The sequence below is a fragment of the Bradyrhizobium genosp. SA-3 genome (assembly GCF_004212635.1).
GTDB lineage: Bacteria > Pseudomonadota > Alphaproteobacteria > Rhizobiales > Xanthobacteraceae > Bradyrhizobium.
In genome coordinates this window covers 1-44359 of sequence record NZ_PSRT01000073.1, presented here as the reverse complement: position 1 = coordinate 44359, position 44359 = coordinate 1, and the positions used below count along the sequence as shown (strand labels likewise).

General features: G+C 57.5%; 36 protein-coding genes and 3 pseudogenes. 20 read left to right on the top strand and 19 right to left on the bottom strand.

Annotated elements, in window-relative coordinates; translation table 11 throughout:
- On the bottom strand, nt 1–2745 hold a 2745-nt coding region (locus CWO91_RS24580; protein WP_165405680.1), incomplete at its 3' end, for an AMP-binding protein.
- 785 nt (nt 2746–3530) lie between these two features.
- Here CWO91_RS24580 and CWO91_RS24575 point away from each other — a divergent pair.
- Nucleotides 3531–4412, top strand: coding sequence for a hypothetical protein (locus tag CWO91_RS24575; protein ID WP_130217049.1), 882 nt, complete (start codon nt 3531–3533; stop codon nt 4410–4412).
- Between the two features lie 270 nt (nt 4413–4682).
- Here CWO91_RS24575 and CWO91_RS24570 read toward each other — a convergent pair whose 3' ends face one another.
- Nucleotides 4683–5204, bottom strand: a complete 522-nt coding sequence (locus CWO91_RS24570; protein ID WP_165405679.1) for a hypothetical protein — start codon at nt 5202–5204, stop codon at nt 4683–4685.
- A gap of 550 nt (nt 5205–5754) precedes the next feature.
- Here CWO91_RS24570 and CWO91_RS24565 point away from each other — a divergent pair.
- From CWO91_RS24565 to CWO91_RS24540, 6 genes are all read left to right on the top strand, one after another.
- Nucleotides 5755–6147: an avidin/streptavidin family protein gene (locus CWO91_RS24565; RefSeq protein WP_130217045.1), complete on the top strand. Its 393-nt coding sequence runs from the start codon at nt 5755–5757 to the stop codon at nt 6145–6147.
- A gap of 202 nt (nt 6148–6349) precedes the next feature.
- Nucleotides 6350–6544 carry a hypothetical protein gene (locus CWO91_RS45475; protein ID WP_130217043.1) on the top strand — a complete coding sequence of 65 codons (195 nt, stop codon included), beginning with the start codon at nt 6350–6352 and terminating at the stop codon, nt 6542–6544.
- 21 nt (nt 6545–6565) lie between these two features.
- Nucleotides 6566–7528 (top strand): pyridoxamine 5'-phosphate oxidase family protein, encoded by a 963-nt coding sequence (locus CWO91_RS24555; RefSeq protein ID WP_130217041.1) that lies wholly within the window; start codon nt 6566–6568, stop codon nt 7526–7528.
- A 407-nt stretch (nt 7529–7935) separates the two neighbouring features.
- A complete protein-coding gene (locus CWO91_RS24550) occupies nt 7936–9405 on the top strand; it encodes a PLP-dependent aminotransferase family protein (protein WP_130217039.1) in 1470 nt (489 codons plus the stop codon).
- A 103-nt stretch (nt 9406–9508) separates the two neighbouring features.
- Entirely contained in the window at nt 9509–10138 is a 630-nt protein-coding gene (locus tag CWO91_RS24545) for an FMN-binding negative transcriptional regulator (protein WP_130217037.1), read from the top strand.
- A gap of 38 nt (nt 10139–10176) precedes the next feature.
- Nucleotides 10177–10803, top strand: coding sequence for a LysE family translocator (locus tag CWO91_RS24540; protein WP_130217053.1), 627 nt, complete (start codon nt 10177–10179; stop codon nt 10801–10803).
- A gap of 131 nt (nt 10804–10934) precedes the next feature.
- On the opposite strand, the pseudogene CWO91_RS24535 reads toward CWO91_RS24540, so the two are convergent.
- The 6 genes and pseudogenes from CWO91_RS24535 to CWO91_RS24510 all read right to left on the bottom strand — a co-directional run bounded on the left by CWO91_RS24535 (nt 10935) and on the right by CWO91_RS24510 (nt 18583).
- A pseudogene (locus CWO91_RS24535) lies at nt 10935–11410 on the bottom strand (YybH family protein).
- A gap of 463 nt (nt 11411–11873) precedes the next feature.
- A complete protein-coding gene (locus tag CWO91_RS24530; protein WP_130217035.1) occupies nt 11874–13268 on the bottom strand; it encodes a M20 family metallopeptidase in 1395 nt (464 codons plus the stop codon).
- 29 nt (nt 13269–13297) lie between these two features.
- Nucleotides 13298–14425, bottom strand: coding sequence for an ABC transporter ATP-binding protein (locus CWO91_RS24525; RefSeq protein ID WP_130217033.1), 1128 nt, complete (start codon nt 14423–14425; stop codon nt 13298–13300).
- The gene (locus CWO91_RS24520) at nt 14422–15603 is read right to left on the bottom strand and encodes a M24 family metallopeptidase (RefSeq protein ID WP_245471351.1); all 1182 of its coding nucleotides are present in this window, start codon (nt 15601–15603) and stop codon (nt 14422–14424) included. Before CWO91_RS24520 ends, CWO91_RS24525 begins: the two co-directional genes overlap by 4 nt.
- A 66-nt stretch (nt 15604–15669) precedes the next feature.
- Complete coding sequence (locus CWO91_RS24515) at nt 15670–17460, bottom strand: ABC transporter permease subunit (RefSeq protein ID WP_165405678.1); 1791 nt, start codon at nt 17458–17460, stop codon at nt 15670–15672.
- A gap of 7 nt (nt 17461–17467) precedes the next feature.
- Nucleotides 17468–18583 carry an ABC transporter substrate-binding protein gene (locus tag CWO91_RS24510; protein WP_165405677.1) on the bottom strand — a complete coding sequence of 372 codons (1116 nt, stop codon included), beginning with the start codon at nt 18581–18583 and terminating at the stop codon, nt 17468–17470.
- 133 nt (nt 18584–18716) lie between these two features.
- On the opposite strand from CWO91_RS24510, the gene CWO91_RS24505 reads away from it, so the two are divergent.
- Nucleotides 18717–19199 carry an Lrp/AsnC family transcriptional regulator gene (locus CWO91_RS24505; RefSeq protein ID WP_091893989.1) on the top strand — a complete coding sequence of 161 codons (483 nt, stop codon included), beginning with the start codon at nt 18717–18719 and terminating at the stop codon, nt 19197–19199.
- A 29-nt stretch (nt 19200–19228) separates the two neighbouring features.
- On the opposite strand, the gene CWO91_RS24500 is transcribed toward CWO91_RS24505, so the two are convergent.
- Nucleotides 19229–20380 (bottom strand): diaminopropionate ammonia-lyase, encoded by a 1152-nt coding sequence (locus tag CWO91_RS24500; RefSeq protein WP_130217025.1) that lies wholly within the window; start codon nt 20378–20380, stop codon nt 19229–19231.
- 262 nt (nt 20381–20642) lie between these two features.
- Between CWO91_RS24500 and CWO91_RS24495 the strand changes: the two genes are divergently transcribed.
- From CWO91_RS24495 to CWO91_RS24485, 4 genes are all read left to right on the top strand, one after another.
- Entirely contained in the window at nt 20643–21872 is a 1230-nt protein-coding gene (locus CWO91_RS24495) for an aminotransferase class V-fold PLP-dependent enzyme (RefSeq protein WP_130217023.1), read from the top strand.
- Nucleotides 21873–24024: 2152 nt separating this feature from the next.
- Entirely contained in the window at nt 24025–24195 is a 171-nt protein-coding gene (locus tag CWO91_RS43200; RefSeq protein WP_165405676.1) for a hypothetical protein, read from the top strand.
- Nucleotides 24196–24206: 11 nt separating this feature from the next.
- A complete protein-coding gene (locus tag CWO91_RS24490; protein WP_245471350.1) occupies nt 24207–24488 on the top strand; it encodes a PilZ domain-containing protein in 282 nt (93 codons plus the stop codon).
- A gap of 203 nt (nt 24489–24691) precedes the next feature.
- Complete coding sequence (locus tag CWO91_RS24485; RefSeq protein ID WP_130217021.1) at nt 24692–25033, top strand: hypothetical protein; 342 nt, start codon at nt 24692–24694, stop codon at nt 25031–25033.
- 955 nt (nt 25034–25988) lie between these two features.
- Here CWO91_RS24485 and CWO91_RS24475 read toward each other — a convergent pair.
- The 5 genes from CWO91_RS24475 to CWO91_RS43195 form a co-directional block, all read right to left on the bottom strand.
- Nucleotides 25989–26531: a helix-turn-helix domain-containing protein gene (locus CWO91_RS24475; RefSeq protein WP_130217019.1), complete on the bottom strand. Its 543-nt coding sequence runs from the start codon at nt 26529–26531 to the stop codon at nt 25989–25991.
- A 7-nt stretch (nt 26532–26538) separates the two neighbouring features.
- Nucleotides 26539–26784 carry a hypothetical protein gene (locus CWO91_RS24470; protein ID WP_130217017.1) on the bottom strand — a complete coding sequence of 82 codons (246 nt, stop codon included), beginning with the start codon at nt 26782–26784 and terminating at the stop codon, nt 26539–26541.
- A gap of 546 nt (nt 26785–27330) precedes the next feature.
- The gene (locus CWO91_RS24465; RefSeq protein ID WP_130217015.1) at nt 27331–27519 is read right to left on the bottom strand and encodes a hypothetical protein; all 189 of its coding nucleotides are present in this window, start codon (nt 27517–27519) and stop codon (nt 27331–27333) included.
- Nucleotides 27520–27604: 85 nt separating this feature from the next.
- Nucleotides 27605–27823, bottom strand: coding sequence for a hypothetical protein (locus tag CWO91_RS24460; RefSeq protein WP_130217013.1), 219 nt, complete (start codon nt 27821–27823; stop codon nt 27605–27607).
- 48 nt (nt 27824–27871) lie between these two features.
- The gene (locus tag CWO91_RS43195) at nt 27872–28048 is read right to left on the bottom strand and encodes a hypothetical protein (protein WP_165405675.1); all 177 of its coding nucleotides are present in this window, start codon (nt 28046–28048) and stop codon (nt 27872–27874) included.
- A 432-nt stretch (nt 28049–28480) separates the two neighbouring features.
- On the opposite strand from CWO91_RS43195, the gene CWO91_RS24450 reads away from it, so the two are divergent.
- Complete coding sequence (locus CWO91_RS24450) at nt 28481–28690, top strand: hypothetical protein (RefSeq protein WP_130217009.1); 210 nt, start codon at nt 28481–28483, stop codon at nt 28688–28690.
- Here CWO91_RS24450 and CWO91_RS24445 read toward each other — a convergent pair.
- The 3 genes and pseudogenes from CWO91_RS24445 to CWO91_RS44440 form a co-directional block, all read right to left on the bottom strand.
- Nucleotides 28687–29970: a type II toxin-antitoxin system HipA family toxin gene (locus CWO91_RS24445; RefSeq protein ID WP_130217007.1), complete on the bottom strand. Its 1284-nt coding sequence runs from the start codon at nt 29968–29970 to the stop codon at nt 28687–28689. The two genes, CWO91_RS24450 and CWO91_RS24445, sit on opposite strands and share 4 nt — an antisense overlap.
- Nucleotides 29967–30251 (bottom strand): helix-turn-helix domain-containing protein, encoded by a 285-nt coding sequence (locus CWO91_RS24440; protein ID WP_130217005.1) that lies wholly within the window; start codon nt 30249–30251, stop codon nt 29967–29969. Before CWO91_RS24440 ends, CWO91_RS24445 begins: the two co-directional genes overlap by 4 nt.
- Nucleotides 30252–30416: 165 nt before the next feature.
- A pseudogene (locus CWO91_RS44440) lies at nt 30417–30625 on the bottom strand (site-specific integrase); the annotation flags it as partial.
- Between the two features lie 613 nt (nt 30626–31238).
- On the opposite strand from CWO91_RS44440, the gene CWO91_RS24430 reads away from it, so the two are divergent.
- On the top strand, nt 31239–31463 hold the full coding sequence (locus CWO91_RS24430; RefSeq protein WP_130217003.1) for a hypothetical protein: 225 nt from the start codon (nt 31239–31241) through the stop codon (nt 31461–31463).
- Nucleotides 31464–31970: 507 nt separating this feature from the next.
- Nucleotides 31971–32251: pseudogene (locus CWO91_RS44435) on the top strand (ISL3 family transposase); the annotation flags it as partial.
- Nucleotides 32252–32880: 629 nt separating this feature from the next.
- Here CWO91_RS44435 and CWO91_RS24420 read toward each other — a convergent pair.
- Complete coding sequence (locus tag CWO91_RS24420) at nt 32881–33645, bottom strand: ferredoxin--NADP reductase (RefSeq protein ID WP_130217001.1); 765 nt, start codon at nt 33643–33645, stop codon at nt 32881–32883.
- A gap of 901 nt (nt 33646–34546) precedes the next feature.
- Here CWO91_RS24420 and CWO91_RS24415 point away from each other — a divergent pair.
- Nucleotides 34547–36508, top strand: a complete 1962-nt coding sequence (locus CWO91_RS24415) for a putative bifunctional diguanylate cyclase/phosphodiesterase (protein ID WP_130216999.1) — start codon at nt 34547–34549, stop codon at nt 36506–36508.
- A 1479-nt stretch (nt 36509–37987) separates the two neighbouring features.
- Nucleotides 37988–38965: a DMT family transporter gene (locus tag CWO91_RS24405; RefSeq protein ID WP_245471349.1), complete on the top strand. Its 978-nt coding sequence runs from the start codon at nt 37988–37990 to the stop codon at nt 38963–38965.
- Between the two features lie 14 nt (nt 38966–38979).
- Here the strand turns inward: CWO91_RS24405 and CWO91_RS24400 are convergent, their stop codons facing one another.
- The gene (locus tag CWO91_RS24400; protein WP_130216993.1) at nt 38980–41616 is read right to left on the bottom strand and encodes a bifunctional diguanylate cyclase/phosphodiesterase; all 2637 of its coding nucleotides are present in this window, start codon (nt 41614–41616) and stop codon (nt 38980–38982) included.
- A 186-nt stretch (nt 41617–41802) separates the two neighbouring features.
- On the opposite strand from CWO91_RS24400, the gene CWO91_RS24395 reads away from it, so the two are divergent.
- The 3 genes from CWO91_RS24395 to CWO91_RS43775 form a co-directional block, all read left to right on the top strand.
- Nucleotides 41803–42663, top strand: a complete 861-nt coding sequence (locus CWO91_RS24395) for a hypothetical protein (RefSeq protein ID WP_130216991.1) — start codon at nt 41803–41805, stop codon at nt 42661–42663.
- A gap of 837 nt (nt 42664–43500) precedes the next feature.
- Nucleotides 43501–43755, top strand: coding sequence for a hypothetical protein (locus tag CWO91_RS43190; protein WP_165405674.1), 255 nt, complete (start codon nt 43501–43503; stop codon nt 43753–43755).
- 413 nt (nt 43756–44168) lie between these two features.
- The coding region (locus CWO91_RS43775) for a hypothetical protein (protein WP_208753067.1) at nt 44169–44359 on the top strand (191 nt) is incomplete at its 3' end.

The following is a 44359-nucleotide window of genomic DNA, read 5'->3' as shown; positions in this document are numbered from 1 at the left end:
GACCACCGAATTCCGGATTGGTCGTCCCAGTGGCACCCGTTGCTGGCCATCGAAGCCAGCAGGCACCGGGTAGCAGAGACTGAAGGTGGTGTTCTCGGTCGGGCCGTAGCCATTTGAGATTCGCAGCGTCGGATGTCGCTTCTGACATGCTCTGATGGAACTGGCTGAGACCTCTTCGCCCCCGACCAGCAGTTGCTGCAGCCCACTGGTGCTCCGCCCCTCCCCGACATAGACGTCGAACAACCGCGCAGTCATCCAAGCAATAGTGATGCCTTGGTCTTGGATGATCCGGGCCAGCGTTGCCGTCGAGAGATAGCGTTCAGGATAGAGCACAACACTGGCGCCGTTCGCCAAGGCTCCCCAGACTTCGAACGTGGTCGCATCGAATGTCGGCGAGGAAGCGTTGAGAAAAACGTCCTGCGGCGAGATCTCGACGAAATCGTTCTCCGCCACCAGACGCACCACTCCGCGATGCTCGACCATGACCCCCTTGGGCGTGCCTGTTGATCCGGAGGTATAGATCACATAGGCGAGATGGCGTGAGGTGAGGCCAAGCGCACGCGGGTCCGGATCCGACGCCGGCAGATTTGCCCACGCCGGCATGGCCGTCTCCAGATCCACCACGCTCACATCGGCCAGCGCATCGGCGCCCAGCGCGGATCGGCCGGCCGCATCGGCCAGCAGGAGCCGCGGCGCCGCATCGTCGAGAACCTGCCGCAGCCGCGCCGGTGGATAGGCCGGGTCCAGCGGCAGGTACGCCGCGCCCGCCTTGAGGATCGCTAAAAGCCCGACCACCATCGCCACGTCGCGCGCAACGCAGATCGCCACCGGTTGGTCCGGCCTGACCCCGAGCCCGATCAGATGATGCGCCAGGCGGTTGGCCCGCGCATTCAGCTCGCCATAACTTAGCCGCTCCTCCTCATGGACCACCGCCACTGCGTCCGGCGCACGGCGAACCTGTGCCTCGAACAGCTCGTGGATGCACACGTCCGACGGATAGGCCGATGCCGTCCGGTTCAGCTCCTCCAGCAGGTACGCGCGCTCAGCGAATGACAAGAGTTCAATCTGCCCCACCGGCTGCCGCGGATCTGCCTTCACAGCACATAGCAAATTTTGCAAATGCTGGGTCATACGGTCGATATGCTTGGGCTCCAAGCGACTTGCATCAAAGTGCCATCGAAAGCTCCCATCTAGAGCGCAAACCTCAAATGTTAACGCCTCACCGGGCAGGGCTGCCTCAGAAGTCGGGCTCGAAGCTAGGTCACCAGTGGCAGACTCGCCACTTACAGTAAGCATAACGCCAACGGGCCAGGGCCGGCGCGATCGTAACGCCTCCATACCGAGCAACGTTGGGCAGCGCGCGATAAGATCTCGCGCGAAGCTATCCTGCTCCTTCAGCTGAGCGAATTCGGCCGCCACCACCGTGCGCGCCTCTGCAAAATCATTGTCGAGATCGATGGTAATTGCCATCGGCACAACAGAAGCGACAAGCACCTCGAGCGCTTTCAAGCCCGCTCGCGATCCACTCGATGCGGGAGTCCATCCCAATTGAAGCTCTAATTCTCCCGTGGTGCGGGCTAGGTAGATCAGCCAAGCCGTTAGCAAGAATTCCGTGCGATTACTGGGAGACAGCTCAGCCAAAGCGTCTGGAATTCGCCATGAACTCAACTGCCATTGAGGTGCAGCCAAAGCTACTGAAGACAATAAAAAGGAAAGCTGGGATGTCTTGAACTGTTCAAGCCGCCGTCGCCAAAAACTCTCACGAGGCGCTAACATTTCATGCGCAACCGTTATGCTCCGCGCCTCGTCATCGCTCAGAATCGGGAGGCGGTCGCCTACATGGGAATCAGAACGCCTCGCGAGTGCCCGCGCATCCAGAGCCTTACCATCCAAGCTGCTAAGCCAAACATCAACATCCTCTGTCCCTGTCGCCACACGCCAGTGGCTGGGGTGGATCTCAACTAAAGACCCCGCAGCAAAGCCCGAGCGCCGAGCCGTCACCTCCAAGCGCCTGACGACGACAACGTCATCGCCTACGAGAGCCTTGGACAACCCCAATGAATTGGTATGATACGGGCCAAAGTCTAAGGCGCGCGTCATCGCTTCCAGATCTTGTGCGGATCGATCCCATCGCAGACAGCCCGCAGCATCTGGGCGTCGACCTTTCGGGAAAACGCTTCGGTCCGCTAGCGCTTGCGGACGAGCACTAAGCTCTCCATTTGTCAAGCCAGTTAGAAGCTCGCGGAAGCCATCGATAGCAGCCTCATAACATTTGAGATTCAGCGTCAGCGCAGTATCGCTCGTCGCAATCAACACTTGGCGTTGGACGACCAGCTCACCAGTATCAACACCGTGATCGATACGATGCCACGTGATGCCATGTTCGGTCTCTCGGGCAAGAAGCGCCCAAGACGTCGCATGAGTTCCGGCATATCGCGGCAAGGGAGCGTCGTGGTAACTGAAAGCGCCTCTACGCGCTTTCCCAAACACATCTGCTGGCAATATGAACGGATTGGCAACGGAAAATATCCACTCGACTGGCTCGGCGTTGAGCAGCGCAGATAGCTCTTCAATGCTCGTCACACACAAGATATCGGCGAGAGCGGCCCAATCGCGGAATATGGCGTCGGCACACAGCGCCGCCCGGATCACGTGGCCCATCTCCATCACTAGCTGAGCACATCTAATAGCTAGCGTACCACCACCAACAAAGATGCAAGAGCCAACCGGTGTAGCAAGTTTCATCTGAACTCTTAGACAGGGGTTACGATGAAGGCCGTAACGGATCACCCCGCATTTCAAGCAATCGGCATACCAATGACGTACTGCGAGCGTTTCCTGAAGAAACAACGCGCGCCTCGCTCGGAATGCCGCCGTCGGACTTGGGACATCGACGTCCTGAACCAGACACAGCTCAGCACAACAATACGGACGTCATTTGCGACGATCACCGCATGGGCGTCCGCAAAGTCGTCGGAAGCTCTGCAACAGCCGCCGTCATCACCGCGCGTACAGCAGAACCTCCTTGGCGCTCACCTTAAGTAACAGACGCGCCAATGACCTTCTGCGAGCTCATTCTGAAGAAAACAACGCTTCTCGCCGGGCTGCCAGAATTTTGCCGTCATGCCGTCGGGCTTGGGACATTAACGCCTCGAACGAACAGAGCTCAACACAACGGCACGCGCCGTCAACAGCGACGACCACTCAAGATCGGGCGCCCGCGCCTTGCCCGAATTGCCTTTGCGAGCCGAAATGCTCGCCGCTGCTTTCTCCAGGTGGTCTGCTCGTCGAGTGAGAGAGGGTCCTGCGGCAGGGATTCCGCTCATGTTGCAAAGTTCGCCACGCATCGCGTTTTCGCAGATTGGCCGGGGCTCGGCGTTTTCGCCTAATGCCCGCTGACGTCTGTGGCACGGCCCTTGCTCGTGAGGCGACGAAAGCGACGAAGAACGGGTCCACGGCGAATGTCGCAACCACAACTGACTCCTGATCTCTCACATCGGCGCATGCTGTTGACCCTTGGGTGCAGCGGCTTGGATGTGACTGCCGTGATCGAGGCACTCAGACGAGACTGTGTCATTTTGATTCGTAAAGTCTCACCGAGCGGGGCGGACGGCCTCGTACATCAAATTGCCGGTGAACTGGGATTGCAAAAAAAGCTAGAGCTGGAGGCCGGCTTTTCCGATTTTCTTGGTCACCGACGGCGGATCAACAACTACTTCATGAGCGTTAATTCCCGAGATGATTATCAGTTTGTCACCCCGCATTCCGAAGGAGATAGAATATCTAATATGCAGTTGTCGTGCTTTTATTGTTTCGAGAATAGTAAAGACGGAGGAGAAACAATCCTATTGAACATCGACGACACAAGTGAGGCATGGGGACTTTTACGAGAAAAAACGACAAAAATATTACCTGGATCAAAACCATTGTCTCGCGGCATGATCACTCGTGTAAAAGCACTTTATCGTCTGAGCTCGCCGGATGACTATTTGGAACCAGATGACCAAATAGTAGCCCAGGTGAAATCCGAGATCCCGGGCCTTTTGCTGGCGATTGTTATGGCAAGGCCGAAAAGAAGCTTTTCCCTTCTCCTAGGGCGGGACGTGAATGTCCTTTGGGATAACATTGGTAGTGTTGACCAAAGCTGTCTTCACTTTTTCGTTCGGATGTTGCAGGAGCGCGAACTTCTCAAGTTCCCGCCGGACGGATTTGAGTTGCACCAACTGGACCCCGTTAATGCAGGACGGAGCTGGTGTTCAGGCGCCGATTACGAGAAACTTTTTTGTGACGAGATTATTCTCAAGCTAAAACCAGGGGACCTTGTTATTCTGAACAACCTAACTTGGGCGCATGCGGTGAACAATTGGACATCGGCACCGGGCACTCGAAGGATAGCCGTGGCATTGGCCTAGCGTAGTCCCCACTTTTCCTGAAAGTTGAGTCTTGCTTCAAGGGTGCATGAGCAGCATCCCCGAGCGACAGCGATTAGCCTGACGAAGGAGTGACCTGCCACTGAACTTTCATCCAGCGGCAGTTAGAGTCTCGGGGGGGATGGAGCGAGACCGAATGCGCAGGCACTCATTTTAGACGCACAGAGCCATCAACCGAGCCATGGCCAAGGGCTCGCAATGTCAGGAGCGCTATGACCACGAAATCAGTCCACGCCAGAGCCGTATTCTGGATCAACGCTGGTCGGAGCCGGGCTCAGGAATCAGTGGCGCGCCCCCGACCGAGATTGGCCCTTCTGGTTTAGATGGTTGAACCACTCTCTTCGCTAGCCTCAAAGCGGGATGGGCGGCCGGCGGAGAAGGAGCCGACAGCACAGAGGCAGGCGCGGGTATATTCTGCAAAGATTCGATCTTCGCGGTGAGCGCCTCGATCTGGTCCGCCATCCGTTTCAAATCGGCTTGTTGCGCACCGATGTTGCGATTGAGCTCTGCAAGTTCATCTCTCGTCCTTTGTTGCCCTGATCGAATCTCCGAGAGAGCTTCCCTATCTTCAGGTGGCAAGCCTGGTGTTGAGGCAGCTTCACGCACCGACGATGTCGCGAAAACTGCCTCGATGTTAGTCCAATAGTAGGCTGCCCCGGCGCACAGACCAAAGGAGATGACCACGATCGCGAGAATCCAGGAAAAACGTCGTGGGGATTTGTGTAAGACGGGTGGCAACTCCGAGGCGCTCGCTTGATCAATCACATCCATCATCCTAAGCTTGCCACTCCCATTCATCGGTCTTTCTCGTTGACGTGATAACGGGCAACCGTCAAGAGCTGCCGTGAAGCACGGGTGCTGACCGCAATCTCGCTATCACCGCGTCAGCAATGGCGTTGCGAAGTAGCGAGATCAGAACCTCGTCGCGCAGCTGCAGGTGAAGCGCCCTTTTACATTCGGCACCATCAATCGACGATCTGGGTGAGAGCATCGTAGCCCGCACGTCGCCGATGCATCCATTGTCTTCGGCGGGTCCGCAAAACGGGTGCAGATCAAGAAGTAGGACCCGCCCCGTCGTAGGAAGCGCGCCTCACCAAAATAACCGAGCATCGGCTCGAGCTCGGCCGCCCAGGCGAACCGACGCAGGGAAGCAAGGCCGCTGGGATCGAGGGACGCTGACTTCGCCGCGATCCAGCCCGATTTCGTGAATATGCGCCGCATTCCGTTGTCGAATGCGAGAAAAGAGCAGCGAACGTCACCTCAAGTTATACCAAATTAGTTATCTAAGTTGCTACTTTTAAGCGAACTCTCTTGGGGCTTCAATATGAAGAGACTTCTGGGATTTTTGTTGATCGCTCAGTTTTGCTTGCTTTGCGCCGAAGCCAGGGCGCAAGGGCTTCCTGCTCCCTCATACTGGAAGAATGAACGGGGTTCAGAACTGTTTGTTTGGTCCGTTAATAGCGGGTCAATACAAGGGACTTTCACAAACCATGCTCAAGGGTTTGCTTGCCAGGGTATCCCTTATCCTGCATCGGGAGCCGTTCGTCCAACCGGACTATATTTTGTTGTTACTTTTGCCCAGTGCAATTCTTTCACCCAGTGGGTTGGAAAAGTTAACGGGCCTCAGATGCCAACGTCATGGACGCTGTTCTACGTTGATAAGAACGGCAAGCCTAGCAAGTTGAAGGGCGCGGATATATTCACGCGCGTATGGTAGTGTTCAATCTTGCAACGTCGCGACCTTAGATCGAACTCGCTCTCGCGAGTTTCGGTCTGGGTTTCCTTGAGACGCGTAAGCTCTCCGTCGCTGCCGGCCCGCGCTCGCGTTTGGCCTAGCTACCGCTCGTCTTGGCACCGTGTTTGGACGATCGGTAGATCGTGAGCGGTCCATCGAGCTGGCGGATCGGCTTTTCAAGGTGATGGACGAGCATCTCGCAGAACGGAAGTTCGTGGAGACCGGCCTGCCCACTGTGGCTGACATCGCATGCTACAGTTATACGCGCGCCGCACCGGAAGGCGGCGTCTCGTTGAAGTCCCATCAGAACATCGTTCGATGGCTTGAGCGTATCGAGGCTTTGCCGAAGTTCGAGTCAATGCCGCCAGCGCCCCGATAGCAGGCTCCTAGAGAGTGCATCATGGTGCCGGAACGCGCTTCGTCTCCGTTTCACTCGGGTGAACTAGAAGTCCAGCGGCGGGCTGGTGTGGATGACAACATCCGCAAGCATGCAAAGGTGGCAATTCGAAAGGAGATGCCGGTACAGCATCGGGATTTCTTCACCAACCTGACTTATGTCTTTGTCGGGTCAGCCGACAAGGACGGGCGGCCAAGTGCATCGGTCCTGACTGGGCCGCGAGGGTTCATATCGTCGCCAGATCCGACGCGCCTGCTGGTAAGGGCTGGCCGATCTGCGGACAACCCCTTGAACGAGAATCTGGTGGCTGGTGCGAATTTGGGGCTGCTAGGTCTAGACCTGACCAATCGACGGCGAAACAGGCTCAACGGACGAACTGTGAGTGTCGATGCCGACGGCTTTGAGCTTATCGTGCATCAAAGCTTCCGCAATTGTGCCAAATACATCGAGATCCGCAAAGGCATAACCGTGGATGGCCTCGGGTCAGGCCAGAAGCCGAGATTTGAATTCAAACAGCTCAACGATCGGGTGAAGCATGTTATTCAGAACGCGGAAACTTTCTTTGTGGCGTCCTGCACTCCGGCACAGGACGGAGTGCCCGTCACCTATGACTGCGATATATCCCATCGTGGCGGACGCCCCGGATTCGTCGTTGCCAGCGATCACGAGATAACTGTGCCTGACATCTCCGGTAACCTGTATTTCAACACGTTGGACAACTTTGCAGTCCATCCATATGCAGCGTTGCTCTTCATCGATTTTTCGACCGGTGATCTGGTACACATTCGCGGCCGCGTTGAAACTCTTTGGAACGATCCGCGGATAGCTGGCTATTCAGGCGCCCAAAGGGCCTGGCGATTACATATCGGAGATGGATATTTGGCGGAAACCGCGTCCATTCGGTCCGATCCGGGCGTGGAATTCTCGCCCTTCGCGTCCATGACAGGACTTTGGGGAGATAGTTAGGTTTAAGTTTTCAACGCCGCGGCCGCTGAACTCAGTTGCTCCCGATCCGCGTTTCTCACACCAATCAAACCAACGTATTATCCGTCGTTCGCGTGGGTCACTCGCGAGTTCTCAAGCGAGTTCAACTTCGTGCGAACCTCGGATTGGGCAAGAACATCGGTACTCGCGGAAGTACCGAAAGGAAACGCAAGTTCGGGGCCATAATGGTCCGCAAGTCGCCATCGCAGCAATGCCGCGGCTGCAAGCGACAACGTTCGATTCTCAAGCATGCGGCTCTCGACAAGAAGCCTCCTATTGAGGTTTCTTTGCTCCATTCTCCGACTTGGGCAAAGTTAGTTGGCATTCAGCAAGAAAGCCTACAGACTAGCCCAACTGCGAAGCAACACTAACTCACTTTGAATGGCCAGATGAAGACGTCCACGCCAAAGGGCACTGGGAGCGTAGGAGCACGTCAAATCTACGACGCCCTCAAGGGCCAGATCCTGGGGCACGTTTATGGCGCCGATGGCCTGCTGCCGTCGTCTCGCGGGCTTGCCGGCGAGCTCGGCGTATCTCGCAGCACCGTGACAGTCGCCTACGAACAACTCGCGGCCGAGGGTTTCATCAATATCCGTCATGGCGCCCGCCCGCGCGTTGCAAGAGCTGTTGCTGAAATGGAGCACACCGGGACGAAGTCCCGGCCGTCCTCGCAGAGGGTGCGGCTGTCGATGTATGGCGAGCGTGTGAGGCAGACAGCGCCGCGGCCGGAGGAGCGAGTTCGCGACCTCGTGGCAAACTTTCGGTATGGCGACCTCTCTCCGTCGGATTTCCCCGTGCTCGCGTGGAAAAAGGCCGTGGTTGCCGCGATTACGCAGCGGCCCGAAAGATTGGCCTACAACGATCCGTGCGGATGTCGGCGGTTACGCGCCGCGCTCCAGGGCTATCTCTGGCGCTCGAGGGCTGTCCGATGCGACAGCGATCAGATCATTGTCGTGAATGGTTCGCAACAGGGGCTCGATCTGTGCGCGCGTCTACTGCTAGACCCCGGCGATCGGTTCGTCATGGAAGATCCCGGCTACTTGATGGCAAAGCACGCCTTCTCGGCCACGGGGGCTACCGCTGTGCCAATTCCGGTCGATAAGGACGGATTGCTCACAGAGCGGCTCACAAAGACGGAAGCACGCGTTGCCTACGTGACGCCGTCGCATCAATTTCCGTTGGGGAGCGTCATGCCAATAGGGCGCCGGCAGCAGTTACTCAACTGGGCAAAGAAATTCAACGCTTACGTGATCGAAGATGACTACGACAGCGAGTACCGCTATGACACCAAGCCCATTCCCCCGCTGCACACCCTCGAAGATAGCGAGAACGTCATCTATCTTGGTACCGTTTCGAAGACGCTCTCGCCCACGCTGAGGATCGGCTACCTGGTTGTGCCGCCCGAACTACAGTCCATCTTCTCTGCCGCCAAGCAGGGCATCGACCGGCACACGCCGTTGTTTGAGCAGGAGGCGCTTGCCACGATGCTCGAGACCGGGACCTACGACAGCCATGTCAATCGCATCCGAAGGCGCAATGGCGAGCGTCGGAAAATGCTGCTCGATGCCTTACGCCGCAGATTTGGCGATCGCATCCAGATCGACGGCGCCGCAGCCGGCTTGCATGTCGTAGTCTGGTTTTGCGATCTGCCCCAGGCGTCCGAAGCAATATTGATCGAGGCTGCGCGTACGAGGGGCGTAGGTATCTACCCCGTCTCTCCGCTCTTCGATCGACGTCATGCCGGTGGTGGGCGCCGGCCGGATCTTGCTGGGCTGGTCATGGGTTATGCCGCCCTGCAGCCCCGCCAGATCGAGCGTGGCTGTCAACTGCTGGCTCAAGCGGTGGAGCAGCTTCGTTAACGCCGATAGCGGCGCGGCTAACTGGACTACCACAATTTTCAGTAACTGGCAGTTTCATCCATACCAGGCGGGCGTTATCTCAGGCGCAGAATGGAGAAACACTATGTATGTGCCCCCCGCCTTCAGGGACGATGACCTGGACAATATCCGAGCGACGATCCGCTCTGCTCGGCTGGCCAATTTGGTCACCGCCACGGCAGACGGTCCAATTGCGACGCCCCTGCCGCTGTTCCTCGATGAGACCGAAGGCGAGCGCGGCGTGTTGTATGGGCACGTGGCAAAGGCCAATCCACAATGGAAGGCCTCCCCGATCGGCGAAGCCCTCGCAATCTTCATGGGTCCAGAAGCCTATGTGACGCCCTCCTGGTACGCCACCAAGCAAGAAACCGGGAAGGTGGTGCCGACATGGAACTACATCGCTGTCCACGCCCATGGCCCGGTTGATTTCTTCCATGATCCCGAACGCTTGCTGGAGGTTGTCACACGCCTTACGAACATTCACGAGAGGCCGCGCGCGACGCCTTGGACCGTTGACGAAGCTCCCGCCGATTACATCGCAGCACAGTTGCGCGGGATCGTTGGGGTGCGCATTCCCGTCACCAGGTTCGAAGGCAAGCGCAAGATGAGCCAGAACCGTCCCGAAGCTGACCGCACCCGCGTCGCCGCCGGGCTTGCGGCAAGCGAGGAGCCGAGGGATCGAGAAGCGGGACTGCTCATTCCGGTTCAGGGCTGAGGCGAGAGTTCCCAAATTAACACGATCACGGGTAAATGATGCCTGGCTTTCAGACCCTCCTTTTGTTCTTGGCAGCGGCCGTCGTTGTCGCAATCACGCCGGGGCCAGGCATCTTCTACATCGTGGCGCGAACGCTTGCCGGCGGGCGCACCGAAGGATTGGCATCGAGCCTTGGCCTCGGACTCGGCGGGCTTGTGCACATTTTCGGCGGCGCCGTCGGAATATCTACGCTCGTCATGGCAAGCGCGGAGGCGTTCACTTTTCTGAAGATCGCGGGAGCCCTGTATCTCATCTGGCTCGGGATCAAGACATGGCGCGAAGCCCGAGTCCTCGAACCAACAGGGGTTCAAACGACGGGGGCGCATCGCGCCTTTCGCGAAGGCATCGTGGTCGAGGCGTTCAACCCGAAGACGACCGCATTCTTTCTCGCCTTCATCCCACAATTCGTCGACCCAACCGCGTACGTCGCCGCGCAGTTCATCGTGTTTGGGCTCATCTCGGTTGTACTGAACACAAGCGTCGACTTAATCGTGACCTATTGGGCTGCGAAGGCGAGAGCCGGGTTTGCAAAGCGACCGTCATTCCTTGCCAAGACGCGACGGGCGTCGGGCGCCGTGATGGTTAGCCTGGGAGTTACGCTTCTACTTGCGCGTCGCGCAAATTGAACTCGGAGACTGGCTTATCCGCGCGAGCGACCCAACGCTCTCGCTGCGCGGTGTGCGGAGATGCGGGTTCGGAAGTCAGCGATTCACAGATTGGGCAGACCAGCCTGCATGGGATGGGCTGGCTTGAGGCCTCACACCGGCTTCTGTAGAGGAGAGCCGAAGATCGCTCGCTGATATTCGGCGAGCAGAGCGGGATCCTCAATCGATCCGTGATGATGGAGCTGCCTCCAGACGCCGTTCATCCTCGTGACCAGCGCGTAGTTCGGAAGCGCAGGTCGATGGTAGTCGACGGTGTCTTGCAGGCGCCCTTCTCACGCCCCACGAAGAGGTGCCAGTCGCTTCCACCTTGCGAGGAAAAGTCATAAAACGTCACGTTCACGACTGCGGCTCCTCCAAACAGCTTGGCACAGCCATCACGGATGGAGGGCCAACCGCGACGAATTCCGCCAATAGGATTGTCCATGCTCGGCACATCGCCTTCCGCCCAATTTACCGCGAGACCATCGAGGTCCCGCGCGTTGAAGCAGCGATAAAAGTCGATCAGCGCATCGAGCGCGCCGCCGTCGTTTCTCTTGCTTTCGACCTCCGATATCTCAGTTGAGGACATCTGAGATGGCTCCTTTCTTCAGTCAAGGGGGCAATGGGTCACCCTCGTGAGTCCTATCGTGAGATTTTGTTCTCCGTGCAGCAATGACAGTCCCGAGGCTGAACTCGATCACGAATGCTAGTGCGAGGGCTTTCGCAACAATTCGCGCCGCAACATCGGCTGCGGAAACAGACCCTGCAGCAGCGCCTGCTCGACTCGGTTCGAGACGGCAGCTTTAAGGCTCGGCTGAGCAGGACCAAGCTCGCAGCAGTTGCAACTCTTGCCGGCGAAGCTATGACGATCCGATGCATCAGCCATGTGCTTTGCCCCCTTCAGCGTGCGAATTCAAAGATGGCGCTCGGCGCCGCCTTGACGGAGCTTGGCGTATCAGCCGGGAAGCGGTACTTCGAAAATGCGCAACGGCAACCTTCGCGGAAAAGCGATCGCCCGGCCCACGGGCGCCAGCAAAGCGCAGCCGATCAGCTCATCCTCGTCGAACTGAAGGCAGGGTATCTGGCTCACCAAGATCCCAATATAGCCCCGCCATAATCTCCAGAGCTTCACGCGCGAGTCCGATCGGCAGGTGCTCGTTGGCTGCATGTTGCCGGCATCCAGGATAGGCATGGGGTACCCACAACGTGGGCAAATCCAGCACGTTGGCAAAGATGTCGTTCGGAAGCGATCCTGCAAAATTGGGCAAGAGTGCCGGCGATTTCTGCGTCGTCCGAGCGATCGATGCTTGGGCCCACCTAGCCCAGGGATCCGAAGGATCGAGGCGCGTGGCAAGAAAAATGCCATCGTCTGGGCTAAGTGTCACCTGCACCATGTCGAGACCGGACTTCGCGAGGTGTCGTCGAAGCGACGGTAAAATATCCTCGTGATCAACGCCAACCACGAAGCGGAGCTGACACCGTGCCCAAGCACTCGGGGGAATGGCGTTGACCGGCGCCTGCGGATTTCCGGAAGTGACGGCGAGAACATCAAACGAGCACCAGCCATACACTTGCTCTGCCGGAGTCAGTCCCGGCTCGCCCCAAGCCGGATCGATATCAGGCCCGCCAAGTCCCCCGTCAACGACACAATCGGCAAGCACCCTCCGGACGGAGTCAGGCAGCCCACCTGGAAGCCATTCTGGAATCAGGATGCGGCCGGTCGGAGAGACGATCGTGGCCAGGGCATGCGCAAGCTGGATTGCAGGATCGGAAAGCAGACCGCCCCAATTGCCCGAGTGATATGCGCTCTCGCGCGCGTCAATTGAGATGTCGAATGTGACACATCCGCGCGAGCCCAGGAATATAGTAGGTCGATGCTCGGATAGACGGGGTCCGTCAGACGCCAAGAAAAGATCGGCGCAGAGGAGGTTCTTGTGCGCCGTGCATAGTTCGCGGAGGCCAGGCGAATCGACCTCTTCGCCCATTTCTATGAGGTATTTCAGGTTGAACCCCAGCCGCCCCCTCGTCTCGAGGACAGCGCGGAGGCTGGCAATATTGATGGTATGCTGTCCTTTGTTGTCGGCGACACCACGGCCATACCAGCGATCACCGAGCTTTGCGAGGCGCCAAGGCGATATTCCTGCGGCCCACGATTCGTCCATTCCTCGAACCACATCGCCGTGCCCATATCCGAGCACCGTCAGTAACGCTCCCGCTTCTCTGCGCTGTGCGTACAGAAAATCCGCGCCTGCAGCAGTCAAATGCTGGCAATCGCAGCCGAGCTCTTCAAGCATGCAGCGGAGTTCGTCGAGATACGCGACTATCTGAAGTGCTCGCTCCGGATTCTGACTCTCGGAACGAACGGCGACGAGCCGCGAAAGCACGGTCTCGAAGTCTCCAGAATCGAGATGGCTTCTCGCGCGCGAGATTGCGGCGTTCCGGCTCATCTAGGGCAACTCCTTACGCCAAAGGGAGCTCAACGGGCGGCCGGAAACACGCGAGTATGCACAGCTTCGATCTCAACGCGGACCCGCTGACCGGATTGGAATAGCGGCCGTCCTGGCTTGACCGGAATCCGCGCGGTCAGCCTCAGCCCGCCCACTTGCACCAAAACGCTCTGGTTTGTGCCGGTGTACGCGGACTCCAGCACCGTCGCTTTGCCCTCATCATCGATCTCCAAACGGATAAATTCGGGGCGCACCGCGAGCAGCCCTCGATCCTGCTGAGAGAGCACCTGCTCCTTGCGTAGGTCAACGCGCAGCCCGAGATCCGGCGTTGCTACTTCAACATTCTCGCCAGACCGGCGTAGCTCGGCGGGCAAGAAATTCGTCTCGCCGATGAAATCAGCGACGAAAGCCGTAGCCGGCTCCTCGTAGAGTTCACGAGGAGATCCGAACTGCTGCAGGCGGCCATGCTCAAGAACGGCCACGCGATCGGCCATTGACAGGGCTTCTTCCTGATCGTGAGTGACGAAGATAATGGTGCTGCCTACCTCCTTATGGATCAGCTTGATCTCCATCTGGAGCTGCTGCCGAAGCTTGCGATCGAGAGCCCCGAGCGGCTCGTCCATCAACAGAAGAGGTGGACGGAACACCAATGCACGGGCCAGCGCGACACGTTGCTGCTGCCCTCCCGAAAGCTGGCTTGGAAGCCGCGCACCGTAACCGTCGAGCGCGACCAGCTTCAATGCCTTCGTAACCTCACGTTCGACATCGCGCCCGCTCATACCGCGTCTACGAAGAGGATACGCAATGTTCTCCGCGATGGTCATATGCGGGAAGAGTGCATAGTTCTGGAACACCATTCCAAAACCACGGCGATGTCCGGGAACATCGTTGATCCGGACGCCATCAAGCTTGATATCGCCCGAAGAAGGAGTCTCGAAGCCCGCGACCATCATCAGGAGCGTGGACTTCCCGGACCCACTGGATCCGAGCAGGGCGACGAACTCGCCGGGCTCTACCGACAACGAGACGCCGTCGACTGCTTTCACCGAACCGAACATCTTGGTGATCGCGTCGACCGATACCGCGCCCCGCTTATCCTTGCTGGACAGAGGAATGCTAGCCGAATGCTCGGCGGTCATCGCTGCAATGATTGTCATCTTGCGTCCGTTTCGAAGATCTGGCGTGGCGTCTTGGTCAGTCGTTCGCCTCCGCTCCTGGTCACGACGACGGAATCGCTCATCGCAAGACCTGCGGCCGAGGTATACATGTGGAAGACCATGCCCTCCTCAATCACCCAGTCCGAGTGGGGAGTGAAGCACCGATATAGATCACTGGTATGCTGAGAGACGAGCGGCGTCACTCCTAGCGTATAGCCGGTAATATTGTCGTAGGAATCACGCAAACCCGCCGCCACAACCCCTTCCCGCACGATGCGATCGACGTCGGCAGCTGCCGCACCAGGCCGAAGCGCAGCAATTTGCTGGTCCTGTAGCGAGATTAGGGTCTCCGCAGCCGTCCTCTGCTCATCGGTTGCTCGCCCCACGATGACAGAGCGCATGATGCGAACAGTATAGAAGCGCAGGCGAGGCAGGAGCTCGATGTGAACGATGTCACCGTCCGCCAGAGGTCGCTCTTCGAGAAATCCGTGTAGAGAGTCCCAGCCCGATCCGACATTCAGCGGACCGACGAAGCCATCGTCAAACCCTAGTTTGTAATAGGCGCTTGCAGCGGCCCCCGCGACATCGCGCTGGCTCTTTCCACGTTCGATCTCCCTCACGGTCGCTTGCAGGGCGCTGTCCAGAAGGGAGCCCGCGCGCTTCATGTGGGCGATCTCCTCGGCCGACTTTCGTCCTCTGAGGCTCCATGCAGAGCGTTCGAGATCGCGAATGTCAGAGCCAGGGAGAAGCTCGCGAAGGCGATTGTGTCGCTGAACGGTGAAAGAGTTCGATTGAAAGTCGGCACCGATGTGCTTGTGGGTGATGCTCCGCTCGCGCAAGGCATCTACCAGGGCGACCAGCGGATCATCCCAGTCGCCGAAGCCGACGATATCTTCCATCCAGCTCCGCTGGCGCGCCGGCGGTATATCGAGCTTGCGAACCAGAAGGAAGGGCTCGCCCGAGGCCGGCACGACGCATGTACGCCAAAGGTTCTCGGAGACGGTGTAGCCCGACAGCCACGCCATCATCTCCGGTTCATCGAGAATAACGCAGTCCAAGCGACGAGCCGCCATCAGCGCCTGAACCAACAACAATCGCCGCCTGTACTCGTCGACAGAGAAGGTGAGATCGCGAACCATGTTACAACTTTCTGCTCTTAAACTATTGCCCAGCGACACCAACGAGATCACCCGTGTGCCAATGCGATGCGACGCGTCTCAAAGTCGTCATCTTCATTGTCAAGCTCAAACCTGCGTCCGGCGTCCTTCAAGGGCTGCTCCGACGAAGAGACGCAATAAGCAAAGCAGAACCAGCACGGCCAGGAACAAGACAGCGATCACCGCGATCTGCGGACTGATCTCCAGGCGGATATTGTCCCACATTCGCATAGGCAGCGGGGTCGCGGATGGCCCACTCAGGAAAAGGCCAAACACCACGTCGTCGAAGCCCACGATGAAGGCGAATATCGCCGCGCTCGCGAGTGTTGGAAACAGAAGAGGCAAAGTCACGGTCCGTAAGGTGGTTATCGGGCCTGCGCCAAGACTCGATGCCGCCCGCTCGAGGTTACGATCGAAGCGCTTCAAGCCGGCAATCATCACGACGACAGCGTATGGCGTTCCGATGATCGTGTAGCTGAGTGCGAATGCCAGGGGAGAGCCGATCAACGGAGATCCCGCAAGCGCAAAGAAGAGCGAGACGGCCATGACGACATGCGGAACGATAAGAGGCGAGATCAGAAGAAGGTAGATCGGAAGTCGCCCCAAAAAGCGATGACGGACCAATGCGAAGGCGGCTGGGACGCCAACGGCAACACTCAAGAGCGCCGACAAGCCCGCCCAGCGCAAGCTGAAGCTCAGCGCATCCAGCCATTGGGTGTTACTGAACAGCCGAGAAAACCACCGAAGCGAATAGGCTGGCGGCGGGAACGTCAGATACGGAGCGTCACTGAACGCCAGCGGAATGACCGCCGCAAAGGGGAGGACGAGCAGGAGAAGGGCGAATCCTGCTGACGCGTACAGTAGCGGCTTACGAATCTTAGACAGAAATTCGTGCAGGCGTAAAATGGGACCGTGCGACAGCGAGGACAAGCGCTCTGCGAATGGTCGTCTGACGGGAGACCGCAAGTCGACGACGCTCGATGTAGGGATAACATCCGATCCCGGGCGGTCGTCGAGCTCTTCCGCAATGCGCCGCCGAAATATAAGAAAGATCACAACGACTGCGAGCAAGAGCAGAGAGGATTGCGCGGCCGCCTCGCTAAAATTTCCGAGGATAAGGACTCTAAGGCTAATGCCTTGCGCAATAAGATAGTCGTCCGGCCCGCCAAGAAGCTCCGGCGTGATATAGAATCCCAGGCAGGAGAGGAAAACGAGCGTACATCCGCTGACAAGGCCGGGCATCGATGCCGGAAGCGTAATGCGAAGGAATGCATCCGATGGTGGACTTCCCAAGCCCTGTGCGGCTCTCGTCAAATTCGGATTGACTCGTGTCAGCGCCGCATACAGAGGAAATACCATAAGCGGGAGCTGGACCTGCACCATGCCAATATAGACTCCGATGGAATTAAAGACCATCTGGAGCGGCTCGGAAATCGCACCAAGCGCGAGAAGCGCCTTGTTTATCGGCCCGTTGGGACTAAGCAGAACGATCCAGGCATATGTTCGGATGAGGACGCTTGTGAGGTACGGGAGAGTGACGATGAAGAGCAAAAGCGTCGCCACTCTCTGTGAACATCGAGAGATCGTATAAGCCAGTGGATATGCGATCACCAGGCAGATGCCGGTCACCGTTAAGGCAAGCGTGAGCGTCCTCAGCACGATCCAAAAGAATGAGGAAGAGCTCGCGATTTCGACATAGCTCTTGAGGGACCAACCACCATCCGACTGCAGGCTCTTGAGCGCAAGCTGGGACAGCGGCGTCAGGTAGCCGAACGCGAACAGCACCACGATCGGAAGAAGCAACAGGACAGGCGTGAGCTTGTCCCATCCAATCGACCAGCTCCGCCTGGGTTCTATGGTTGCGCTCGAATTCGACATCCCGATCCTACCGCGCACCAGCCAGCCATCGCTCCCACTGAGCCACGGCGATTTCGTTGTTCGCGCGCTCCCCAGCGGACCGAGCGTTCCAGAATTCATAGTCCTGCACGAACTGCTGTTTGCGCGCATCCGGCGAGGTGGGCAGAAGTTTGGTGCGGTCGGACGGGATGAAGTCGTAGGCGCGCGAGTTTGGCGGTGCATATAGTATGTGCTGCACGAATTTCGCCTGGTTTTCGGCTCGCGCGGAGAAGGCGAGGAATTTGAACGCGTTTTCCGCGTTTTTGGTACCCTTCAAGACGACCCAGCAGTCGTATTGCAAGATACCCTGATTCCAGGTGTAGCCGATTTTCGCCCCCTGTTCGTTCGCCGCGGAAACCCGGCCATTCCAGGCGCTGCCAGCTGTGATGAGCTTGTCGATGATAAGCTGGGGCGCTTCCGCCCCGTTGTTCCACCACTTCACGATGTTCGGTTTGATGCGACTGAGGCTCTTGAACGCCCGATCCCAATCGATTGGATAGAGCTTCGAGGGTTCAACACCGTCCGCCATCAGCGCCGCCTCGAACGTCCCGCCATCGGAGGCCCAGGTACCGGCCATCAACGAACGTCGGCCTGCAAATTTCTGGACATCCCAGACATCAGCCCACGAGTTCGGTGCATTGGATGTAAACTTCGACGCGTCGTACGCGATGAAGAGTGAATAGACGATCGCAGGCACGGTGAACTTGCCGACCTTGACAGGACTAAACGCCTCCAGGTCGGACTTGTCGAAATAGCCGTAGTCGATCGGGAGCAGCAGATTATCTCGCTCGAATGTCGGCGCCTTACCACCCGGCAGAATCGTGACGTCATACCGAGGCGCCCCCGCGAGAACGCTCGCGCGCACAGCTCCCGTATCGGTGCGAGGTTGCGCGATCACCTTGATGCCGGTCTCGCGCTCGAAAGGCTCGAAGTAGGCTATCCGCTTTGCTTCACCCCAGGACCCGCCGCCGTCATAGACGACGACTTCGCCGGTGCCTTTTGGAATTTGAGCGATCGCGGGAGCCGGAAATAGCGAGCGCGTCGCCGCAAGGCCTCCGATGAGCGCGGTGCCTTGAAGAAGTCTGCGTCTCACGATGTCCACCATAGCTGCTCTCCCTTTACCTGATGACGACACTTGCTCCGACACTGCTCGCGCATATAATGTGACGTGCCGGCGGCGGAATTCGCCGTTTTTCATTCCTCGGTGCCGGAAAGTTGCAATCTTGAGGGAAGTCCGGATGGCCGTCACGCGCGCGGATCTCGATCGCCTCGATCTCAAGTTGCTGATGTTGCTTCAGGAGAACAATCAGCAGACCTCGGAAGAGCTTGGGGAGCGTGTAGGCCTGTCGCCGACATCCTGCCTGCGTCGACTAAGGCGGCTACGCGAGAGCGGCGCAATCATGTCTGATGTTTCGATCGTAGCCCCGTCGGTCACGGGAAAGCGGGTGACGTCAATTGTGCTCGTCGCTCTGGAACAGGAACACCTTCCTCTGCTCGACACCTTCAAGAGCCGAATGAGCGGCTATCCCGAGGTCACGCAATGTTACTACGTGACCGGGGCAGCCGATTTCATATTGGTCGTCAATACGGATTCGATGGAAGAGTATGGAGCTTTCACTGAAAGGGCGTTTTTCCCTGACAAGAATATCAAGTCGTTCACAACCTTCGTTGCGATGCAGACAGTCAAGTTCACGACGCGCATCAATCTCGACGTTTCCTGACTGTACGTGCGCGCTCTCTTTGCCGCAGCCTAACGGCTCCCGCTCCAGGCTGAGAGGTCTGTGGGGCCTTCAGTCGCGAACAGCAGAACTTTCGAAGACTGTCCGAGTGCGAGCCTGTCTCGATCCTCGCCAGCTGCTCTGATGAGACCGGCAAATCCCGCCGCTCCCGACTCGCCAACCCGAAGACGCGGATCGTCGGACACGCCTGCATTTAGTAGACGAACCGCATCGGCCGCTTGCTCGTCAGTGACAGTAATGAAGCCAGTGGACATGGATTCGATGATGGGCCAAACGAGCAACGACGGGCTCTGGCACTCGAGCATGGCCATGTTCGTGGGCGGCCCCGACGGAAGACGTACAGGCCTCTCTGCATGCGCGCTCTCGTAGAGACATGCCGACCGTTCTGGCTCCACGATCCACAGATGGGTATCGCGCCCGAATAGACCTCGCGCCCAGCCGTGGCCGAACACGCTTGCTGCAAGGCCTCCTACGCCAGCCTGAACCAGAACATGCGTAAATGGCTTTGGTTGTCCCGCCGTCGCTGCAATGATTTCGTCGATCAGAATTGAGTAGCCCTGGACCACGAGCGTGCAGGCAGTCTCATCTTCTCCCGGCCCGACTGTATCCGGGACAGCAATCCAACCGTCCTGCGAAGCTGCCTTGGCCGCGGCCTCGACAGAGTCGTGATAGTCTCCGGCCACACGCACGATCGCAGCGCCGAGCCTCGAGATATGAGCGGCTCGCTCGTCGCTCACGCCTTCGTGGAGATACACGACAGCCCGCGCTCCGATGAGCCTCGCTCCTGCCGATACCGAACGACCATGATTCCCATCCGAAGCGCAGGAAAATGTGAGCTCGGAAAGCATGGATCGCACACCAGGCTCCAACAAGTCTGCCGGCAGACTCGCTCGTCCCGTCCGTCCCTCAACGTGTTTCATAGCGAGCTTCAGCACCGCGTATGCGCCGCCGAGCCCTTTGAAGCTGCCTATGCCGAGTCGCTGTGTCTCGTCCTTGATCCAGATCTCGCCTACGCCCAGCTTCTCGGCTGTACGCGGCAGAGAGATCAGTTTGGTAGGAGCGTAGCGCGGACAAGCTCGAAGCAGGCAGAGCGGCTCCTCCCCTGCGTTTCGGTCGCACCACCAAGGAATGTGCTTTAGGTCCGAGGACGGACGCAGCAGCATGGGTCGAAGATGGCTGGATGGATCGGTCGATGCAGCCTTGACAGGCTGTAGGGGCGCTCGCAATTCGTCCTCCCTCGTGTCAGACCATACTTTGGCGAAACCCGATGGCGATTACCGCAAAGTTTGAGCTGCTCGATGACAGAATTGGGCATTGTTCGATGTAAAACGCCTGGTTTGGGCCTGAAGCTCCAGTTACCCTTCGAAGAGTCGTGCACTGAACTTGGCCGAAGCAGGGCCTTAAGTTGATGAAAGGTGATTTCCGGTGCAGCCGTCTTTTTCACAGCCGACAGGTTATTCGGAATTCGCGGATCTTTCCGATTCCGACGTGGATCGTTTGCGAGAAGATACACCAGGCGTCACAAATCGACTCCATTTTAATAATGCGGGCGCGGCATTGATGCCGAAGCAGGTTGTCGGCGGCATGATCGAATACCTGCAGCGCGAAGCGGAAATTGGCGGCTATGAGGCAAGCGCTGAGAACACCGCTCGCCTCGACGGCGTGTACGACAGCATCGCCCGGCTCGTCGGCTCCAGACGGGAGGAGATCGCGCTAGCCGAGAACGCCACTCTGGCATGGCAGCGCGCCTTTTATTCGCTTTCCTTTGGCCCAGAAGACCGAATTCTCACGACCTCAGCCGAATTTGCGGCCAATTACGTTGCGTTGTTGCAGGTGGCGCGTCGTACCGGTGCACGGGTTGAGGTCATACCTGACGACGCAAATCGTGTTCTCGATCCGCAAGCGCTCGAGCGTATGATTGATGCTCACGTACGACTGATCGCTATCACGTGGGTGCCGACCAATGGCGGCCTCGTGAATCCGGCTGAGGCCGTGGGACGGATCGCGCGCCGACATGGTATCCCCTACTTGCTAGATGCGTGTCAGGCGGTTGGGCAGATGCCGATCGATGTCTGTGCACTTGGTTGCGATATGCTTACCGCAACGGGCCGGAAGTTCTTGCGCGGTCCGCGCGGGACAGGGTTCCTGTATATACGTGACGATTTCCTGAAGGGCGTCGAACCTGCCATGATCGACCTGTTCGGAGCACCGTGGGTTGGACTCGAGCGCTACGAACTTAGATCCGACGCGCGACGATTCGAGACGTGGGAAGCAAACTATGCAGCGCGGCTTGGACTTGGGATAGCTGTCAATTACGCGCTTTCGATCGGCATCGAGAGAATCGAACGACGTTGCCGTCTGCTTGCGAAGGGACTGCGCGAACTGCTTGGTGCAATCGCTGAAGTGTCGATTCATGACCTGGGAGAACGTCCCGCTTCAATCGTCTCCTTCACAATTCGCAACGTGGGTGCACGCGAGGTCATGCGTCAGTTGGCAGCAGTGAAAATCAATGTGTCAGTCTCGCCACCAACAAGCACCCCGTTGGACGCAACGCGTAGAGACCTTCCCGATGTCGTTCGCGCGTCGCCGCATTACTACAATACATTCCAGGAGGTTGAAACTCTCGTGTCGGCGGTCCGCCGAATAAGCAGTTAATGGTAGCCTCGCCGAGGCTGCCTAGTCGGAAGCATCGGCGCCCGATCGGGCAGCGGCTCATAATCAAGGTACGACAGCAAGCAAGCCGCTGCACAATTGGACAGCTTCCACTCCGCGAGAGCTGAGAACCCTAAGCTACTGGCCTAACGCTTCGTTAGGCTGTTACTCGTTGTCACCGTGCTGGTAGCATCCAACTAAGCCATCCCCGAACCACCACGAAGCCATCGGCAACGCGGCGACACCCCCTGCCCGCACGTACGACGACACCGCGGCGCCAACGCGATCCGGTCCGGTTTAGGGCCGACACGCGCAGCAGCTGCGATGCGGCATCAAATAAATACAGCTGCCCGCGCCACTCTCCCTCCGACAACAGGCGAGTGCGGAGCTACCGGTGGGCAGACCCCAAGTTCTGTGCGTCAAGTTCAGCAAAATTGATCATGGGGTCCGGCCAAGCCATCCCCTCGGAGCCGCCGTCGCTCGCTCGCCCCAAGCGCAGCGCTGGCGAGCGACGGCGGCGGAGAGGGGTGGCGTCCGGTTACTACCCAAATAGTAGTATCGGTAGCGCGGGTCCGATCTTCGCCAATGGCGGTTGGACAACTAAGGCCATTGGCAACGGTGCTGCGGGCGATGTCATCAGCGTTGCTGTGGATATAGGTAATCTCAAGACGTGGTGGAGACGCAACGGCGGAAATTGGAACAATGACGGAGCAGCTAATCCCGCGACAAATACAAATGGCGCATCAATTCCCTCGGCTGCCAGTTATGCTCCGGCCGTAGCATTTATGGGATCGTCAGCGACAACTTCACTGCGAACTTCGGCGCGACGGCGTTTACTTACACGGTGCCGTCTGGCTTCACGGCGGGCTGGCCCGCCTAGCGAATGTTCATGTGCCGCGTGGGGTACGAGTCATCGATATTCCTTGGTGATGGTCCGCACACGGCTGTCACCCGGTCGGCTTGGCCTTTCGCCTCGCGTCAATCTGACGCGAAACTTGCTCCGTGCCGTCCATCGAAGGCTCAGTGTAAGCTGGCCCACGCATGTCGACAGTAGCCCCCTTTCGAGCCAAGCCAAAACCTGTGCGCTGGCCATCCGCAGTCGTTGCGCTGGCGGCGGTTATGCTTGGCATCGCGTCTTTCTGGACCTCGCCGACGTCGCCCACGGCAATCTTCCCTATCGATGGCGACACGGTAAGGCATTGGGGACAGGTATACCGGCTCGTGGGGTTCGATACGCCGGAGCGGGGGGATCGGGCCCGCTGTGATGACGAGCGCCGCCGCGCCGAACTCGCGACCCGCAGACTGCGGGAGCTTATCGCCAGCGGCGAAACGCGCCTGCAGCGGGTTGCCTGCGCATGCAGGCCGGGCGAAGAGGATACATCGCGCTGCAATTTCGGCCGGCTGTGCGGCTCGCTCACCGTCGGTGGCCGTGACGTCGGACAGACACTAATCGGCGAGGGCTTGGCGCGCCCGTATGTCTGCAGCGGCACGCGCTGTCCACCGCGGCAGGGATGGTGCGGTTAGGCCAAACGTGTGGTGGCGAAGAGAAGGCCCCGCTCCACCGCTAGGGCTGGGGGCTGAATAGCAATGGAGCGGGAGACGGGAGCTCGTTCGCACCAGCGCTGGAAATCGATCGAAACCCCCGACCTGCTGAATTTGCGATCCTGATTCGGGCCTGATGGCGGCTGATACGTGGCGCCATTCGGTCCAGCCGAAGCTGAAATTCGTCGGGCCGGTGGCCCTAGCCGGTAGCGGATGCCAAAAACTCTTTTACGAGGCGGCGTCTGATAGTGCTTGGTTCACGTTCTCCTTGCGAAGCGAGCCAGAGGATGCGCTCGGCAACCTCCACCGCAGAGCGGTGCCGCTGACGAGTGAACGACGGGCTGGAGAGAACTTCATCTAGAACGTCGCGGAGCATGTGTATTGTTGCTGCGTCGTATGCCATGCGCCAAATATCCCGCTTCCTTGAAACAATTTGCGCCGCGCGAACCGCGCAAAGGGAAGACAAGTGAAAAAAGCGTTGCCGGGCTCAAAATACGTCGTCCCGGCAGCGCCTATTCTCTAACTGAGCGCTGAAATCCCAGTTGGTTTCAACTATGCAATGGTCATGCCACAGGTCTATGACAGGGCGGCCACTCCGGGCGGAGACTGATTCGTGATGCTGGAAACGGTTCTGGTATTGCTGGGAATTGGCGCAGCGGCCCTTGTTGCCATTGCATTTGGGGCTTTCGCAAGCAGATCCGACGTGGATAGGGCGCGCCATTACGGCGGTCTGTTCTTCTATCTGCCGTTCACAATTCCCGCTCCATCGCAGGATGACTGCTGAAGGATGGTCAGTTGGTTGAAGAACGAAGGAAGGCCCTCCGCGAGGAAGTTGACGAACTCGCGATCATGTTCGGGGATGGCTCGAGCATCAGGTGCCGCGTCGTAAACCTGTCTGACCAGGGCGCCGCTATCGAACTTCGGGACGCGAGTCTCGCACGTCCTCTCGAACTCATGCTTGAACGTGACCGCTCAGTAAGGAAATGCCGCCTGGTTTGGGCCATGCAAAATCGCATTGGTGTTTCTTTTGATGCTGCTCCGAGCCATGCCGACGTGGATAACGTCGATCACCAGTAGTCTTGCGGGTGTCGTTTACCTTAGCGATGACTGTACGTTTCTTCAGTCTTGCGCGAGTCGTTGAGGGTGTACTGGTGCGGACTCCCAGTAGAGGAGGAATGCGCCCCTATACATTGGTTTAACGTCACAGTGCGCCCCAATTCTCACCAAGTTTGCCGCACATCCCAAAGGAAACAGGGCAAGAAGGCACGCGAGGGCAGATAGTGGTCGTCAAGAACATCGTCATTCCTTTGGAAGTCGAGTATCTGCAAAAGGCAGCAAAGGAGCGTGGAATTTCTCGCTCCAAGCTTGTGCGGTATGTGATGGAGAAGGTCGTGAACGACAAACTCGTTCATACGATTCTCGGCGAAAACGACTTGTCGAACCTTGAGCCGGCGCCGCGACGGTATCGGCGGTTTCGGGACGACCTAAACGGGACTGATCCTTCTTTTTACGCCGCCGCTCCGATCACCTCAAACGATGCTTCAGAGAGTTGCTGCTCTGCTCTGGCCCCTACGCCCGTCAGGCCGGAGTCACACAGGGCGAGATTGCCGAAGAAAAAATGACGAAGGCCGCAGCGATGTTTTCGCTGCGGCCCGCGCATGGTCAAAATAAACCGGGTAAAACGATTTAAGTGGAATATTGAGCCAGCCCCGGTGGAAAAATATTTAATTTAAATTGACACGGGGCGCGAGTCATTTCGCATGTGGAACCGCGAACCTCTGAGGTTTTCTTGTCCTAAGTTAATTGGGACCCTTTGTACCGTTCGCCACGATACCCCCACTAGGGCGGAGCGACCCGCTGGTTCACGCTGGCGGGCTCCTCCTAGGGAGTTACCAGAGAGCGCAGTAGATCCCAAACCATTCGAATGTAGGAAAAGAGAGACTCGTCTATAAAACGGGCAAATGGCGGCGAGTTTATTATAACGATGCCGAACAAGATTATGCCGGCTGAGCCGATGAGCATCTCTTTGAGGTCGCGGTGCATGGGGCAGTGTAGATGATGCAGCGGGAGCAAACATCCGGTTCTCAGGTCGCGGTGTCTGTCTCAAGAGCCCGCATATAGGTGCCGCTCTCGTGAAGCTTCGAGCCAGCCGCGCTCGACCGCGTGCTGGAGATAGGCGCTTGCAGAGGATTTTACGAATCTCCTTAAAGTTCCTGCCCGGAACAGTGCTAAAGCGAACAGAGCAACGCGGTGAGCTGTGAGTAGGCTCGTTTTCGCTTGGCCCTTGGTAGCCCGAGGACCAAGCACCACCTCCAGCGGCCCCGGCCTCTCATAGCTCCCCTGGCCGGGGCCGTCCTTGCGTGGGAATTTGGAGCTGCTTTTTCCGGCTACACGGGCTTGGCCGACGGCGCGCGGATCAGCTGCGAGCTGAGGGCGGGGCGCTCGGGCAAGATGTCCGCGGAAAAACTTCGGATTGGCTGACGGGCGCACCCGCAATCTGCATTAGTTTGCTGGCTCTGCCTTCAAAGAGCCGGACCCGGTCTGTTCAACTGGTCTCAAAAACCTTTTCAAGTTGATTTAGAACGCGCATGTGGTCAGCGGTGCGAAGCGGCGCAGAAGAAAAGTATTCGTTGGCGCTGTAAGGCTGTCCAGATCGCCGCTCAAATACAAACTCAGGAGGCCGAGGCACTGGGGCTGCAGCCGTTGCGAGCGATAACTCTGCGGTGGTTCAGGAGTGGCGCTTTTTTGCGCGCTCCCTAGCGTAGAAGTCGTTGATGTGTTCGAGGGCGGGGCTGTGGATGCAATTTGCATGAGAGGGTCGTTGGTGTTAGCCGGCCCGGCAACTGCCGACAATGAAATTTGCGCGGCTACTCGGTGGTTTCTTTCGGATTCTGACGGATCTATTATCTTCAGTTCGATGTCGTGGTCTAACCCCCAAACCATATCGGCAATTGTTTCGATAGTCATGTTGGTCCGACCAGTAAGACGATGGTGCACGGCGGAACGATTGATGCCGAGCTTGTTAGCAAGGCTCGATTGATTGAGATCGCCCGCCTCATATTTTTTGGCATAAGCGTCCCGTAGCTGTCCTTCAATCATTCCGGAAAGCTTCAAGAACATCTGGCGTCTAGGGCTTGGCTGGCGACGGGAAGATGGCAAGGATATCTCCTAACAACACAGTGTCTTCGAGCTTGTGAGCTTTGATGAAGGTCAGCACGTCCTCGCGTTTGGAGTCGCTCAATCCTGAAAATTTCTTTGTGTCGGTCTCAAGCGCGAATCCTACCGCCACAAACGCGCGCGCCCGCGGACACCATCCATAAATTCTTGCGCCGGGGACATGAATCTTCCAAACGCCCTTCTTGTTGGGCAGCATGCGACGAAGGTCACCTGCGCTCGGTCGCTCAGAGCATCTGAAATCGCACAGGCCCTGTTCGATATGCTCCGCAATCGTCCTTCCACCTATTGTCAGTTTGTCATCATGAAGCGCATTCGTGCAGTCGAAGGCGCTCCAAAAAGAGCTCTGAAAGAAGGAGTTTGGCAACCAATTCCGGCGGCGACGTTCCCAGCTGAGTTGCCTTGCTTCCGAACGTCGATTGAACATACACGATCGAGTTCTGGACAAAGTATGTCCCGTGGTACGCGACACCGTAGAGTATCACGGTAAGGGTTTTAACTACCGCAGGCCTGTCCATGTGGGCCTCGCTTGCATCTTGAAATGGGACACTGAAAAATCAGACCAATTGATGCATGATTCCCGTAGGTCTGAATACCCATTAGATCATTCTATTCGTCGGCTTTCGGAGCCTCTAATCCGCCGGACGACCTAAACCCTCGACTATGCGGTCAGCCACGCTGAAGCAGTTCTCGAACGGAGACACCCGAAAAAACCGGGGGTCAGACATACCGCGGTGCGCCTTCCTCAGAGGATCTTAAACAGACCACCGTCAATCAAAGCCTGAAGGTCTGCGGTAACGGTCAATGTGTGAGTTTCGGAGAAAACGAGTGTCGTTCGATGTCCGTTCGGAAGGACAAATCGAACGGTGTCCGGGTTGATGTACACGGTTTGACCGGTGGCAGCGTCGGTCACGCCATATAGCGGTTTGGTCATTTCCCCCTCGCCTGTCATTTCCCCTTCGCCTTTAGTTCGATCGATGAGCCGTCTCAACCTAGTTCGATCTGCAACGCACCCAGCATCATTGTTTGCTGGGCGTTTCGGGAGCTGCCGGCGGCGACGTGGGTTCGACTTCAGCCCGATCTGGACGAGTCGTGTCATCATCCTCTTCGGTTTTCGAGGCTCGAATGCCCCTCCTGATGATAAGGCCGACAATGCCGAGTGCGACTAAAGCGCTGCCGGCGATGATCAGCCAGTGAGGCAGCTGCAACTCAGAGAGCATGTCGAGCACATGGCTCATTTGCCCTTCGCCTTCTCGACCAGCCGGATGGCTGTGGCCTTGTTTCAGCTAATAGGTCAGCGCCAGAAGTCGTTGCACAATCGCGCCCAAGCAGACGAGCACGACTAGGAGCTTAAGCAATTGTGCCAGTCGACCGTCCGGCGCAAATCTGTCGATTGCCCAAAAACAGATCGCTCCAACAACGACGATAATCAAAACGCCGATCAGAATTGAAATGGCGCCCATTCTATCCTCCTCTCAAACTCCGCGTCTTTTGTGAGCCCCTGTCATTTCTTGGCCTTTAACCCTATCTCGACCAGCCGGCGGATGGCCTCGGAGCGGCCAATGCTATTGGCGACAGCCCAAGCTTCGATCTCGCCAACCATGGGCTTTGGCAGCCGCGCGCTCACAAGGGGATCCTTGCCGGTGGCCGGCCGACCTCGCCGCTTTTTTGGGGGCACCTTAATTGACTTCGCCATGATTTGGGTATACCTAAAAAGCAGGCCGGACGGAAGCGCGAACTTCCGAGCCGGCCCTAACCCACAACATGGGAGTGGTGATCCATGACGCAGGCTATTCAAATACCTACTACGCGCCGGCAATTTTCCAAGTGGCTGGCGGCGGCTACGGCCGGCGCCGCTACGGCCACCGTGTCCACAACCGCGCTTGCGTCGCCGGATGACGACCAGCGCGCTCCTGAGGCTCGAGGAGCAGATTTTCGCGGCATGGCGGGCGTCCCACGCCCATGACGAGGAAATCGAGCACCTCGATAAGGTTTGCCGCGCGGAGTACGACAGGCGTCTGCAGGAAGAGACGCGGTTGCAGCAATTTCTCAGCATGACTGCGCGCCGGGACGCTGTGGACGCGACGCCAGCCCCCAAAAGCTAGGTCCCCTTTAGAAGGCGTTCGCAGTCCTGGGCTCGTTTGGTCAAAGCCGTTGCCAATCGCTCGATAACGGAGTTCTCCAACCCCTCCTTTTGCGCGCGGGCGCGGATGTCGTTCACGAGGTCGGGGATCTGCCCGGCCATGGAGATCAGGGTCCCAATGACCACATCCGCGTCAGCCCGCGTTTCGCGCGCGAACTTCTGCCATTGGCGCAGCCCAATTTGATCGAGCTTGTATTCGCCTCCGACCTTCATGGCGAGTTTGACCTTCCGGTGGTCGACGTGATCGTATGGAAGAATGCTGGCTATGTCGTAGAGCGGTGCGAGGCGTACGTGCGGGCCGCTAGCCAGAAGCAAGGAATAGTTCTTTGCGTGAGCGTCGGAGCCTCCAATGAGCCAGTTGAAGCCCAAAGCGCTGGCGAACGTCTCAAGGTCAGCCTCACGGTCTGTCGAGTAGGTGCGTAGGAGCTCGATCACATCGGCGGGCGTCGGTCCGCCCTCGTTCTGGTATTTCTTGGTCGGGAGGATGCCCATGGCTTGGCAGATGTCCTCCTGATGCACGCGGATGATGTCGTTCCCACGGACTTGCCGATCGTAGCGTTCAACCACGATCGCGATTTCCTTTTCGAACCACATCACCTTGGATTCAGCGGCCGGCAGCCCGAGTTCGCGCGCGAGTTGCAGGCAAATATGCTCATTCTCGGCGTGACCATCGAAGTGGCCTGTCGGCGGTTTCAGGATATGGGTGGTCGGAATGCGTCCGGACGGAATGCCCCATCGCTTGTTCTTCAGGGCAAAAGCCGTTTTCGGCTGGACGCCCGCAAGACTGAATTGGCCCGTGTCGCGGGGCAGACGCCAGGCAGCATGATCCTCACGCAACGCCTGAAGCCGGTTTGCTAGTTCGAGCTCGTCCAGCCATTCGATCTTGTGGTCTTTGCCTGTCTTTAGATCTTCCAGCCGATCCGGCGTTACAAACTGGACGGCTCCGGCGCAATCCTCGCCGACATTGGAAATGAGAGCAAAGACGTCGCGAGCTGAGACCTGGAAGTTCTTTGCCCAACGATCGAGTACGCGCTCACTGTCCGGCAGAAGCCCCCAAAGAAAGGCCTGCACGGCGGCAGGGCCGTGTTCCTGTGCGGCAAGGGGCATGGACAGCGAGAGAGCGTAAGCTCCCGCTGATCCCCGCCAGTCGTCGTTATAGACGAAGGTCAGCCGGCTGCGGGCATCGCTGCGCACCCGGCCAACTTCATTGCCGTCCAGGAGCGCGACAAGTTCACTCGTCATGCTTTGCCCTTCTTGGCTTTGGTGACGATGACGTTGATATCAACCGCGGAGGTTGACCCGCGGCTGGTGGGCGTTCCACTGTTTGCGTCCACAGGGATGCCGAGGACGTCGAGAGCGCGGAGGACAAGCGCCAGCTCTGCGCGCGGATGTCCGTGCTCGACCTCGATCACCCATTGACGGCTGACGCCGATGCGCTTGGCCAGTGTCGACTGGTCGAGCTTGAGGCGTTTGCGTTTGTCGCGAATGACGGCGCCGACCTCGGCAGGTGTACGTATGAGCATGGGGCAATCCAAATGTCAGCGTTCGCTTTCGTTAGCGTATGTCACCGTTCGCTGACAATCGAAAAAGTCGTCGTTCGGCGACATTTCGGGATGTCATCGAACGACGACTTAAAAAAGTCCGGAAGTATCAACCTTTTCAATAGCTTAAACAAGATAAACCTGGCATTAACCAAGCAATACCCGCTCCGCTGCGGCCAGTTCCTCGCTGTCATCATGACACGGAAACAGGTGACCGTAGATGTCCAGGGCCACGCGATGGTCAAATGACCAAGGCGCTCCTGAACCACCTTCGGCGGCAATTCGAGGCGGCCATCGACCTTGCGGTTGATACACCAGCTCGCGAAGAAGTGCCGCAGTGAGTGCAGCCCGGAATATTAGGGTTTACAAGCTGCGGGGATCGATGAGCTTGCGGGCCTGCCTACAAAGCACAGCTTCGTTGATGGGCTGACAGCATTGGATTAGCTCCGCCAGTTCGGGATCTCTTGCAAAGCTCAGTTCAACAGCATCGAGCAAAATCCGGCCTCAAAATCGAAGTGCTTGCGGTAACGAGAGGCACTTGCGGCCGGATCAGAATTGCGGGCCTGCCAAATGAATTATGGGTGAATGTAGAGTATGTACTGTCCTCGCCTGAGCCCGGCATAGCCGTCAAGACCAGAGTTGGACGAACCGAAGACACTAGGATGCGTGCATCAGGCGATCGTCAAGAATCGCGGCGCATTCGCGACACTTCCTGCTTACGCCACTCGGCTCGCGCGCAAGGTGTTGGCGATCGAGCGCGGCGATGTAAGATGCGCAAGCGAACTCGCATTTTCTAGCGCGGGTCGGCTCCGTGCACGACCGTCATCGCCGCGTTGCGAGCTCGGTACCATCAGGGCATCTACAAAAAAACTAGCCTCTACTCACAGCGTTGAGGCCGCTGCCACGATTTCGCCTCTGCGCGATCGGCTAATTCATCAGTGTCATCCAGCGATTCGCGTGAGGCATGGGATGCCCGACTTGACGCTCTGGAACAAGCTGACTCGCAAGGAGCAGAGAATTGTCATTAAGCTGTTCGGCGGAGGTTCCACGCATGGCGACAGCCTGATCGAGACGGTCAACCTCACGCGGCTGGGTCTCGTCACTGAGAACGGTTTAACCTCGGCCGGCCTTGAGGCCTTCGTCGCTGCTTTCAAAGCGCAACGTGACGCGCGTCAGCGGGAGATGCTGGCGTAAATCGCGCGAGCCGGCTGCGAGATGCTATGTTCGGTTAGGTGGGTCGGGTGCGCTGGTGCGCTGGACCCGATGCCAAGCTAAAAGTGCTTGGCGGCTAGCAAGCCCAGCAGCACGGTGCCTGACACGGCAAATATCGCGATCATGTTGCGCAAGTTTTCGCACGGCGACGAAAACTGTCGTGGCATCGCCCGGTGACGAAGTCGGATTAGACTTCTTTTGCTTCGGCCTGGCGCGCTTACCGTTGCCGAGATTGCTCAAGATGGAGGAGCTCGGAGCAGCAAACCCCTCCAATGTGTCATTCGGCCTGCATTGAAACAGATTCTACCACCTGCCATTCGCCGGCTATTGCATTCTATTCTAGCTCCGCTGTACACGGCATCGTCGTTTCAAACGCTCGCGCATTGGAAGGCCCTTCCGGGTTTAAGCCGATGAAAAGTGGGTTCGCGTCCATTTGAGCCCGCCGATATCTTGGTCTGAGCATTCGCTAAAGCCGCGGCCACTCCCACCCTTGTCGAAGCTCGAGAGATCATAGCCGAATTCCACTTGATGATCCGGCGCGGAGCCGCCGCCGAGCTATCGTCATGGATCGAGCGCACTCGTGCCAGTCTCATCTGCTCATTCGCTCGTGGCGTTACGATTGATGAAGCGGCAGTTCGGGCGGCAATCACTTTGCCTTGTCTAACGGGCAGACCGAGGGGCAGATCATCCGCCTCAAACTCGTTAGACGGCAAATGTACGGCCGCGGCAAAATCGATCTGCTTCAGGCCAGACTAATCGGCGCAGAATAGAATGGTGCTGCATCAAAGCCGCGTCAGAGCAGACGAGAGCCAAATTTGAACACCGATTGACAGGAAGTCGGCCAGTACAATCAGAAGGTTTAAGGGCGCTGGCGAGCTTTCCACCAAGACGCGGCTCCATGATCTCGACGGGTAGTGTCCCCTGTCAGCCAGCCGCACGCGCCCTCAAACAGAACTTGGAGCGGGTCGGGCTGTGAAGTCAGATCGAATAGCGCGCGGTGTTCGACGACTCGAATGGCTCCAACCAGCGGACGTCGGCAAGTGGTACGTCAACACCGATGGAATCGATCGCATTGCGCCGTCCTGTTCGGACTCGTTGCTAAAGCTTTCGAGGTGTTGTTGCAGGTCCTCCGACTTCTGCTGATCGTGCCCCGCGGGCGACTAGATCGTTTAAAAGAGTAGCCGACAGGAGGGGCAGTGATAGCGACAGCGCCATGGCCACATGACAGCGGACTATCGCGCGAGTGCAGCGTGAGCAAAGTGCACGGCCAGATTGCCAAAGGTGGCGGACTTTCCGAGCCTGCAAACTGGATAAAGAACACGCACCCTTAAAGGACCACCGGCGGGCGACGGTGACAGTTGAGGTCCTGGCTCGATCTCACGCAATCTAGGGCTACTGTTCAAACGCCGTTTTCGACCACGAATTGCGCCGGCTTGCCGTGACTGCCTTCAACCAAGCCCCTCCCCATCAACAGCTCGCGGGTATCGCGCACCAGCGCGGGGCTGCCGCAAATCATGACGCGGTCATGCTGCGGCTCGACTTCCGGCAGTTCGAGATCCGAAAACAACTTGCCTGACGCGATCAGGTCGGTGATCCGGCCGCGGTTGCGGAAAGGATCGCGGGTAACGGTCGGATAATAGATCAGCTGGTAGCGCACGAAATCCCCGAGCAGCTCGTCGCTCGGCAGCTTCTCGGTGATCATTTCGCCATAGGCAAGCTCGGCAACGCGGCGGCAACCGTGTAGCAGCACGACATTTCCGAATCGCAGATAGGTTTCAGGATCCTTGATCACGCTCAGAAACGGAGCAAGACCAGCGCCGGTGCCAATCAGATAGAGATTGCGCCCATCCTCGAGATTGTCGATGACCAGCGTCCCGGTCGCCTTGCGGCTCACGGCGATCTTGTCACCTTCCTTCAAATGCTGCAGACGCGAGGTTAAGGGATCGTTCGGCTCCCTGGTCGAGAAGAATTCCAGCCGGTCCTCGTAATGGGCGCTGGCGAGGCCGTAGGCACGCAGCAGCGGCTTTTCGTCGACCTTGAGCCCAATCATAGTGAATTCGCCGCTGCGGAAGCGGAACGATGGATTCCGCGTGGTGGTGAAGCTGAAGAGATTGTCGGTCCAGTGATGGACGCTCAGCACGCTTTCCTGGCTGAAGTTGCTCATCTCACCGCTCCCGCGAAGGTTAGAGTGCGATCCGGGCACCTGTTTTCCGGAAACATCATGGTCAAGGCACCAAACGCAACGAGCGCGTTCGCTTTAAGCGAACGCAAAGGCAAGCAGGCTCGAGCAGAGCACCACCAGACCGACCACAGTCAGTGTCAGAAAGCTGTCGGAGACAAGGTCACGATTGCGCATGAAACACCCACGATTGCTCCTAGGAGCGAGGGCAGCAGTCCCGCCTTGGCTTGACGAGAAAACAGCCGGCCACCGCCTCAAGCGCCTTCTGCCTCAGCGCTCGTACTTAGGTCTCGGGAATGGGACACCGGTTAGAGGGATGCGGAGATCGTCGCGCCCACATCACCTCTATGGCCTTGGCGACATTAGACCTGCCGTTGCGTTCGTATCGTGCGTGTTTTGGGTTGAACCCGCAGCATTTCTTCGTTCTATCGGATATGGCGCTGGAAAGCGGCGCGATGTCGGGCGGTCACGATCGACACAAGCTGCGTCATCCTACCGACGTCATCGATAGAGAAAGTCGTCGGCGCAGGCGGCCGTAACTTACGATGCGTTCGGCATCTCATTTTCGTCGAGAACTATCGATCTCATACCGCCCCACCGCAGATTAGCGCACAAGCTGCCATCATGGCCGCTGAGCTGAATTCGGCGATCGATTAAAGGCATAGGTCAGTACGAAACGTACAGAACTATGCCCCCGCGTTTGCGGTGACAGAGGACAAGGGGTCGGCCCAGCTGTCGGCCCCGCCTTAGCCACCGAAATAATGAGTTCGGCCATCCCATGCCGCGCCGAACGTGGCTAACTTCAAGAATTTATCTTTTCTCAAATGTTTGCCGCGACCTTCCAGTACTGGCGGCAACGTTAGAGCCAGTCCTGCGGGGGTCCTAGATGAGGACATATCTGAGCTCGTATCTCTCGAAGCTATTCGCGGGGGATCTGGCGGCTTTCGGCGGCCCGGCGACTGATGAAGCGGTCGCAGGGCACATTCGCGCGGAGCAGATCTCCCTCGTGCTTGGTTATTCCCTGGGCATAATGCTAGCCAACGCCTGCAATGCGACGGTGCTTGCAATTGCCCTCTGGCACTCGCCCAACAGAAACTATGCCCTGGTCTGGGCAGCTGCCGTGGTTTGCGGCGCGTTATCGATAGGCTTGAAGGCGCGTTTATCCCGACGGATTACGAAGCCGCAGTTCGTCTCCCGACAGGCCATGCATCGGCTGGTGCGAAATGCGCTCGTTCTTGGAACCGCCTGGGCGATCGTTCCGGTAGCTTTCTTCGCCGACGCCTCGAATGGCGGCCAACTCGTGATCACATGTCTTTGCTCCGGGATGCTCGCTGGCGGAGCATTCGCCTTCGCTACGATTCCGGTGGCGGCCGTTGCATTCACGGCTCCGATTTTCGTGGGTACGGCAATCTGCCTCGGCAGGAACGGCGATTTCGTCTATCTGCTCGTCGCTATCCTCGTTGTGGCCTATGGCTTCGTGCTTCTGCGCGGCGTTTTCGCCCATTCTTTCGAATTCACGAAACGCACCATTGCTCAATTAGAAGCCGAACGGAGGGTCCGGCGGGATCCCCTGACCCAGTTGCCGAACCGTTTCGCCTTCAACGAAAGCCTCGAAGCTGCCCTCAACCGGTTGGCTCGCTCGGGCGAGGAATTCGCGGTTTTGCTCCTTGATCTCGATCGCTTTAAGGACGTGAACGACAAATTCGGCCACCCCGCAGGAGATGAGTTCCTCGTTCAGGCCGCGGCGAGACTGCAGCGATGCGCGCGTGAGACCGATACTGTCGCGCGGATCGGCGGGGACGAATTTGCGCTGATCGTGACCAATCTGGCCAAAGTGGAAGACGCGTTGGAAATCGCCGAGCACTTCGTCGGCGCTTTTGGCGAACCATTCCTGATCGAAAAATGCGAGATCGCGGGCGCGACGAGCGTCGGAATCGTGTTGGCCCCGCGCGACGGCGATACGCCTCATGAGCTCCTGAAAAATGCCGACCTTGCGCTCTATCGCGCAAAAAAAGCGGGGCCCGGAACGGTTCGCTTCTTTGAGGTCAGCGACGACAAATCAGCGCGCGATCGAAGGGCGCTGCAAAGGGATCTGGAGGAGGCGATCGGGAGAGACGAGCTTTTTCTCGTCTACCAACCGTTCTTTGATATTCGCGAAAACCGAGTAACCGGCTTTGAGGCCTTGCTGCGCTGGCAACACCCTGTCCGGGGAGTCATTTCGCCGGCTGAGTTCATTCCAATTGCCGAGGAAACCGGCTTGATCCACCCGATCGGTGAATGGGTAGTCCGACGCGCCTGCTCAACGCTGTCGAACTGGCCCTCTGATCTCAGGGTTGCCGTGAACTTCTCTGCAGCTCAATTCCATAACACCAGCATCCTGCAAACAATCGTGCAGGCCCTGACGCAGGCCAGAGTCGCCCCTAGCCGGCTTGAAATCGAAATAACGGAGTCGATGCTGATCTCAAAGTACGGGCCGGCATCATCGATCCTGAGTTCACTCCTGCAACTGGGGGTGACGGTGGCGCTCGACGATTTCGGAACGGGATTTTCGTCGCTGACCTATTTGCTAAAACTGCCTTACACGCGCATCAAAATCGATCAATCCTTTATACGCGACATGCTGACACGGCCGGATAGCGCGGCGATCGTAAAATCAATAATCGCGCTAGCGCAGGATCTGCACATTGGCGTGGTCGCGGAAGGCGTAGAGACCACCGAGCAGCTCGAGTGTTTGCGCCAAACCAGCTGTGATGAAGTCCAAGGATATCTCATTGGTCGGCCGGTATCAGCCGACCGCATCTTCGCCCTGCTCGACCAAAATAAGCAATGGTCGACGCCTGCCGCTTGAAACGCCTTGGGCAAACCGACAGACCATCATGAAGCGCGACGCGGCGTGCGGCGCTCGCATTGCTAGCCGAATTAATCCCAGGACAGGAATGTGACCAACTTGCGATAGCACCCTACTGCACCAAGTTCGTCACATCGTCTTGTTGTCCAGCGTCAAGGATAAGGCGAATATCGATCAACTAGGTCGAAGGTCTATCGGTAGGTATATCGGAGGCGCGAAGGCGCCGTTCCGTAGCAGCAGGGCATCCCGCAAATAACGAACCACTTCCACGATGATAATTTGCAGGTCACTTTGCGTACGAATAGCCGTATCAACGTCTTCGACCAGCTTCAACCGCTGGCGTTGCGTGACTTCTCAACCTCGTCCAGTAGACTAAGCCGCACGTGGACTCGCTGCCCGAGCCGTAGCGCACCGAGATCGCTGCGCCCCCATGAAGCTGCTGGAGGACGAGATCGGGACAGGCAATCTCATCGCCGTGGGGATCAGACCATGATTATGAAGATGATAGGAACTCTGCCATCTTAGAAACCTATCTCGACCTTAGCTTCCGCTGTTTCACATCGATCCAGCGCCACAGCCGAAGCGACATCCATGCACTGACGGCAGCTGGCTGAGATCTCCGGCGAGACCCAACAAGCTCTGCGGAAAATGAACGGAGCCCGCTCACGAGGACCTAACATTTCTGAGCGCGATGCGTGCGACTGTCAAAATGGCCATCTGAACCAGAGGCCAGAAGGGCCGGCGGCGTCCTACTGGCCGACCTTCAGGTTCGGCAAATAAGCCCTGCCGCGATAATCGTTTCGTGCTCTATGAACGCCTACCGCGACTGTTCGCCGAGCTCGCCTGGCGCGCGGCGACGGTCGCCATCAACGCCTATTGTACGATCTCGACCGCATCGAGCTTCTGCTCCCCGACCACCGCGGTCTTGAGCCGATCGCCGCTGGCGCCCCTTGCGCGGCAGTTCGGGTCCATTAATGGTTTTCCGTTCACGCACAGCTGACTGCACAACGCCGCAGCGATCCGACTGCTTCAAATGAGCTTCTAGATCTGGATCGTTGACATCAATTGCCCACCACGTTCCGTCCAAGCATATCAAGGGTGAAGAGACGAGAATTTTACCTCCCTTGCCAGAACGCACGTCGTTAAGCTCAACTTTCACGATTTCCGCTCCCACCCAATTCAGATTTCAGTGTCGGCAACCTATCCAGAATGGCTCCAGATTTAGTTGGGAGAAAATGAACACTTTTAGACACCTCCTCTGCAATTGCCTGGGGCACGGGGTCAGGCAGGGGTATTTGGCTCGGCTGTTCGGCAATCGGAGCCGCCATGGTTCGCGAAAATTAACCAAGAATTGTTTCTGTTACCCATAACACTTCCTTAAGACTTAAAGCTAAGCGAGACCAACTTTTGCTAGTGGGTCGCGAGCAATAGTCGCGCGGCAAACGCTGACGCTATCTTTCCAATTTCATGGAACGCATGATGAGCGATCTTACGGACACCGCCCGCCATCCGCAGAACCCAATTGCCATTCCCGGCTTACGGAAGGATGACGTTGTTCGCGGAATATACTGCATGATCGCCGCGAGCGTGATGTTCGCACTATCGAGCGCACTATCGAAATGGCAAGCCGCTCTCTACCCAGTTGGCGAGGTTATGTTCTTTCGCTCCGTTTCTGCGTTCGTTCTCTGCGCCGCATTGATCCTCCCGGCAACGGGCATGTCAGTCTTTAAGACTCGGCGGCCCCGCGCCCATCTTGCGCGCGGGCTGTCGCAGTCGATCTCGCAGACGTTCACTGTCATCGCCGTTAGTCTGATGCCGCTTGCAGGAGCGATCGCAATCAATTTTTCTGCATCGTTGTGGGCGGCCTTGCTGTCGTTTATCTGGCTTAAGGAGCGTGCCGGAATCGCGCGTTGGAGTGCGCTGGTAACGGGATTCGTCGGGGTTCTCGTTGTGGTAAATCCAGGTGCAGATTCGCTGCAGATTGGCGCATTGTTTGCGCTGGCAAACGCGGTTATGTATGGCAGCGTCACGGTTGCCGTTCGCGGAATGACCGCAACCGAGTCTGCAAAGACGCTGTTGATGTGGCAGATGCTTACGGTAACCTTCTTTCACTCCTTCTTGCTGCTGTTTGGATTCCGGATGCCCGCCCCGGCTGACGCAATCATGTTGACCCTTAGCGGTCTTACAAACGCCGCGGCACAATATTTTTGGACGCAAGCGCTTCACCTAGCGCCGGCAGCCGCCGTCTCGCCATTCTATTACCTGACGCTCGTGTGGGCACTTGCGATCGGATTTTTCGTTTGGGGCGACGTACCGACGCTTTGGCTTCTGATCGGGTCCGGCATTGTTGTTGCATCGGGCCTGTTCCTGCTCGTGCACGAGGCTCGGCGGCCAACCAAGAAGCCGATTTCCAGTGAACAAACTGGAGAATACGGTCTTCAGAATGTCGCTGGCTAAGCTGGCCCCAAACTCTAGGCGACAAATTTGCGCCCGAGCGACCATTTGGCAATTATTTCAGGAACTTTCGCTCTTGGAACAGGCGGACTGAACAGATAGCCTTGCCCTTCGTCGCAATCGAGCGCCGTGAGAAATTCGTACTGTCCGACGGTTTCGATGCCTTCTGCCAACGTCGTCATTCCCAGAGCGCGAGCAATACTCACCACGGCTTGCACAATCACAACGTGCTCGGTGCCTTCGGCAAGGTCAGAAACAAACGACCTATCTATCTTGATTTTGTCGAATGGGAAGCTGCGCAGATAACTGAGAGAGGAATACCCGGTACCGAAATCGTCCAGCGAAATACGGACGCCGAGTTGCTTCAACTGACGCAGGGTAGATAGGGTGGATTCATTATTGGTCATGAATACTCCCTCGGTAATTTCAAGCTCAAGGCGATGCGGCTGAAGTCCGGTTTCCGCCAGGGCGTGTCTTACGACCTCGGAGAGATTGGAAGCTGCAAACTGAATGGGAGAAAGATTGACCGCTATCTTAAGATCGTTCGGCCAGTGCGCCGCGCAGCGGCACGCCTCTCTCAGAGCCCATTCGCCAAGAGGTTGAATGAGTCCAGTATCCTCCGCTACCGCGATGAATGTTGCCGGCGGTATCATGCCATTGACCGGGTGGCGCCATCGCGCCAAGGCTTCGAATCCGGTTATGATGTTGCTCCGCAAATTGAGGATGGGCTGATAGTATAATTCCATCTCATTTTGCTCGATCGCCTCTCGCAGATCGATCTCAAGCCGCCGTCGTTGCCTAAGCTCCCTGTTCATTGCAGCATGATAGAATTTATAGCTGCCCCGACCTTGGGCTTTGACCGCGTATAGTGCCAGATCGGCGGCAATCAGAAGGTCGTCGCAATTTACTCCATCGCACGGTCCAACGGCGATGCCGATACTGATTCCAGAACGGATTCGGTGGCCGCCAATCTCAAAGGGCTTCTGTGCTGCCTCGATCATACTATGCGCCAGGGCCTCGAGCGCTGGTCGAGACTCAACCGTCGCCACAACAACTGCGAATTCATCGCCACCGAGGCGTGCCAGCACTTCATTTGCACCGAGCGTACTCTTTAGGCGCCGGGCCATCTCCTGCAGGAGCAAGTCGCCGGTCTGATGGCCAAGCGTATCGTTGATAGCTTTAAAACGATCGAGATCAAGAAACAGGACGGCGAATTCCGCCGGTGGCTGCCCGTTGTCTACTGCCGATGGTTGCCGGCGGCTCATCTGGTCGAGCATGGAGCGGAACATCCGCCGGTTTGGGAGACCGGTGAGGGAATCCTCGGAACTAACGCGGACTGCATCTGCTTCAGCGCGCGATCTTTTCGTGACGTCAGTGAAGGTTTGGACGAATCCACCATCGGGAAGACTTTCCCTGCGAATCTCGATGATTGATCCATCTGGCATCGTTCGTTCGCTAACGCCGAGTTCTCCTGCGACAAGATCTGCCAAGATCCGAACAGACGCCGCGGTCAATCTGCCCGTCGGTGTCTCGTATTCGGCGAGTTGATCGACTCTTGGTGGGTTCTGTATGAACTCTACGGGCAAATCGAGCAACTCGCCGCAGCGACGATTGATAATCGGAATCTGCTGGTCATAGGTAACCAGCATAATTCCTTGGTTCATATACTCGAGCGTAAGGTCAAGCTGATTCGCTTTTTGTCTTGCCTTCGCGTCTATCCGTAGAAGCTGCTCAAGAGCAATGAGAACCAGCAAAGTAAGTAAGGTGCCCACCAACGAATTCAACTTGAGCGCGTTCCGAGAGCTTTCCAGGATCTGGCTTTTGCTCAAGCTAACGCTGACCCACAATGGATAGCCCTTGACCTTGCGGACAGTAATGAAACGCGTCTCGTTGTTGGCAGGATCAATGCTCTCAAATGTAGTTTCGACCCCGGCTCGCATTTGGTCGAGCAGTTCTGTTCCGCTAAGATCGTCTCCAAGTGCGTAACCGACCGCGCTCCCGCCACTCGAACGAACCACGCCATCACTTCCGATCAGGGCGATCGCCGCCGCCGATCCAAAATTGATATTGTTGTAGAATTTCGTCAAATGGTCTGGATTGAGCGAGGCCACGACGACGCCGCCGAACGTCTGGTCACTGTTCACGAAGCGGCGCGTGAATTGCACGGACCATTTTCCGCTGACACGGCCAACTACCGGCTTGCTGATAAAAAGCTGATCCGCGATGTTGTTCAAATGAAACTTAAAGTGCTCCCGATCGCTCAGATCCAGGGCAGGCGCGGGTTGAGGACCGCTGTTCGACGCGCGCATAATTCCCTTGTCATCAATAATGGCGACTTGGACGATAATGTCGCTCAGCACGTCGGTCGTGTTGGCAATAGCGCTGAAACTAACCGAATTTTTCCGGGTCTCAATGCTCCGTCGCAAGTATAGGAGCGCCTTATCAATTTCTCCGATTGATCGAAGAACATTCTCTTCGAATACCAGCGCAAAGTTATGAGCGTCCCGATGCGCCTCTCTTTGATCCCCCCGAACATCGCCGAAGTATTTTACAGCAACTCCTGCCCACACCATGGTGATGATCACCAGGCCGAAAATTGCCGAGCTTCGACGCTCAGCAATCAGCTTTGGCAGCTCTAGGATTTGTAAATTCATGCCGAAAACAGGCCCCCTATCGGCAGGGCTTACTCGTCGGATATTTCGGGCGACTTAACTTCATTGATCGGCCACCGGAGCGTGGAAGGTTAACCTTAATAGATGAGTCACCACTCTTCCGAGTTGACGCTGAGAAAAATAACCGATTATTAACTCGCGATAAAAAGATCTTCTTTCGGAGTTCATATGTCGGGTTGCGATACGGCTGTTTCGAAAGAAGACACATCAACCAACACTCAAATAACGGCTTGTCCGCAACCCTTTGGCAACAAAGCTGTTGACGGACGATCAATCCAAATTGCGGTGCCTGTCACTCATCGAGCCAAGGAGATCGCGCCAGAAAAGGTCCTGCAAGCCTTCAATACCTGGGCTTTTAAGCGTGAGCAACCTGACAACTCTGTTGCAATGTTGCAGAGCATTTCCAAATCAATTGCGGTCAGAAATCCTGTTCCGTTTGTGCTCTATTGGGGCAAAGGTCCGCGGTCCAACATCGACAAGCCAGATTTCGAATGTCTGAACTATTTGGCTGCCTTCACCCATCGAATCAGTAAAACATACGCGCCCGGGGCAGCACTAAGATTGATTTTCACCGATACCCATGCGGAATTGAACGGACATTCATCACAGAGCATACGCCAATATTTTGATGAGGTTGCGGATGGCGCCCGCGAACGCGGTTTCGAGAGCTGTTGGTTGGGTGACCTCACAAAGGCCGCGGAAGCGGATAACACAAGTCCTTTAATCGATGGAATCGTACCGGAGCCGACTTTCCAGCGGCTGCTTGCTAGCGCGATGAAATGGTATCGTGGAAATGGAAGTTGTGAAGAGGGCGCATTAGAATATTACCGGATGAACATGGTCGAAAAACGTGCGGTCGAACGCGCATTTCCTGACTCAATTTTCATCACCTTCAATGGAAGCGAATTTCGAGAGCTTTTTCCCCAAAGCCTTCCAATCTTCTACATGTATTCGCTTCGCAAAGGGATCAGCATCAAACCTTGGTTTCTCTTCCCAGATACGGCCGCCTGCGAACAGCGAGCAAGTTAGTCTCGCGTATTGGAAAGGCCGCGCTAGTGGATGAAATTCCTTCACGCCGCATGAGCCCCGAAGCGCAACAACAGCGGCCGCCTGATCTAGCCTCGCTCCGCGAACGTCGATAACGCGTGGGAATTTCGAGGCTCGTGTAGGAAGTCAAGCGACCATCATCGACCAAGACACGCGGCTCAGATCTGGTCGCGGGTGCGCCCATCGAATCGCGACCGCCCTTGCCATCTCGCGTGCGCACTATTTGCCCTTGGCACTTTGCGGCGTTTGCGCAGCCGGTGTTGCTCGCGCCGCGTAGGCCGGCTCCGAAGCGATAACGACACAGACAATCATCATCAACCCGACTTTGATCGAAAGCTCCCTCCTGCGCTGTGGCATAATTGCGCGAATCCACGCGGCGCGGCGTGCGGGTGACTGTCGTGTCCACGATCGCGCGATCGCGAGCCAGACGCCAATGATAGCCGACGAACTTCGACGGCAGGCGGACGAATTTATCGACCTGGCACAGTCGAAGCTGAAGCTGGGTCGCAATCTGTCCGATCCGTTAGACCCACGTCAGAACGAGCGCCGGGCTCGAAAATCGGAGTGCCAGAGAGACTCTGAACGCCCCGCGGAATCCGCCGCTCCCATCCGCATTTCTAGGAACGCAACGCCTAACCGGCCGGCACCAATACCCGTCACCACAGTTCGCTGACCTGGGTTAATCCCCGGCTGGGCTGTGGCCTTTGGACCCCTCTAAAATGCACCTTTTGTAAAGTCTGTGAACGAGGCCGCCGGGACCGTTAGCAAGGACGCACCCATGGGGCCATGCCAGCTTTCGCAGCTCTGGTTGGTGGTTGCATGGAGATTGGCGCCGTCGATGAAGAGCGCGACCTTGTTCGGGGCTATCATTCGGGCACGAACCTGACATTGGATCTACGCGGCAACGGAATGATCGTTACGCAGCAGAGAGTGTTGCCGCCCGAACCCGACTTCCCTGCCACGATCGCGCTCGATCAAAGTCTCCAGCAACTCGCGGCGATCGGTTTCTGTCATCCTGCAGTCTGCCATGCAGCGATCATCAGAGACGCAAGAATAAGCAACAGGATCGCGTAAAGCAGAAGTTGAGAGATCAAGTCACCATCGCGCTCGAACATTATATCTCCCATCCGCGCTGCCCCTGTTAGGCTTGGCCGGCACACTGACTTTGCCAGCTCTTTGGGCGCTTTTGCTCGACCAACACTGTACGAAACGAACGAACAATCTCCTTTCTTACCTGGGTGTATCGTCTCGGCTTCACATTTGCCTCGTGTCGGCTTCACATTGGAGCGCTTTGTTTAATCGATTAATGCAACGAGACGCACGTTCGCACCTAATGCTCCATTTGGCCGGCTTCTCCAGTGTATTTCAGCACCTCCAGCCGAAGACGATGACTGCAGTCCGGGCCATGTCTAGATCCGCTGCGGGTACTGTCCAGACGTTGGGGAGTGGGCTCGCCGCGAGCGAAGCTGATCTCTCAAGACGCGCGCGTGGGATTCACTTCCGGGGCTCAACGACTGTTTTTGTTGATCCATCCGGCGCTGCCTGCATCCCCGGTGGGCTTTGGCCTTGAGGACTTTCCGGCGGCGCACCACCTGATTTCGTGTCGACCGGTCCACTCCAACCTTGTGGCTGCAATTGACCTTTTTCTTCGGGAGCCGAGCGTCCGGTTGCCGAGTTT

Bases quoted from the DNA above. Each gene is read 5' to 3' on its own strand.
- CWO91_RS24570 (WP_165405679.1), bottom strand. From the start codon at position 5,204: ATGATGGATGTGATTGATCAAGCGAGCGCCTCGGAGTTGCCACCCGTC.
- CWO91_RS24565 (WP_130217045.1), top strand. From the start codon at position 5,755: ATGAAGAGACTTCTGGGATTTTTGTTGATCGCTCAGTTTTGCTTGCTT.
- CWO91_RS45475 (WP_130217043.1), top strand. From the start codon at position 6,350: ATGGACGAGCATCTCGCAGAACGGAAGTTCGTGGAGACCGGCCTGCCC.
- CWO91_RS24555 (WP_130217041.1), top strand. From the start codon at position 6,566: ATGGTGCCGGAACGCGCTTCGTCTCCGTTTCACTCGGGTGAACTAGAA.
- CWO91_RS24550 (WP_130217039.1), top strand. From the start codon at position 7,936: ATGAAGACGTCCACGCCAAAGGGCACTGGGAGCGTAGGAGCACGTCAA.
- CWO91_RS24545 (WP_130217037.1), top strand. From the start codon at position 9,509: ATGTATGTGCCCCCCGCCTTCAGGGACGATGACCTGGACAATATCCGA.
- CWO91_RS24540 (WP_130217053.1), top strand. From the start codon at position 10,177: ATGCCTGGCTTTCAGACCCTCCTTTTGTTCTTGGCAGCGGCCGTCGTT.
- CWO91_RS24530 (WP_130217035.1), bottom strand. From the start codon at position 13,268: ATGAGCCGGAACGCCGCAATCTCGCGCGCGAGAAGCCATCTCGATTCT.
- CWO91_RS24525 (WP_130217033.1), bottom strand. From the start codon at position 14,425: ATGACAATCATTGCAGCGATGACCGCCGAGCATTCGGCTAGCATTCCT.
- CWO91_RS24515 (WP_165405678.1), bottom strand. From the start codon at position 17,460: ATGTCGAATTCGAGCGCAACCATAGAACCCAGGCGGAGCTGGTCGATT.
- CWO91_RS24510 (WP_165405677.1), bottom strand. From the start codon at position 18,583: ATGGTGGACATCGTGAGACGCAGACTTCTTCAAGGCACCGCGCTCATC.
- CWO91_RS24505 (WP_091893989.1), top strand. From the start codon at position 18,717: ATGGCCGTCACGCGCGCGGATCTCGATCGCCTCGATCTCAAGTTGCTG.
- CWO91_RS24500 (WP_130217025.1), bottom strand. From the start codon at position 20,380: ATGCTGCTGCGTCCGTCCTCGGACCTAAAGCACATTCCTTGGTGGTGC.
- CWO91_RS24475 (WP_130217019.1), bottom strand. From the start codon at position 26,531: ATGTTCTTGAAGCTTTCCGGAATGATTGAAGGACAGCTACGGGACGCT.
- CWO91_RS24470 (WP_130217017.1), bottom strand. From the start codon at position 26,784: ATGCTGCCCAACAAGAAGGGCGTTTGGAAGATTCATGTCCCCGGCGCA.
- CWO91_RS24465 (WP_130217015.1), bottom strand. From the start codon at position 27,519: ATGACCAAACCGCTATATGGCGTGACCGACGCTGCCACCGGTCAAACC.
- CWO91_RS24460 (WP_130217013.1), bottom strand. From the start codon at position 27,823: ATGAGCCATGTGCTCGACATGCTCTCTGAGTTGCAGCTGCCTCACTGG.
- CWO91_RS43195 (WP_165405675.1), bottom strand. From the start codon at position 28,048: ATGGGCGCCATTTCAATTCTGATCGGCGTTTTGATTATCGTCGTTGTT.
- CWO91_RS24450 (WP_130217009.1), top strand. From the start codon at position 28,481: ATGACGACCAGCGCGCTCCTGAGGCTCGAGGAGCAGATTTTCGCGGCA.
- CWO91_RS24445 (WP_130217007.1), bottom strand. From the start codon at position 29,970: ATGACGAGTGAACTTGTCGCGCTCCTGGACGGCAATGAAGTTGGCCGG.
- CWO91_RS24440 (WP_130217005.1), bottom strand. From the start codon at position 30,251: ATGCTCATACGTACACCTGCCGAGGTCGGCGCCGTCATTCGCGACAAA.
- CWO91_RS24430 (WP_130217003.1), top strand. From the start codon at position 31,239: ATGCCCGACTTGACGCTCTGGAACAAGCTGACTCGCAAGGAGCAGAGA.
- CWO91_RS24420 (WP_130217001.1), bottom strand. From the start codon at position 33,645: ATGAGCAACTTCAGCCAGGAAAGCGTGCTGAGCGTCCATCACTGGACC.
- CWO91_RS24415 (WP_130216999.1), top strand. From the start codon at position 34,547: ATGAGGACATATCTGAGCTCGTATCTCTCGAAGCTATTCGCGGGGGAT.
- CWO91_RS24405 (WP_245471349.1), top strand. From the start codon at position 37,988: ATGAGCGATCTTACGGACACCGCCCGCCATCCGCAGAACCCAATTGCC.
- CWO91_RS24400 (WP_130216993.1), bottom strand. From the start codon at position 41,616: ATGAATTTACAAATCCTAGAGCTGCCAAAGCTGATTGCTGAGCGTCGA.
- CWO91_RS24395 (WP_130216991.1), top strand. From the start codon at position 41,803: ATGTCGGGTTGCGATACGGCTGTTTCGAAAGAAGACACATCAACCAAC.
- CWO91_RS43190 (WP_165405674.1), top strand. From the start codon at position 43,501: ATGGAGATTGGCGCCGTCGATGAAGAGCGCGACCTTGTTCGGGGCTAT.